50 protein-coding genes and 8 tRNA genes are annotated in these 55,475 nt (G+C 74.0%); 22 read left to right on the top strand and 36 right to left on the bottom strand.

The features are described 5' to 3' along the window. Positions 1-554: 554 nt before the first annotated feature. From ACIRPH_RS22720 to ACIRPH_RS22690, 7 genes are all read right to left on the bottom strand, one after another. Entirely contained in the window at positions 555-998 is a 444-nt protein-coding gene (locus ACIRPH_RS22720; RefSeq protein WP_402917374.1) for a GNAT family N-acetyltransferase, read from the bottom strand. 345 nt (positions 999-1,343) lie between these two features. Further along, positions 1,344-1,871 carry a lytic polysaccharide monooxygenase auxiliary activity family 9 protein gene (locus ACIRPH_RS22715; protein ID WP_402917371.1) on the bottom strand — a complete coding sequence of 176 codons (528 nt, stop codon included), beginning with the start codon at positions 1,869-1,871 and terminating at the stop codon, positions 1,344-1,346. A gap of 500 nt (positions 1,872-2,371) precedes the next feature. Next, on the bottom strand, positions 2,372-3,184 hold the full coding sequence (locus ACIRPH_RS22710) for a lysostaphin resistance A-like protein (protein WP_402917368.1): 813 nt from the start codon (positions 3,182-3,184) through the stop codon (positions 2,372-2,374). A 177-nt stretch (positions 3,185-3,361) separates the two neighbouring features. Beyond that, entirely contained in the window at positions 3,362-4,039 is a 678-nt protein-coding gene (locus tag ACIRPH_RS22705; protein WP_402917365.1) for a response regulator, read from the bottom strand. Further along, positions 4,036-5,211 carry a sensor histidine kinase gene (locus tag ACIRPH_RS22700; protein ID WP_402917362.1) on the bottom strand — a complete coding sequence of 392 codons (1,176 nt, stop codon included), beginning with the start codon at positions 5,209-5,211 and terminating at the stop codon, positions 4,036-4,038. The genes ACIRPH_RS22705 and ACIRPH_RS22700 overlap by 4 nt, the downstream gene beginning before the upstream one ends. A gap of 361 nt (positions 5,212-5,572) precedes the next feature. Then, the gene (locus tag ACIRPH_RS22695) at positions 5,573-5,788 is read right to left on the bottom strand and encodes a MerR family transcriptional regulator (protein WP_402917359.1); all 216 of its coding nucleotides are present in this window, start codon (positions 5,786-5,788) and stop codon (positions 5,573-5,575) included. Then, entirely contained in the window at positions 5,782-6,144 is a 363-nt protein-coding gene (locus ACIRPH_RS22690) for a hypothetical protein (RefSeq protein WP_402917356.1), read from the bottom strand. Before ACIRPH_RS22690 ends, ACIRPH_RS22695 begins: the two co-directional genes overlap by 7 nt. Before the next feature lie 101 nt (positions 6,145-6,245). On the opposite strand from ACIRPH_RS22690, the gene ACIRPH_RS22685 reads away from it, so the two are divergent. Then, positions 6,246-7,013: a Scr1 family TA system antitoxin-like transcriptional regulator gene (locus ACIRPH_RS22685; protein ID WP_402917353.1), complete on the top strand. Its 768-nt coding sequence runs from the start codon at positions 6,246-6,248 to the stop codon at positions 7,011-7,013. Then, the gene (locus ACIRPH_RS22680) at positions 7,006-7,185 is read left to right on the top strand and encodes a DUF397 domain-containing protein (RefSeq protein WP_402917350.1); all 180 of its coding nucleotides are present in this window, start codon (positions 7,006-7,008) and stop codon (positions 7,183-7,185) included. The genes ACIRPH_RS22685 and ACIRPH_RS22680 overlap by 8 nt, the downstream gene beginning before the upstream one ends. 2,052 nt (positions 7,186-9,237) lie before the next feature. Here ACIRPH_RS22680 and ACIRPH_RS22675 read toward each other — a convergent pair. From ACIRPH_RS22675 to ACIRPH_RS22665, 3 genes are all read right to left on the bottom strand, one after another. Beyond that, positions 9,238-9,314 (bottom strand) — tRNA-Val (locus ACIRPH_RS22675). A gap of 15 nt (positions 9,315-9,329) precedes the next feature. Then, positions 9,330-9,400: transfer RNA gene (locus ACIRPH_RS22670), tRNA-Cys, on the bottom strand. Positions 9,401-9,441: 41 nt separating this feature from the next. Further along, positions 9,442-9,514 (bottom strand) — tRNA-Gly (locus tag ACIRPH_RS22665). A gap of 416 nt (positions 9,515-9,930) precedes the next feature. On the opposite strand from ACIRPH_RS22665, the gene ACIRPH_RS22660 reads away from it, so the two are divergent. Next, complete coding sequence (locus tag ACIRPH_RS22660; protein WP_402917820.1) at positions 9,931-11,037, top strand: molybdopterin molybdotransferase MoeA; 1,107 nt, start codon at positions 9,931-9,933, stop codon at positions 11,035-11,037. A 28-nt stretch (positions 11,038-11,065) separates the two neighbouring features. Here ACIRPH_RS22660 and ACIRPH_RS22655 read toward each other — a convergent pair whose 3' ends face one another. Next, on the bottom strand, positions 11,066-12,817 hold the full coding sequence (locus tag ACIRPH_RS22655; RefSeq protein WP_402917347.1) for an MFS transporter: 1,752 nt from the start codon (positions 12,815-12,817) through the stop codon (positions 11,066-11,068). A gap of 179 nt (positions 12,818-12,996) precedes the next feature. Here ACIRPH_RS22655 and ACIRPH_RS22650 point away from each other — a divergent pair, with 179 nt between their 5' ends. Next, positions 12,997-13,548, top strand: coding sequence for a TetR/AcrR family transcriptional regulator (locus ACIRPH_RS22650; RefSeq protein ID WP_402917345.1), 552 nt, complete (start codon positions 12,997-12,999; stop codon positions 13,546-13,548). Between the two features lie 28 nt (positions 13,549-13,576). Here ACIRPH_RS22650 and ACIRPH_RS22645 read toward each other — a convergent pair whose 3' ends face one another. Next, positions 13,577-14,074: a GNAT family N-acetyltransferase gene (locus ACIRPH_RS22645; protein ID WP_402917343.1), complete on the bottom strand. Its 498-nt coding sequence runs from the start codon at positions 14,072-14,074 to the stop codon at positions 13,577-13,579. Positions 14,075-14,434: 360 nt separating this feature from the next. On the opposite strand from ACIRPH_RS22645, the gene manA reads away from it, so the two are divergent. Both manA and ACIRPH_RS22635 read left to right on the top strand, forming a co-directional pair. Next, positions 14,435-15,619, top strand: a complete 1,185-nt coding sequence (gene manA, locus ACIRPH_RS22640; RefSeq protein WP_402917341.1) for a mannose-6-phosphate isomerase, class I — start codon at positions 14,435-14,437, stop codon at positions 15,617-15,619. 170 nt (positions 15,620-15,789) lie between these two features. Further along, positions 15,790-16,164 (top strand): FKBP-type peptidyl-prolyl cis-trans isomerase, encoded by a 375-nt coding sequence (locus tag ACIRPH_RS22635; RefSeq protein ID WP_402917339.1) that lies wholly within the window; start codon positions 15,790-15,792, stop codon positions 16,162-16,164. Between the two features lie 100 nt (positions 16,165-16,264). Here ACIRPH_RS22635 and ACIRPH_RS22630 read toward each other — a convergent pair whose 3' ends face one another. After that, the gene (locus ACIRPH_RS22630) at positions 16,265-17,440 is read right to left on the bottom strand and encodes an acyl-CoA dehydrogenase family protein (RefSeq protein ID WP_402917337.1); all 1,176 of its coding nucleotides are present in this window, start codon (positions 17,438-17,440) and stop codon (positions 16,265-16,267) included. Between the two features lie 244 nt (positions 17,441-17,684). Here ACIRPH_RS22630 and ACIRPH_RS22625 point away from each other — a divergent pair, with 244 nt between their 5' ends. Then, a complete protein-coding gene (locus ACIRPH_RS22625; RefSeq protein ID WP_402917335.1) occupies positions 17,685-18,326 on the top strand; it encodes a TetR/AcrR family transcriptional regulator in 642 nt (213 codons plus the stop codon). A gap of 76 nt (positions 18,327-18,402) precedes the next feature. Here ACIRPH_RS22625 and ACIRPH_RS22620 read toward each other — a convergent pair whose 3' ends face one another. Together ACIRPH_RS22620 and ACIRPH_RS22615 are read right to left on the bottom strand one after the other, a co-directional pair. After that, positions 18,403-20,073: a hypothetical protein gene (locus tag ACIRPH_RS22620; RefSeq protein ID WP_402917333.1), complete on the bottom strand. Its 1,671-nt coding sequence runs from the start codon at positions 20,071-20,073 to the stop codon at positions 18,403-18,405. Continuing rightward, positions 20,058-20,831 (bottom strand): ABC transporter ATP-binding protein, encoded by a 774-nt coding sequence (locus tag ACIRPH_RS22615; RefSeq protein ID WP_402917331.1) that lies wholly within the window; start codon positions 20,829-20,831, stop codon positions 20,058-20,060. Before ACIRPH_RS22615 ends, ACIRPH_RS22620 begins: the two co-directional genes overlap by 16 nt. A 155-nt stretch (positions 20,832-20,986) precedes the next feature. On the opposite strand from ACIRPH_RS22615, the gene ACIRPH_RS22610 reads away from it, so the two are divergent. Both ACIRPH_RS22610 and ACIRPH_RS22605 read left to right on the top strand, forming a co-directional pair. Further along, positions 20,987-22,270 carry a sensor histidine kinase gene (locus ACIRPH_RS22610; RefSeq protein WP_402917329.1) on the top strand — a complete coding sequence of 428 codons (1,284 nt, stop codon included), beginning with the start codon at positions 20,987-20,989 and terminating at the stop codon, positions 22,268-22,270. Further along, positions 22,270-22,977 carry a response regulator gene (locus ACIRPH_RS22605; protein ID WP_402917327.1) on the top strand — a complete coding sequence of 236 codons (708 nt, stop codon included), beginning with the start codon at positions 22,270-22,272 and terminating at the stop codon, positions 22,975-22,977. The genes ACIRPH_RS22610 and ACIRPH_RS22605 overlap by 1 nt, the downstream gene beginning before the upstream one ends. 230 nt (positions 22,978-23,207) lie before the next feature. Here the strand turns inward: ACIRPH_RS22605 and ACIRPH_RS22600 are convergent, their stop codons facing one another. After that, positions 23,208-23,915, bottom strand: a complete 708-nt coding sequence (locus ACIRPH_RS22600; RefSeq protein WP_402917325.1) for a TetR/AcrR family transcriptional regulator — start codon at positions 23,913-23,915, stop codon at positions 23,208-23,210. On the opposite strand from ACIRPH_RS22600, the gene ACIRPH_RS22595 reads away from it, so the two are divergent. From ACIRPH_RS22595 to ACIRPH_RS22585, 3 genes are all read left to right on the top strand, one after another. Then, positions 23,914-25,407, top strand: coding sequence for an FAD-dependent monooxygenase (locus tag ACIRPH_RS22595; RefSeq protein WP_402917323.1), 1,494 nt, complete (start codon positions 23,914-23,916; stop codon positions 25,405-25,407). The two genes, ACIRPH_RS22600 and ACIRPH_RS22595, sit on opposite strands and share 2 nt — an antisense overlap. A gap of 274 nt (positions 25,408-25,681) precedes the next feature. Then, positions 25,682-26,128, top strand: a complete 447-nt coding sequence (locus ACIRPH_RS22590) for a carboxymuconolactone decarboxylase family protein (protein ID WP_402917321.1) — start codon at positions 25,682-25,684, stop codon at positions 26,126-26,128. Between the two features lie 249 nt (positions 26,129-26,377). Further along, complete coding sequence (locus ACIRPH_RS22585) at positions 26,378-28,186, top strand: AMP-dependent synthetase/ligase (protein WP_402917319.1); 1,809 nt, start codon at positions 26,378-26,380, stop codon at positions 28,184-28,186. A gap of 167 nt (positions 28,187-28,353) precedes the next feature. On the opposite strand, the gene ACIRPH_RS22580 is transcribed toward ACIRPH_RS22585, so the two are convergent. Continuing rightward, on the bottom strand, positions 28,354-28,815 hold the full coding sequence (locus ACIRPH_RS22580; RefSeq protein WP_402917817.1) for a hypothetical protein: 462 nt from the start codon (positions 28,813-28,815) through the stop codon (positions 28,354-28,356). A gap of 304 nt (positions 28,816-29,119) precedes the next feature. Between ACIRPH_RS22580 and ACIRPH_RS22575 the strand changes: the two genes are divergently transcribed. The 7 genes from ACIRPH_RS22575 (at position 29,120) to ACIRPH_RS22545 (ending at position 35,638) form a co-directional block, all read left to right on the top strand. After that, positions 29,120-29,653 carry an ArsR/SmtB family transcription factor gene (locus ACIRPH_RS22575; RefSeq protein ID WP_402917815.1) on the top strand — a complete coding sequence of 178 codons (534 nt, stop codon included), beginning with the start codon at positions 29,120-29,122 and terminating at the stop codon, positions 29,651-29,653. A gap of 59 nt (positions 29,654-29,712) precedes the next feature. Next, positions 29,713-30,744 carry a serine hydrolase domain-containing protein gene (locus ACIRPH_RS22570; RefSeq protein ID WP_402917317.1) on the top strand — a complete coding sequence of 344 codons (1,032 nt, stop codon included), beginning with the start codon at positions 29,713-29,715 and terminating at the stop codon, positions 30,742-30,744. Continuing rightward, positions 30,741-31,121 (top strand): hypothetical protein, encoded by a 381-nt coding sequence (locus ACIRPH_RS22565; RefSeq protein ID WP_402917315.1) that lies wholly within the window; start codon positions 30,741-30,743, stop codon positions 31,119-31,121. Before ACIRPH_RS22570 ends, ACIRPH_RS22565 begins: the two co-directional genes overlap by 4 nt. 65 nt (positions 31,122-31,186) lie before the next feature. Continuing rightward, positions 31,187-31,795, top strand: a complete 609-nt coding sequence (locus tag ACIRPH_RS22560) for a TetR/AcrR family transcriptional regulator (protein WP_402917313.1) — start codon at positions 31,187-31,189, stop codon at positions 31,793-31,795. A gap of 263 nt (positions 31,796-32,058) precedes the next feature. Next, positions 32,059-33,285: an MFS transporter gene (locus ACIRPH_RS22555; protein WP_402917311.1), complete on the top strand. Its 1,227-nt coding sequence runs from the start codon at positions 32,059-32,061 to the stop codon at positions 33,283-33,285. Between the two features lie 240 nt (positions 33,286-33,525). Continuing rightward, positions 33,526-34,107, top strand: a complete 582-nt coding sequence (locus ACIRPH_RS22550) for a PadR family transcriptional regulator (RefSeq protein WP_402917309.1) — start codon at positions 33,526-33,528, stop codon at positions 34,105-34,107. 538 nt (positions 34,108-34,645) lie between these two features. Next, complete coding sequence (locus ACIRPH_RS22545) at positions 34,646-35,638, top strand: alpha/beta fold hydrolase (protein WP_402917307.1); 993 nt, start codon at positions 34,646-34,648, stop codon at positions 35,636-35,638. Between the two features lie 205 nt (positions 35,639-35,843). On the opposite strand, the gene ACIRPH_RS22540 is transcribed toward ACIRPH_RS22545, so the two are convergent. The 13 genes from ACIRPH_RS22540 to ACIRPH_RS22480 form a co-directional block, all read right to left on the bottom strand. Continuing rightward, the gene (locus ACIRPH_RS22540) at positions 35,844-36,689 is read right to left on the bottom strand and encodes an NAD-dependent protein deacetylase (protein WP_402917305.1); all 846 of its coding nucleotides are present in this window, start codon (positions 36,687-36,689) and stop codon (positions 35,844-35,846) included. A gap of 207 nt (positions 36,690-36,896) precedes the next feature. Beyond that, positions 36,897-40,271: a pyruvate carboxylase gene (locus ACIRPH_RS22535; RefSeq protein WP_402917303.1), complete on the bottom strand. Its 3,375-nt coding sequence runs from the start codon at positions 40,269-40,271 to the stop codon at positions 36,897-36,899. A 201-nt stretch (positions 40,272-40,472) separates the two neighbouring features. Then, complete coding sequence (locus ACIRPH_RS22530; RefSeq protein ID WP_402917301.1) at positions 40,473-40,835, bottom strand: UBP-type zinc finger domain-containing protein; 363 nt, start codon at positions 40,833-40,835, stop codon at positions 40,473-40,475. A gap of 10 nt (positions 40,836-40,845) precedes the next feature. After that, positions 40,846-42,549 carry an ABC-F family ATP-binding cassette domain-containing protein gene (locus ACIRPH_RS22525; RefSeq protein ID WP_402917299.1) on the bottom strand — a complete coding sequence of 568 codons (1,704 nt, stop codon included), beginning with the start codon at positions 42,547-42,549 and terminating at the stop codon, positions 40,846-40,848. Positions 42,550-43,001: 452 nt separating this feature from the next. Beyond that, on the bottom strand, positions 43,002-43,172 hold the full coding sequence (locus ACIRPH_RS22520) for a hypothetical protein (RefSeq protein ID WP_402917297.1): 171 nt from the start codon (positions 43,170-43,172) through the stop codon (positions 43,002-43,004). 199 nt (positions 43,173-43,371) lie between these two features. Beyond that, the gene (locus tag ACIRPH_RS22515; RefSeq protein ID WP_402917295.1) at positions 43,372-43,773 is read right to left on the bottom strand and encodes a twin-arginine translocase TatA/TatE family subunit; all 402 of its coding nucleotides are present in this window, start codon (positions 43,771-43,773) and stop codon (positions 43,372-43,374) included. Between the two features lie 55 nt (positions 43,774-43,828). Further along, positions 43,829-44,542 carry a response regulator gene (locus tag ACIRPH_RS22510; protein ID WP_402917293.1) on the bottom strand — a complete coding sequence of 238 codons (714 nt, stop codon included), beginning with the start codon at positions 44,540-44,542 and terminating at the stop codon, positions 43,829-43,831. Positions 44,543-44,969: 427 nt separating this feature from the next. Further along, positions 44,970-45,494 carry a nuclear transport factor 2 family protein gene (locus ACIRPH_RS22505; RefSeq protein ID WP_402917291.1) on the bottom strand — a complete coding sequence of 175 codons (525 nt, stop codon included), beginning with the start codon at positions 45,492-45,494 and terminating at the stop codon, positions 44,970-44,972. Then, positions 45,491-46,234, bottom strand: coding sequence for an SDR family oxidoreductase (locus ACIRPH_RS22500; RefSeq protein ID WP_402917289.1), 744 nt, complete (start codon positions 46,232-46,234; stop codon positions 45,491-45,493). Before ACIRPH_RS22500 ends, ACIRPH_RS22505 begins: the two co-directional genes overlap by 4 nt. A gap of 189 nt (positions 46,235-46,423) precedes the next feature. Further along, positions 46,424-46,876: a thioesterase family protein gene (locus tag ACIRPH_RS22495; RefSeq protein WP_402917287.1), complete on the bottom strand. Its 453-nt coding sequence runs from the start codon at positions 46,874-46,876 to the stop codon at positions 46,424-46,426. Continuing rightward, positions 46,873-47,862 (bottom strand): 3-hydroxyacyl-CoA dehydrogenase NAD-binding domain-containing protein, encoded by a 990-nt coding sequence (locus ACIRPH_RS22490; protein WP_402917285.1) that lies wholly within the window; start codon positions 47,860-47,862, stop codon positions 46,873-46,875. The genes ACIRPH_RS22495 and ACIRPH_RS22490 overlap by 4 nt, the downstream gene beginning before the upstream one ends. Before the next feature lie 39 nt (positions 47,863-47,901). Further along, the gene (locus ACIRPH_RS22485) at positions 47,902-48,801 is read right to left on the bottom strand and encodes a 3-keto-5-aminohexanoate cleavage protein (protein WP_402917283.1); all 900 of its coding nucleotides are present in this window, start codon (positions 48,799-48,801) and stop codon (positions 47,902-47,904) included. Between the two features lie 115 nt (positions 48,802-48,916). Continuing rightward, a complete protein-coding gene (locus ACIRPH_RS22480; protein WP_402917281.1) occupies positions 48,917-49,801 on the bottom strand; it encodes a TetR family transcriptional regulator C-terminal domain-containing protein in 885 nt (294 codons plus the stop codon). 235 nt (positions 49,802-50,036) lie between these two features. Between ACIRPH_RS22480 and ACIRPH_RS22475 the strand changes: the two genes are divergently transcribed. Then, positions 50,037-51,608, top strand: coding sequence for a BCCT family transporter (locus ACIRPH_RS22475; protein WP_402917279.1), 1,572 nt, complete (start codon positions 50,037-50,039; stop codon positions 51,606-51,608). Positions 51,609-51,976: 368 nt separating this feature from the next. Here the strand turns inward: ACIRPH_RS22475 and ACIRPH_RS22470 are convergent. The 5 genes from ACIRPH_RS22470 to ACIRPH_RS22450 all read right to left on the bottom strand — a co-directional run bounded on the left by ACIRPH_RS22470 (position 51,977) and on the right by ACIRPH_RS22450 (position 53,023). Continuing rightward, positions 51,977-52,050: transfer RNA gene (locus tag ACIRPH_RS22470), tRNA-Val, on the bottom strand. Positions 52,051-52,080: 30 nt separating this feature from the next. Then, a tRNA-Cys gene (locus ACIRPH_RS22465) sits at positions 52,081-52,152 on the bottom strand. A 48-nt stretch (positions 52,153-52,200) separates the two neighbouring features. Continuing rightward, positions 52,201-52,273: transfer RNA gene (locus ACIRPH_RS22460), tRNA-Gly, on the bottom strand. Positions 52,274-52,346: 73 nt separating this feature from the next. Beyond that, positions 52,347-52,419 (bottom strand) — tRNA-Gly (locus tag ACIRPH_RS22455). A gap of 172 nt (positions 52,420-52,591) precedes the next feature. Beyond that, on the bottom strand, positions 52,592-53,023 hold the full coding sequence (locus ACIRPH_RS22450) for a roadblock/LC7 domain-containing protein (protein WP_267948760.1): 432 nt from the start codon (positions 53,021-53,023) through the stop codon (positions 52,592-52,594). Positions 53,024-53,404: 381 nt separating this feature from the next. Here ACIRPH_RS22450 and ACIRPH_RS22445 point away from each other — a divergent pair, with 381 nt between their 5' ends. Next, complete coding sequence (locus ACIRPH_RS22445; protein WP_402917277.1) at positions 53,405-54,247, top strand: aminotransferase class IV; 843 nt, start codon at positions 53,405-53,407, stop codon at positions 54,245-54,247. Between the two features lie 135 nt (positions 54,248-54,382). Here the strand turns inward: ACIRPH_RS22445 and ACIRPH_RS22440 are convergent, their stop codons facing one another. After that, positions 54,383-54,805, bottom strand: coding sequence for an SsgA family sporulation/cell division regulator (locus ACIRPH_RS22440; RefSeq protein WP_267948762.1), 423 nt, complete (start codon positions 54,803-54,805; stop codon positions 54,383-54,385). Between the two features lie 475 nt (positions 54,806-55,280). Between ACIRPH_RS22440 and ACIRPH_RS22435 the strand changes: the two genes are divergently transcribed. Next, positions 55,281-55,354: transfer RNA gene (locus tag ACIRPH_RS22435), tRNA-Val, on the top strand. The last annotated feature ends 121 nt before the right edge of the window (positions 55,355-55,475 follow it).

The following is a 55,475-nucleotide window of genomic DNA, read 5'->3' as shown; positions in this document are numbered from 1 at the left end:
GGTGTTTAGGGTGCGTTCGTCAGCTTTTGTAGCGATCAGTTCGTTTCTCTGACGCGCGATGATCACAGGTGACGGGCAGCACCGGCCCCGGGGCGGCGGCCCCGGCACAGGATTCCGCGGGAAGCGCCGCCGGGGCGGATCCGGCCGCTGGGCGGGAAGGCCGCCCGGCTCCGGCCGGGGCCCGGGCACCGGGGAGGCGCTCCCGGGGAGAGGCCTCCCGTGCCCCCGGTCCCGGAGGGGGCCTCCACACCGCGGGGCCTCCGGCCGGCCGGGACCCGGGGAGGGGCCCGCGGCGTGCACGCCGGGTGACGGCCGGGCCCCGCCGGACCGGCGTTCGCCCGGTTCCCCCGTCGGCGGGGATCCGTCCCCGCGGGGAGGCGTCCGGGGCGCCGGGCGGTCCCTCGCGCGCGGGGAGGCCGGGGGCGTGTCCCCGCACGACCGGGGGAGGGCGCTCCCTCGCACGCGGGGCGGCCGGGGCGGGCGGGTTCTTCGGCCGCGCCGCCGGCCCGGGACCGGAGTCCGGCCCCGGCCGGCGCGGGGAGGCGCCCGCGGCGCTACCGCTCCGGCCCGACCCGCCGTTCGAGGTACATGACGGTGGTGTTCTCCGAGAAACCGCTCCCGCGCATGAGGGCGAGGGACGCCGTGTTGCCCGTCTCCACGTCGGTGAGGATCCGGGACGCCCCGAGGGCCTCCAGCCCCGCGCAGCACGCACGGACCAGTCGTCCGGCGATCCCGTGGCCCCGCAGGTCGGGGTCCACGGCGATCCACTCCATGTAGCCCCAGTCGTCGCGGTGCTCGAAGCCCATCGAACCGAGGACGAACCCGACGACCCGCGTGCCGCTCAGCGCCACCCGGCAGGAGGAGAGGGGGCTGTCCAGATGGCCCGCGGCCGCCGTGAGCGACCAGGAGGTGTACGGCAGGACGCCCGTCTCGTACACCCTGTGCCCCAGATCGAGGACCGCGGGGAGGTGCTCCACCGCCATGGGTCCGATGCTCACCCCGGATCCCCCGGGGTCCGGCGCCGGCGCGCCCTCCTGCCGCTCCACTGGCCTTCCACCCTCCGCTGTCGGGCACGGCGCGCGCCCCACGCGGTCGCGGGGCGCCCGGGGCTTCGCGGCCGGGGCGGGAGAGCCCCTCGCCGCGGGGACACCGCAGGTGGTCCCGCCCCCGCAGATTATGCCGGACGCCGGCGTCCCGACCGGGGACGCTCACCGTGCCGGGGCGCGGTGCCGCCCCGGCGAGGGGCGGGGGAGGCTCCGGAGCCTGCGGTCGAGGAGCGCGGCCGGCCCGCGCGGCGGCGCGTCACGCCGGTCGGGGCCCGTCGCCGGACGGGCCCCTGCGGATCAGCGGATGTTGATGTCGGTGCAGGCGTAGAAGGCGTTGCCGGTGTCGGCGATGTTCCAGCGGGCCAGGAGCTTGTGCCGCCCGTTGTACCCGGACAGGTCCACGTTGTGGGTCACCGTCGCTCCGGGGCGGGCCCCGTTGTCGTTGAACACGGCGATCCTCTGGTTCCCGATGAAGTACTCCCAGGTGCTGGTGGCGTGCGACACCGTCAGGGTCCAGGTGAAGGTCTGGGAGCGGCCCACGTCGGTGACCCGCCAGCCGCGGCTGTCGTCGTTGAGCTCGGAGAACCGTCCGACGCCGCCGTCGCAGCGCATCAGGCCCTTGGGGCCTTCGACGCTCTGCGGCTCCCAGCGGATGGAGCCGCACTGCACGGTGCCCGCGGCGCACTGGGCCTGGCGGCTCATGGGGTTGGAGACGTAGCCGTGGGCGGACGCGACGCCGGCGGGCATGAGGGTGAAGAAGAGGGCGGTGGCGGCCGCCACGGCGGTCGCGGCGCGGAGTCGGCGGGGGGACGAGCGGGGCTTCATGCGCGGGGCCTTTCCTCGATGACCAGGGATCGGAGGACCCGGGTCGGGGGGTGAGGCGAAGGTAGGCGGATCGTGACCCACGGTCAAGGGCCGAGGTGGTCGCGGCGCCGGGCCCTCCCCGTACCGGGCGGGGTACCACCCGGGGGCGGCGGGGACCCGGCCCGGTCGGTCGGCCCCCGGCGCGCTCGCGGTGAACAGCGAGGGGGTCGGCCCCCGGCGGCGCTGGTCCGGTCAGGGCGGGAGTGGACCACTCCCACCACGACCACCGGACCACGGCGGGGGCTACATTCTCCTTACCCGGGGAGCAGGGGCCGCAGGCGGGGGCGTCGCGGCGCTCTCGGACCGGGGGCGCGGGCGGCTCCCCGCCACGGCGCCGGCGTTCGGCGGGCGCTGCCCCGGACACGGCGGAAACGGCCCCGTCCGGCCGCCGCGCGCAGCGGTCCCGGGCGCGGCCCCGAGGCCGCGCGAGGGAGCCCCGCGGTCGTCGGGCGGAGCCGTGCTCAGGCCCGGCGCGCGGGCCGGGGCACGATGTGGCCCCTGCGGTGGGCCACGCGCAGCAGGTACACCGTGACCGCGCCGCAGAGCAGCACCGCGAAGACACTGCCCTCGGGGCCGAACGCGCCCCCGCCGATCGCGGTGGGCCCGCTCGTCTCCCCGGCGAACAGCCCGGCGAACGCGTCCTCGCTGCCGGAGACGGCGGTGCCGAAGACCCCGGCCTGCGCCGTGTTCCAGCCGAGGTGCAGACCGATCGGCAGCCACAGGGAGCGCGTGGCTGCGTAGGCGGCGCCGAGCATGAGGCCGGCCTCCAGGGCGATGGCCAGCGCGCCCCACAGGGTCGCGTTCGGGTTCACCAGGTGCAGCCCGCCGAAGAGCACGGAGCTGACGGCGAGCGCGCCCCAGGTCCCGGCGGCCTCCTCCACGACGCGGAAGAGCACCCCGCGGAACAGCAGCTCCTCCGCGACCGCGACCGCGCACATCAGTCCGCACACGGCGAGGAACGCCTCGAACGACCCCCAGCCGGTGATCCGGTAGCCCCCGAGGACGGCGATGACCGCGATGGTCGCGGTGAACACGCCGAGCCCGGCCGCCGTCCCCCACCCGAGGCCGCGGGCCGCCCCCTCGCGGGAGAGCTCCAGCGGCTCCCTCCCCTCGATCCGGCGGATCGCGAGCCGGTAGGCCCACAGGCCCAGGGCCGCCGCCGCGACGCCGACGGGCAGGGCCCACACCGATGTGCCCACCGCGCCCGTCACGCCCGGGAGGAGCGCGGCCAGGGCGCCGAACAGGAGCAGGAGGAGCGCCAGACGCGGGGCCATCCGTCGGAGCCTGCGGGGGGCGGACGCGGGTGCGGCGTCGTGGGACATGTCGGGACCACTTCCTGGAACGCGGGGCGCGGGGGGCGCTCCGACCGGTTCCCAGGCTAGGGAGGGGGCGCCGCCGGCCACATCGCCCGCGCGAGCGCGCTTGGGTAGCTCGGAAGGGGGACCCGGCCCTCAGCCCTGCCGCACCAGCCCCGAGCGGTAGGCGTACACGACGGCCTGGACCCGGTCGCGCACCCCGAGTTTGGCGAGGATCCGCGACACGTGGGTCTTGACGGTCTCGTGCGCGATCGTCATCCGCCCGGCGATCTCCCCGTTGGACAGCCCCTCCGCCATGAGGAGCAGCACCTCGTGCTCGCGCCCGGTCAGCGGCTCGGGGCGCACCGCGGGAGGGGCGGGGGCGGCGGGGCGGATCCGCAGGGCGTACTCGCCGATGAGCCGCCGGGTCACCGCCGGCGCGAGCAGGGCCTCTCCGCGGGCGACCGTGCGCACGCCCGCGATCAGCTCGTGCACCGGGGCGTCCTTCAGCAGGAACCCGCTCGCGCCCGCGCGCAGCGCCTCGTAGACGTATTCGTCCAGGTTGAAGGTGGTCACCACCAGGACCCGCACGGGGTGGGGGTTCGGCGGCTCCGCCAGCCGGGCGGTCACCTCGATGCCGCTCAGACGGGGCATGTGGATGTCCACCACCGCGACGTCGGGCCGCAGGTCGCGGATGAGGCGCACCGCCTCGGCGCCGTCGCCTGCCTGCCCCACCACGGCCATGTCCGGCTGGGCGTCGAGCACCGCGGAGTACCCGGCGCGCACCGTTTCGTCGTCCTCGCAGACCACGACGCGGAGGGGAGAACCGTTCACGTCCGCCCCCTGGGGACGCTGGCGTGCACCGTGAAGCCCCCGTCGTCGGAGGGACCCGCACGCAGCTCCCCGCCGACGGCCCCGACCCTCTCCCGCAGGCCCGTCAGGCCGCGACCGCCGCCGGGACGGGGCGGGGGCGGGCCGGCCCCCTCGGCCGGGGGCGCGCCGCCCCCGGTGGTGATCCGGGCGCCGACCGCCCCGTCCCCGTGGTCGATGCGGACGACGACGTGCCTGCCGGGCGCATGCTTGAGCGCGTTCGTGACGGACTCCTGGACGACGCGGTACAGGGCTTCCTCCGCCTGGGGCCGCATCGGCCGGGGCTCGCCGTCCTCGACCAGGTCCACGCTCTGCCCCGCCCTGCGGGAGCGCTCGACGAGGCCGGCGAGTCCGGAGAGCGACGGGCCGGCCGGCTCCTCGCGCGCGTCCAGGACGCCGAGCAGCTGCCGGAGGTCGTCCAGGGCGCGCCGCCCCGTCTCCCCGATGCCGGTCAGGGTGGCGCCCACCCGGTCGGACCCTCCGAGCAGGTAGCCCGCCGTGTCGGCCTGGACCACCATCGAGGTGACGTGGTGGGTGACGACGTCGTGCAGGTCGCGGGCGATGCGGGCCCGTTCGGCGGCGGCGGCGTCCGCCTCCGCGCGGCGGCGGCGCTCCTCGGCCTCCAGGGCCCGGGCGCGCACCCACCCGCCCAGGGCGCAGCACGCGGCCAGGACGAGTCCGAAGGCGAGGTAGTCGGCCACGGTGGCGCGCGAGCCCGCGAGGTACAGGGAGTGGCAGACGAGCGCGTAAGCGGCGACCGCCCCCGCGGCCACCGGCGCGGGGCGGCGCGGCGGGCGCGTGCCGACGGTGTACAAGGCCACGATCAGCGCGAGGGAGGCGAAGGCGGTGGGGTAGCGCAGCAGTTGGAAGGCGGTGAACGCGGCGGCGACCACGGCCAGGCAGGTGACGGGGAACCGGCGCCGGAGGACGAGGGGCGCGGTCTGGGCGGCGACGAGGGCCAGACCCAGGGCGTCCAGGGGCCGGTCGTCCGGCAGCTCCGCCAGGTCGACCCCCTGGTGGGCGATCCCGGGGACGAAGGACAGGGCCACGAGGGCCGCGGGGAGCAGGGCGTCGGCGGCTCCCACCCTGAGCACGGGGCGGAGCACGCGCTCCCTCCACGCCGTTGTCTCGAACACCCGAGCAGACTATCCCGCGCCGTGGCGGGGTCGGACGGAACGCGTCGCACGGTGGCGGAGGACCGGCGCCGGGCGGTCCCGCGGCGGCGCGTACCCGGGCCCCGGGCACGTGGCCCCGGAGACGGAGGGGCGTGCACCGGGCGTGCTCGGGAACCGAAGGAATGCTTGGGGCACTCCGACATCGCGACCACGGTCCGGTACCTGCACACCCTGTCCGAGGCGGACGAGACCGCGCTGTCCGCGCTGGCCTCCATCCGGAGACGTTCGACGCGGGGACCGTAGAGGGCTATGCGTTCGCAGAAGCGGCCCAGCACGTGTGCGTGGTGGGCCGCTTCGTTCTCCCCGAGGGTTCGGAGAGGTCTCACGTGCTTGTTCCGCGTTGTTCGGCGAAGTCGTAGACGTCGCCTGCCCGGTAGTAGCGCCATCCGTTGGTGGGGTCGGGGAACCAGTCCACGACGCCGTCCAGGCGTCCGGTGCGTGCCCAGCTCCGCAGGGTAGAGGTTGCTACGCCCAGGATCTCGGCAGCGTCCACGGGGTCCATGTACAGGTCCGGATGGGTGGGGTAGTCCTTCACCATGGCCTCCTCTCGTCGCGCTTGGCGCGGCTGCGGCGCGGCAGAGGCGGGCGTTTCGGCGCTGACTTCGATGCGGGCGGCTTCGGGATCGACCCGGTGCCCGCACGGGTGTGGATGAGGGTGCCCACGACCGCGCCCGCGAGGACACGGGGGTGGGTCTTGTAGGTGCCCTTGCCGTCCAACCAGCGGTAGAGGCCGTGGTCGGTGATGGTGACCTGTGCGTGGCCGAGGTAGGGGCCGCAGGTGAGGGTGGGGATGGGGTCCATGGTGAACCAGTGAGGTTTGTCGCTGATCTGGGAGCACAGTCCGCGTGCGGTGAGTTCGTCCTGGAGTTGCTGTAGCTGTTCGATCACATCCATGGATTCAGAGTCGGGGCGCGCCCCGTGACGTTGCTAGGTCAGATGGATCTTTCTCTTCGGATACTCCCCGCGAGTGATATCGCCGTGTGACCCTGTGAGATATGAATGAGTTGCAGAGGGAACTTCGTCGTCTTCGCAAACAGCGGGGGCTCACCCAGGCACAGGTCGCGGAGGTCGTCGGCTACGTTCCCTCAGCAGCGTCCAACTGGGAAACTGGACGAACTACCCCAGATCGAGCGACCATCGCGGAGTTGGACACGTTCTTCGGCGCGCGTGGTGGTCTGGTCCGCATTCTCGAAGAGGTCACACAGACCGATGGGGTCGCGCCGTGGTTGAGCGATGATAAACAGCTGTCCGAGCGTGCTGTCACCATCGAAGTCGTCACACCGGTGTTGGTACCCGCTCTGCTGGAGTCACCGTTGTACGCGCGCTACGCCCTCGCTGAGGGGCGACCGTCGGACCCGATGAGCAGGATCGAGGCACTCGCCCGGGACCGGTGCGCTCACCTGGGGTCGCTGTCCGAGGACGTCCGGGTGTTCGCGACGTTCCCCGAGTCCGGACTACAGGGTGTATCCCGCGCGGTCCGCAAGGAACAGGCGGCCCACCTGCTGGGACTCATCGAGTCCGATCGGGTCCGTGTGCACATGGTGCCGGCGGGCAGCATCCTCGCGGGGGTGACGTCGCCGTTCCAGATCTACAAGCTCCGTGACGGTTCCCGGGTGGCCACCTCCGAACACACGAACGGGACTATCGTGGTCAACGAAGCCCCAGGTGTTCAACGGTTGCAGGAACTCGCACGCAACGCCCTTGGTAGCGCGCTCCCCGTGGACGACACCCTTCGGAGACTGAAGGAGATCAGTGATGAGTAACGAGTGGCGTACGTCGAGCTACTCGCAGAACGGCGGTCAGTGTGTCCAGGTCCGCGACCGTTCGGCGTCGGTGGACGTGCGGGACAGCGTGTACCCCGGAGCGGGATACGTGACCTTCTCCGCCTCTGAGTGGGCGGCGCTGGTGGCCTCCTCGGTCGAAGACAACTGCTGACCGGCTGCCTCTTTCGCGCTTACCCTCGGCCCGCTGCCCTTCTCTTGGGGTGGTAGGCCGCGCCACGTCCGTATCCGTTCCACCTGGGCATGCACCCTGGTTGTGGAGCCGAGACCTCCACAAGTGAGCCAAATCGGCCTGTGAATTCCCCTTTGAGGACGAGAAGAGAAATCGTGCGGGGCTTGTTGCTCCCTGGGCGGATCGGTAGGCGAATGCGCCGTCTCCTCTGATCCGCTGGGGTCTGCGCATGATTCGCACCAGGCCAACCCGGTGCGGCCCCTGCCGGTGATGTTCCCGAAACCCTCTCCACCGAAGGGGTTGGCAGATTCTGATGGAGAACGCCGGCCGCCGTCTGGACACCGTTCACCTGCTGCGATTTATAAAGGCTAAAATTTGACTCGATTCCTGTAAACTTTTTTGTTCTGGCTAAGAGTAGGTATGAGCTCCTTGCAGAGTTGAATCCTTTCTTCGGGGCTGCTGTCCCGAGACAGTTTATGGATGGACCAGAGTATTATTGTATCTCTTGTTATTTTCACGAGAGTGGCGAGGAGGGCTAGAGATGCGGCGACAAAAATAGCGGGGGTCATCGGTCCGTGTGTCCCTTGCGAATCTTTTCGGAAAGTTCTTTAGTTCTTTCTGGCGTGATTCTGCAGGGGTCCGGGGTCAGTCGGCGAACGCATACGTTTGCTCTCCCGATTCCCATGTTGACGGAATTTGAAGAGAGGAGGAGGTCCTTTTTTTCTATCCCTTCAATCCCTGAAATTAGTCCACTTTCTATGAGATTTGAAGCGATATCACGAGGGTCGTCCCCGCAGCAAGACTCAATCACCAAGTCGAAGTAGCTGTGCGTATACGTATTTGCCCAGCCATGAGATGCTCCTGCGCGGTCAATGATCCTTGGGCGCCGTAGAATCCTACTGAGAAGCAGGTTTCTCAGGGTGCTTGAGCTGTCTTCCTGTCTAGGGCTCCAGTAGCGAAGATTGTTTTTCTCGCTGCTGTGGATTGATTTAGGTTTGTCAATCCACAGCTGCTTCGTGCCTGGCTTGTCATGAGGGAGTTTAGGATGCCAGTCCTTGTCCTCGTGTTGCAGAAATACAGTGGACCCACTGCATAGGTCCACGAGTGGTAGGCGTCCGTTGTAAAGATTTCGGCCAGGGCGTAGTCCTGGAACGCCTCGAACTCCGCCATAATCAGAATCGAAATTCGGCAAGAGTTCGGCAAGGATGGTGTCGGCCATTTCTGAATGAAGATGAAGAACGGGGCCGTCTGGCCAGGGTTCAACCCTTATGATTCCTAGAATGGCTGAGTCTACCTGGTTGTCCCGCAATGCCTCTGCAAGTATGTGAACGATGAAAGATTCAAAGCTCTTCTGTGAGGCGGAGCTTGCATCTGGAACTGGTTGGAAGGTTGTAATAATTCCTTCTCTTGCCCAGTTCAGGCATTTGGAATACCTGTAGCCCGTTGCATGACTGCATCGCGAAGCCACGCGTTGCGTACTGGATTTCCGTGACATACGTATCTCCCTCGCGCTTCCCGGCTAAGCATTTAGAGGCAAGTTCGTACATCTCGCTTCGTTGATCCATATGCCACGGGAACTGCGAAGAGTCCTTGTCCTGCCCTGGAAAGCCGGGATCCAAGGCTTGAGGAAAGTGCGACCGTGATTACACGCACAAGAACCCTACCTGAGTCCTCGATTGTTTCGCAACATCGGAGCTTAGCGTGCCAGCCGAGGGTGTGTCTCAACGCGGTGGGAGGGGTCTTTGTTGAAGAGGAGGCGACAAGGAGAGTTCAGGAGGTGAGCCAACCCGCCACAGTGCCCGGGGGTCAGGGTCGGAAGCTGAAAGCTAGGTTTCAGTTCGCGACCACGGGACTCTATGAGTTGCACGAGCGGTTCAGACGAGTCGGGGAGAGCGACATCTGAGGTGTCGTCTGGTGCCGGACTGGAACGGTCGGGGCCGTCTGGTGGCGTCCGCTGCCACGGTCGAACGACGGTCGGACACAGCGAAGGGCATGTGCCGGATCTCTCCGGAACATGCCCTGAAGTGGTGATGCTGGTGGGCGATACAGGACTCGAACCTGTGACCTCTACCGTGTCGAGGTAGCGCTCTAACCAACTGAGCTAATCGCCCGCGTGAAGCGGTGTGAGGTGGAGACGGGATTCGAACCCGTGTAGACGGCTTTGCAGGCCGCTGCCTCGCCTCTCGGCCACTCCACCGAGTCACACGGAAGCGCCTGGGCGCCTTCGCGTCTCCTCCGAGCGGACGACGGGATTCGAACCCGCGACCCTCACCTTGGCAAGGTGATGCTCTACCAGCTGAGCCACGTCCGCTTGCTGCCTGGCCGGTGTCCGCGTCCTCCGCGGTCCCGCCGTGCTGCTGATAAGAACTTTAGCGGAAAGTCGTCAGACGGCAAATCGACGCAGGGAGGACCGGGTCCTCCGCCGGATCCGGCCCGCCGCGGCGCGGGCGCCGACCCGTGCGGGCCGGCGCCGGGAGCCCCTCGCGCGGTCGGCCGGAGCGGTGGCGTCCGCCCCGGGGCGCACGGGTGGACAATGGGGGCGCGCTGGTGCGACGACCGGGAGGCGGCATGGGCAGGAACGGCGACATCCGCGGCGACGCCCCCCGGGGCGGTGCCCCGGGTACACACGGAACGTCCGGGGACCGGCGGACGCACGGATCCCACAGAACACACGCGGACCACGGGTCCCACCTCTCCTGGGCCCGGGCGCGCGCGGAGGCCGTGGCGCTGGGCGGGCTGAGGGGCGCGGAGCCGCGCGAGACCCCGCTGGAGCGGTCGCTGGGCGGGGTCCTCGGCGCGGACGTGCGGGCCCTGGTGGGGCTGCCCGCCTTCGACGCCTCCGCCATGGACGGCTTCGCGGTGGCGGGTCCGGGGCCCTGGCGGCTGGTCGGCAGGCGGCTCGCGGGCGCGCCCGCGGACGGCGCCGGGCTGCGTCCCGGTGAGGCGGTCGAGATCGCCACGGGGGCGAGGGTCCCCAAGGGCTCCGAGAGCGTCCTGCCGTACGAGCGCTCGGTGGTCCGCGACGGTGTGGTGGAGGGCCGGGTGGAGCACGGCCGCCACGTGCGGTGGGCGGGCGAGGAGACCGCGCCCGGTGAGACCGTTCTCACGAGGGGGACGGTGATCGGGCCTGCGGCGCTCGGACTGGTCGCGAGCCTGGGGCACGCGACCCTGCCCTTGGCGCGCCCGCGGGTGGCCGCCCTCGTGACGGGGGACGAGGTCGCCACGGAGGGACTGCCCGGGGACGGGAGGGTGCGCGACGCCATCGGGCCGCTGCTGCCGGGGGTCGTCGACCGGGCCGGGGGGGTTCTCGCGTCCGTGCGGCACCTGGGCGACGACCGTGCGGCGCTCAGGGAGGCGGCGCAGGGCGCGGACGCCGACGTCGTCGCCGTGTGCGGCTCCTCCTCACGGGGGCCGGCCGACCACTTCCGCGCGGTCCTGGACGACCTCGGGGCCACCGTCGTGGTGGACGGGGTCGCCTGCCGCCCCGGCCACCCGCAACTGCTGGCGTACACGGACGGCGCCGTCTTCGTGGGGCTGCCCGGCAACCCGGGGGCGGCGCTGGTCGCCGCGGTGACGCTGCTGGCCCCCCTGCTGCGCGCGATGGCGGGCGGGCCCGCCCCCGGGGGGGACCTGCCCGCGGCCGTCCTGGACGGCGGGGTCGAGGCCCACCCGGTGGACACCAGGCTGGTCGCCGTGCGCCTGGTCGGCGGCCGGGCCGTGCCCGTCGGCCACGACCGTCCCGGCAGCCTCCGTGGCGCGGCCCTGGCCGACGCCTACGCGGTGGTGCCCCCGGCCTGGGACGGCGCCGAGGTGGAACTGGTCGGCCTCCCCTGAGCGGGGGGCCGACCGCCGCCGCGCCCCGCTAGCGCCCGCCGTGGTCCGGGGCGCCGGACGCGGACCCCGCGGCCGGCGTGCTCCCGGCCGGGCCGGCCCCGTCCGGGGCCCCCGCGAGGGCCCCGGCGCCCGGGGCGCCCGCCGCGTCCGGGGCGCCCGCCGCGTCCGGGCCGTTCCCGTCCCCCGGGGCGGAGGGTTCGGGCGACGCGTCGACGGCCGGGTTGCCCAGCCCCCGCAGCAGCACCCAGACCTGCGTGGCGGCGGCCAGGACGATCACCACGGCGATGACGCTGGTCAGGTGCATCCCGTCGGTGAACGCGGACCGGGCCGCGCCCATGAGGGCGTCGCCGGCGCCGCCGCCCAGGTCGGCGGCGGCGTTCGCGGCGCCGCCCAGGGTCTCCCTGGCCGCGTCGACGGCCTCCGCCGGAACGTCCTCCACACCGGTCAGCTGCGACCGGTAGGAGGCGGTCAGCACGCTGCCCAGCACGGCGACGCCCAGGGCCGCCCCGAGTTCGTAGGCGGTCTCGGAGATCGCCGAGGCCGCGCCCGCGCGCTGGGGCGGGGCCGCGGACATGATCGCGCCGTTGGTCAGCGTCTCGGCGAAGCCCGCGCCGGTGGAGATGAGCGAGAAGCCCAGTGCCACGGTCACCACGCCCGTGGTGACGCCGCTCTCCGGGGCCAGGACCAGGACGGCGAACCCGGACGCGGTCGTCAGCAGGGACCCGCCGATCACGGCGGCCAGGCTCAGGCGCCGCGACAGGCGCACCGCCACCAGGCCCGCGAGGACCGACAGGACCAGGCCGGGGACCAGCACGAGGCCCGCCCGCATGGGCGAGACGCCGAGGACCAGCTGGAGGTACTGCGTCAGGAAGAACAGCGACGACACCAGCGAGAACACGATCATCAGGTTCGTGGCGACGGCCACGCTGAACACGCGGTGGCGGAACAGGTCCACGTCGATGAGCGGGTCGTCGAGCTGCCGCTGGCGGCGCACGAACAGGTAGCCCAGGCCGAAGCCGACGGCCAGGGAGGCGATCGGCACGACGCCGAACCCCTCGGTGGCCAGCTTCTTGATCCCGTACACGGCGGGCAGCATCGCGGCCATGGACAGGACCGCGCTCAGGAGGTCCAGCCGCCCCGCCTCCGGGTTGCGCGACTCGCGGACCAGCAGCGGCACCAGGACCAGGATCAGCACCATGACGGGCAGGTTGATCAGGAAGACCGAACCCCAGGAGAAGTGCTCCAGGAGCCAGCCGCCCAGGATCGGGCCGAGCGCCGCGCCGCCGGAGAACCCGGAGGCCCAGATGGCGATGGCGAGCAGCCGCTGGCGTGCGTCGAGGAAGATGTTGCGCAGCAGGGACAGCGTGGACGGCATCAGCGAGGCGCCCGCCAGGCCGAGCAGGGCGCGGGCGATGATCAGGGTCTCCGCCGTGGGCGAGAACGCGGCGATCAGCGAGGCGGCGCCGAAGGCCGCCGATCCGATCATGAGCAGGCGCCTGCGGCCGATCCGGTCGCCGAGCGAGCCCATGGTGACGAGCAGGCCGGCCAGGATGAAGCCGTACACGTCGACGATCCACAGCAGCTGGCCGGCGGTGGGCCGCAGGTCCTCGCTCAGCGCGGGGACGGCGAAGCCGAGCACGGTCGAGTCGACCGAGATCAGGATCACGGGCAGGACCAGGACGGCGAGGGCGGCCCACTCCCGCGGCCCGGCGAGGGCCGGGGCCGCTCGGTCGCGTCCGTGCGCGTCGGTGGGGCCGGTTCCGGCCTTGGCGGAGCTCATCTTTCCTCGTTACGTGTCGCTGGTTGCGCGGCACCCCGGCCGGGGTGCGGTGGAGGCCCGACGGGAGGCAGCGGACTCCGGGTCGGGAGGGGCGGGAAGTCTGGTCGACCGCGGGCACGCCGCAGGACTCTTCAACCGTCCGGACGGTACAGTACCGTCCGGACGGTACAGTGTCAATCGTGAACGCATCGAACACCCGCGACCGAATTCTCGACTCCCTCCAGGACATCCTCGTCGGCGAGGGTTATTCCGGGGTGACCCTGGAGGCCGTCGCCCGCGCCGCCTCGGTGTCCAAGGGGGGGCTCCTCTACCACTTCCCGTCGAAGGCGGCGATGCTCACCGGCCTGATCGAGCGCCTGAGCGCGCTGGCGGAGGAGGAGTTCCGCGAGGCCCGGGAGGGCGGCGAGGGCGTGGTCCGCGTGTTCCTGCGCACGTCGCTGCCGCAGAGCACGGAGGAGCGCGAGCTGTACTGGGCCGTCATCGCCGCCCTGCGCGGCCGGGAGGACATGCCGGAGGAGGCCACCCGCAGGGTGCAGTACCTGTTCTCGCACTGGGGGGAACTGCTGCACGAGGAGCTCACCGACCCCGTCCTGGCCGAGATCATCCTGCGCGCCGGGGACGGGCTGTACATGGCGGCGATCGCCGGCCTGCCGCAGCCCGAACCCGCGCTCACCCGGGAGATGATCGACCGCCTGGTCGAGGCCTCGGACAAGGTCCGCCGCCCCAGGTGAGGGGCGGCGGGGTCCGCGGCGCGCCGGCTCAGGGCCGGAGCTGGAGGACCTGCACCTCCCTCGCTCCCACGGGGACCCGCACGGTCGGGGTGAAGCCCTGGCCCTCGTAGTACCGGATGAGAGCCCCGTCGCCGCCGGACCAGCAGTCCACGCGCACCAGGCCGATGCCCCGGTCGAGGGCGCGCCTCCGGGCGAAGGCGAGCAGCTCGCCGCCGACGCCGGCCCCGGTGTGCTCCCGGGAGACCAGCAGGAGGCGCACGTAGAGTTCGGGCTCCCCGGCCGGCGGCGCGTACGCGGGCGCCTCCTCGCGGACGGTCACGACCCCGGCGGGGGAGCCCTCCGCCTCGGCCACCCACATCCCGTCGGAGACCAGGTCCTCGACGAGCCGCACCCGGTCGGGGTCGAGCGACCACGGTGCGTCGCCCCACTGCCCGGACCGCCCGCGCGCGGCCAGCCACGCGACGGTGCGGTCGAACATCTCCAGCACCGCCGGTAGGTCGGCCGGGCCTCCCTGCCGTAGCCTCATGTGTCCGCCTCACGCTTCGGGGAACGATCCAGACCGGGACACGGTAGCGGTCCGGTGCGACGACCGGCACGCGGGGAAGGGGGTTCCAGGACCCCGGTCCGGGTGTCGCCGCGGGCCCCGGGAGGTGACAACGTGGTGCTGTTCACGTGTCCGGGATCGTGGTTTACTTCCCAGTAACTTCGTAGCCGCCGCCGGGCCCCGCAGCAGTCGGGTGCCTGCCCACCCCGCGAGGTGAAGTGTGCACTACCTCTACGAGTGGGGCGTGCCGTGTCGACCGGGACGGCCCCCTTCGCGAGACTGTTGCCACCTCGCCGGAGCGTCCACGGGGTGAGAACACGCAGACGGGAAAGCGGGGGGCGGATGCACAGGCTCACCAACCAGGTACGACCGTACGCCTGGGGAGCGCGCACGGCCATCCCGCGCCTGCTGGGCGCCGACCCCGACGGCACGCCCCAGGCCGAGCTCTGGCTGGGCGCCCACCACGGCGCGCCCAGCACCGCCCACTGCGAGGACGGGCCCAGACCCCTGCCCCGCCTGATCGCCGACGACCCGCACCGGGTTCTGGGGCACGGGACCGCCGAGCGGTTCGGCGGACGGCTGCCCTTCCTCCTCAAGTTCCTGGCCGCCGAGGCGCCCCTCTCCCTCCAGGTGCACCCCGACGCCACCCGCGCCCGGGCCGGGTTCGACGCCGAGGAGCGCGCGGGCATCCCCCTCGACGCCCCCCACCGCAACTACCGCGACCCCCACCACAAACCCGAGCTCCTGCTCGCCCTGGAGCCCTTCGAGGCGCTGTGCGGCTTCCGCGAGCCCGCGGCCACCCACGCCGAGCTGCGCGGGCTCACCTGCGAGCTGGCCGTGCTGCTGCGCGCGGACCTGGCGGCGCCCGACACCCACGCGGCCCTGCGCGCGGCCCTCACGCGCCTGCTCACCCTCCCCGACCTCAGCAGGGAGCGCCTGCTCGACGAGTTCGTCGCCGAGTGGTCCGCGTCCGGCCCCCGGGGAACCCACGGCGACATCGTCGCCGACCTCGCCGACCGCTACCCGGGCGATCCGGGCGCGGTCGCCTCGCTCCTGCTCAACAGGGTCACCCTGGGGCCGGGGCAGGCCCTGTTCCTGCCCGCCGGCAACCTGCACGCCTACCTCCAGGGGACGGCGATCGAGGTGATGGCCAGCTCGGACAACGTGCTGCGCGCGGGGCTGACCGCCAAGCACGTGGACGCCCACGAGCTCCTGGACGTGGTGGACTTCTCGGTGCTGCCGATCCCCTACGCGCGGCCCGGCCTGCTGGAGGGGAGGCGGGAGTTCCGCCCGGCCGCCCCCGAGTTCGCGCTGCACGAGATCGGGCCGGGCCGCGTCGCGGCCCACCTGCCGGGGGAGGGGCCCACGGTGGTGCTGGTCCTGCACGGGCGGGTGGAGCTGGTCGCGGAGGTCGGCCAGGGCCTGACCCTGGAACGCGGCGAGTCGGTGTTCGTGCAGGCGGGCAGCGGACCGATCAAGGTCGAGGGGCACGGGCACGTCGTCGCGGCGACGGTCGGCTCCCGCTGACGGGGCGGTCCGCCTCCCGCGCCGGGGCGGAGGCGGGCGCGCGGGGAGGCGCCGCGCGCAGGCACACCTGTCCTCTTCGTCACGTCGCACGGCCCGGGCGCGCAGGGAGGTGTCCGCGCGCCGATACCCTTGGCCTCTCTGTTCCCACCGAACACACAAGGGGTACCACCATGGCGCTCGAGCGTCCGGAGATCGACTTCATCGAGGGCCCGCCGCCCGCCGACCTGGAGATCACCGACATCAAGGTCGGCGAAGGCGCGCAGGCCGGCCACGGCAGCACCGTCGACGTCCACTACGTGGGCGTGGCCTTCTCCAGCGGCGAGGAGTTCGACGCCAGCTGGAACCGTGGAGAACCGCTGAGCTTCCGGCTCGGGGCCGGCCAGGTCATCTCCGGCTGGGACCAGGGCGTCCTGGGCATGCGCGTGGGCGGCCGGCGCAAGCTGGTCATCCCCCCGCACCTGGCCTACGGCGACCGCGGCGCCGGCGGCGCCATCAAGGGGGGCGAGACCCTGATCTTCGTCTGCGACCTCGTCGGCGTCCGCTGACCCGACCGGCGCCGGGGGCCGGCCCCCCCGGACGCGCTGACACGCGGAGCGCGGAGGGCCCGCACCGCGCCCACGGGCGCGGTGCGGGCCCTCCGTCCGCCTAGCCCAGGGTTGCGCCCACCTTGATGTGGCCCCTGAGCAGGTCGCGGGCGATCGTGCGGCGCTGGATCTCGTCGGTCCCCTCGAAGATGCGCAGCAGCCGGACGTCGCGGTAGAAGCGCTCGATCGGCAGTTCGCGGGTGTAGCCCATGCCGCCGTGGATCTGCATGACCCGGTCGACGATCTCGTTGGCCTTCACCCCGCCGAAGAGCTTGGCGATGGACTGCGCGTGGCGCGAGTCCCGCCCCACCGACACCTGCCAGGCGGCGTGCAGGACGAGCAGGCGCAGGGCCTCGATCTCGGTCTGGGAGTCGGCGATCATCCACTGGATGGCCTGGCGGTCGGCGATGGGCGCCCCGAACGTCTCGCGGGTCCGCGAGTACTCGATCGCCATGTCCAGCAGGCGCTCGCAGCCGCCGAGCGCGCGGGCGGGCAGCAGGTAGCGGCCCTTGCCGATCCACTTCATGGCGAGCGAGAACCCGTGCCCCTCCTCGCCCAGGATGTTCTCGTGGGGCACGCGCACGTCCTGGAAGACCAGGGAGGCGGGGCGGCGCTCGCCCATGGTGTCGATGGGCTCGGAGGTCCAGCCCGCGTCGCGGTCGACGAGGAAGCACGTCACGCCCCCGTCGGCGCCCTTCTCCGGGTCGGTGACCGCGAAGACCATGGCGAAGTCGGCCTCGTTGCCGCCGGTGATGAAGGTCTTCTCGCCGTTGATCACCCACTCGTCGCCGTCGCGGACCGCGCGGGCGCGGATGGCCTTGGCGTCGGAGCCCGCGCCGGGCTCGGTGATGGCGAAGCAGGAGCGGCGCTCACCGGCGATCGTGGGCAGGAGGTAGCGCTCCTTCTGCTCCTCGTTGGCGTGGTACAGGATGTTGTCGGCCTCGCCGCCGAACTTGAAGGTCAGGAAGGTTCTGCCCAGTTCGATCTCGATGATCGCGGCGGTGACCGGGTCCAGGCCCATGCCCCCGTACTCGGTCGGCGTCTCCACGCCCCAGAAGTCGGACTTGCGGGCCAGCTCGCGCAGGCGGGTGCGCTCCTCGGAGTTGAGGCCGGGCGGGCGGCCCTCGCGCTCCCGGCGCAGCACCTCGTTCTCCAGCGGCATGAGCTCCCGCTCGACGAAGGTCCGCACCCAGTCGCGTACGGCGCGCTGTTCTTCGCTCAACGAGAAATCGATCACGGCCTGCTCCCCAGTAACCTAACAGTGTTCGGTTATTTGAGGGTACGGTGTGCCCGGCCGCGCGTGCAAGAGGTCGGGGCACCGGGGTTCCCACGCGTTCCGGCGGTGACCGGTCGCCCCGCCGCAGCGCCCCGCCGACACCGCGGGTACCCGGCGCCGGACGTGCGCCGCGTACTGACGTGCGATGATCGGGCCGGGCGCCGGACGGACCGGGCGCCTCCCGCAGTGGAGAGAGGGATCCCCCGTGGCCCGACCCAGGACGCCGATCCTGAGCAAACCCGCCATCCGCCTGGCCGCGCTCACGCTCATCGACCGCGACGGCCTCGACGGGCTGTCGATGCGCAAGCTGGCCCAGGAGCTCGACGTGCAGGCCGCCTCCCTCTACAGCCACTACCGGACCAAGGAGGAGCTGCTCACCGAGGTCGCCGACGAGGTCACCGCCCACATCGACGTCTCGGGGTTCGACGGCGGCGACTGGCGCGAGGGCCTCACCGTCTGGGCGCGCTCCTACCGCGACGCCCTCGCCGAGCACCCCCACCTGCTCCCGGTCGTGTCCGCGGGTCCCGGCCGCCGGGAGGAGGCGCTGCGGCGCGCCGACGCCGTGCACGGCGGGCTCGTCGGCGCGGGCTGGCCGCCCCGCTACGCCACGATGATCGGCGCCTCCACGAAGTACCTCATCGTGGGGGCCGCGACCAACTCCTTCGCCCGGGGGTTCGACGACGACGTGCGCGTCTACCGGGACCGCTACCCCAACCTGTCCCAGGCCCACCGGCTCGCCGAGCATGCCGCGGAGATCGACGACGCGAGCTTCGAGCTGGCCCTGTCGGCCTTCCTGGACGGGCTCACCGACGTCTTCGCCAGGGTGCGGGTCACACCCCACGACTGACCGCGCGCGGAAGGGCGCGGCACGGTCCCCGTCCCGGACCGCGCCGCGCCGGCTGTTCGGGCCCCGGCCCCTGTGCTCAGGAGCCGGTCGGCCTCGTCTCGGTGTTGCCCTCGATGGCGGTGCGCTCCAGCCGGTCCAGCAGGGAGCCGTTCGCCGGCACGGTCCGCAGGGCGACCTCCTTGCCGTACCTGATCCGGGCGAACGTCTCCGGGAGCCGCGCCTCCAGACGCCGGTACGCCACCCGGCCGAGCCACCACGCCGCGAGCGCCCCGTTGATCACGCCCACCGGTACCGCCGCCCACGGAAGACCGGCCAGGCCGAGGAACACGGCGGCGAGCACGGCGGGCGCCGACAGCAGCGGCAGGGCCACCAGCGCGATCCACACCTGGACCTGGTTGTCGCCCGAGTCGTTGGCGTCCACCCTCAGCTGCGGGTCCACCCCGGGGGAGAGCGCCACCACCGACAGCAGGAGCGCGAGCCCGCTCCCCGCGCCGAAGAACACCGCCAGCCCCGTGAGCACGTACGGCCACGCCCAGTGCGAGCCCGTCGCCACGACGAACACCGCGCTCAGCAGGGCCGCGCCCGGCACGGTCAGCAGAAGGATCGCCACCTGGCGGCCGCGCACGTCCGCCCGCACCGTGTCCCGGTCTTGGCCGACCACCGACAGCCACAGCGCCGTCCCGTCGTGCCCGTACATGTTCGAGGTGGCCAGCGCCATGATGAAGGCCGCGATCACCCCGGCGAACGGCGCGAAGAAGGAGAACAGGTCGCTGGACCAGGTCAGCAGGCCGATGAACAGCGCCGCCCACAGCGACGAGCGCAGTTCCAGGCCGCGCCACGGGTCGCGCCACCACTGGCGCAGCTCCTTGCCGACCACCGCGCCCAGGGGGGTGTCCGGCAGCAGGGGGAACCGGGGCCCGCGGGCCGTCGGCGGGCGCGCGCCCAGGGGCCGGCCCCGGCGCCGCACGCCGCGCGCCTCGACCCGGGGGGCCAGCAGCAGGGCGGTCACCGCGACCAGCGCCACGGTGAGCAGCGCCAGCGCGCCGAGCCAGGCGGAGGCCGCCCCCCAGGATCCCGCGGCCGCGGCCTGGACGGCGAGTACCGGCCAGGAGGTCGGCAGGGCGGACAGCACCGCGCCGACCGCGCCCTCGCCCAGGCCGTTCTCGCTCAGGGCCAGGGTCGCCGTGAACGCGGGCTGGACCGCCATCCACCCGAAGAAGAGCCCGGCGAGGATCAGGCCCCACTGCACCGACGCGATCTCCATCCCCAGCCGCGAGTGCATCGCCGCGCCCAGGGCGCGGAACACCAGCCGGGACAGCGAGACCACGAACACCCACAGCAGCAGGACCCCCGGGACCGCCACCAGCAGGGCCGCCGGGTCCACCGCCAGCGCGTGCCAGGCCAGGGCGGCCAGCGCCGCCAGGGTCAGGGCGGGGCCGATGTCGAAGAACATGGTCAGCAGCAGGATCGCGCCCAGCCGGCGCCGGTCCAGGGGCAGCAGCGCGAAGTACTGCGAGCGCAGGACCCCCGTGCCGTTGGCGACGGTCGGGCCGAGCATCCACGCCGCGGCCCACACCGCGAACACCAGTGACAGCAGGTCCGCCCGCACGGCGTCCGAACCGGCCGCCAGGGCGAAGTACCAGGTGATGCCGAGACCGAGGACCGCGAGGGCGATCCCGAACAGGCGCATCCCCGTGGAGGAGTGGCCCAGCAGGGTGAACTTCAGCCGGATCAGGAGGACAGCCACGCCAGTTCCCCCTCCCCGACCTCGCGGGCGCCCACCAGGCGGACGAAGGTGTCCTCCAGGGTGGCGTCCGCCCCGCGCACGTCCGCCAGGGACCCGTCGGCCAGCACCCGTCCCCGGGCGATGATGGCCACCCGGTCGGTCAGCTGCTCCACCAGCGCCATCACGTGGCTGGAGACCACCACCGTGCCGCCGCCGTCGGTGAACCGCCTCAGGATCGCCGTCAGCACCCTCGCCGACACCGGGTCCACCGCCTCGTAGGGCTCATCGAGCACGAGGACCTTCGGGGCGTGCAGCAGGGCGGTGGCCAGGCCGATCTTCTTGCGCATGCCGGTCGAGTACTCCGCGACCAGGACCGCGTCCGCCTCGGCCCCGTCCAGCTCCAGCACGCGCAGCAGCTCCTCGGCCCGGGCCCGGACCACCCCCCGCCCGAGCCCCCGCAACCGCCCCCAGTAGTCGAGGAGCTCGCCGCCGGTCAGGCGCTCCGGCAGGGCCAGGCCGTCCGGCAGCACCCCCAGCAGGCGCTTGGCGGCGACCGGGTCCCCCCACACGTCCGCGCCCAGGACCCGCGCGGTCCCGCTGTCCGGGCGGAGCAGGCCCACCGCCATGGACAGCGACGTGGTCTTGCCGGCCCCGTTGGGGCCGACCAGTCCGAGCATCGTCCCGCGCGGGACGGACAGGGACACCCCGTCGGCGGCCCTGGTCTCGTTGAAGGTCTTGGTCAGCCCGTCCAGTTCCAGCGCGGGCACGTCGTCGCTCATACCCCCATGCTCGCGCAGCGGGGGCCCGGGCGCATCGTCCGAGCGGTCACGGCCGATCGGCCGATCGGCCGATCGGCCGCCGGGGGGCGGCCTGCGGACGGAGGCGGGCGGGGCGGCGGCGGTTCTAGTCTGGTGGCGACGAGAGGGGGCGGCCAGTGCGCACCACGCCGGCGGCGACCGGGGGGAAGGACGGGGAAGGGGCGGCGCCCGGGGACCCCCGCCGGCGGGGGCGGGACGCGGCCGTCGACGCCCTCCTGTTCACCACCGCCCTCCTGTGGTGGCTGAACACCACCGTCGGCTACTTCGCCGGGCACCTCATCGGCCTGACGCACTACGTGCCGGAGTGGCTCTTCGTGCCCGACGCGGTCGCCGGGGCGGTCGGCTGCCTGGCGCTCCTGCTGCGCCGCAGGCGCCCCCTCGCCGTTGCCCTGGTCCTGTGCGTGCTGGCGGCCTTCTCCAACTCGGTCACCGCCGCCCTGGTCATCGGCCTCGTCGGCCTCGCGATCCGCCGCCCCTGGCAGCAGGCGGCGTGGGTGGTGGCGCTGACCATGGTCCTGGGCCTGCCCTGGCTCGTCACCGTGCCGCCCGGCCGGGTCGAGAGCGCCCTGTCCGTCGCGCTCGCGGCCTCCCTCGTCACGGGCAGCGTCGGCTGGGGCGCCGCCATCCGCGCCCGCCGCCAGCTGGTGGAGCGCCTGCGGGCCGACGTCCGGCGCGAACGCGCGGACCGCGAGCGGCGGCTGGAGGACGCCCGCACCGAGGAGCGCCGCCGTATCGCCAGGGAGATGCACGACGTGGTCGCGCACCGCATGTCCCTGCTGTCGGTGCACGCCGGAGCCCTCGCCTACAGGACCGAACGGGCCGAGGCGGGCGCCGCCGCGCCGCTGGAGGCCGCGGAACTCGGCGCCGCGGTCCGGGTCATCCGGGACAACGCGCACCGCGCCCTGGAGGAGCTCGGCGGGGTCCTGGAGGTCCTGCGCTCCGCGGACACCCTGCCGGGCGGGGCGGACGACCACGTCGGGACCGCGGCGCCCGCGGCGGGGCTCGCCGACGCCGGGCGGCTGGTCGCGGAGGCGGTCGCCGCGGGGCAGCGGGTGGAGTGGGAGCTCGACGTCCCCGCCGGGGCCGAACCGGAGGGCCAGGTGGCGCGCACCGTCTACCGGGTGGTGCAGGAGGGGCTGACCAACACGCGCAAGCACGCCCCGGGGGCCAGGGCGGGCGTGCGGGTGTCCGGCGGCCCGGGGCGGGGCGTGGAGGTGTCGGTGACCAGCGCGCTGCCGGTCGGGGTGGTCTCCGGCGAGATCCCGGGCGCGGGCGCGGGACTGACGGGGCTGGCCGAGCGGGTCGCGCTGGAGGGCGGCGAGCTGTTCCACGGGGCGCAGGGCGGGGTGTTCCGCCTGACCGCGACCCTGCCGTGGCCCGGACCCCCGGAGGTGCCATAGTGGTGGCCGTGCCTACCGACCCCGTGCGCGTACTCCTCGTCGACGACGACCCCCTGGTGCGCGCGGGGCTGCGGATCATGCTCTCCGGCGACGACCGCATCGAGGTCGTCGGCGGGGCGGGCGACGGCTCCGAGGTGGGCGCGGCCGTCGCCGAGCACCGCCCCGACGTGGTGCTGATGGACGTGCGCATGCCCGGCGTGGACGGGATCACCGCCACCGAGGGCCTGCGCGGCGGAGCGCCGGGCGGGGGAGGCGTCCGGCCCCAGGTCATCGTCCTGACCACGTTCGACGCCGACGCCACGGTGGTGCGGGCCCTGCGGGCGGGCGCCGCCGGGTACCTGCTCAAGCACACCGAGCCCGAGCGCATCGTGGAGTCGGTGCTCCGCGCCGCGGCCGGCGAGCCCGTGCTCTCGCCGGGCGTGGCCCGCGCGCTGATGGACCGGGTGGCCGGGCAGGACCCGGCCGAGCGCTCCGAGGCGCCCACCCGCAGGGAACGGGCCCGGCGGAGGCTGGAGCTGCTCACGGAACGGGAGCGGGAGGTCGCCGAGGCCGTGACCGCGGGGCTGTCCAACGCGGAGATCGCGGAACGCCTGTACATGTCCATGGGGACGGTGAAGTCCCACGTGTCCAGCGCCCTCGCGAAGCTGGACCTGACCGGCCGCGTGCAGCTGGCCCTGCTCACCCACGACGCGCGGCCGGAGGACTGACCGGAGCGTGCCGGGCACGGCGGGACCGGCAGGCCCCGAGGCCCCCTGTTCCCGGCGAGCCGCACGCCGCCCCGGGGCTCCGGACGGTTCCCGGGCCCGGGGAGGGCGCGTCGGCCGCGGGCGCCTCCTCGCGGCCCCGCCCTCGTCGACCGCCCGCGCCGTCACGCCGCCGGCGGCCCCGTGCGTGCCCGGCCGCGGGGCCGCCCCGCCGTCCGCGGGACCGGCCGCGCTCAGTCCCGGGCGGCCGCGGCCAGGGCCCGCGCGAGGCGGTCCGCCTCGCCGCCCTCGGGGAAGGGGGTGCCGGTGGCCAGGCGGACCAGGACCGCCCCGGACAGCAGGTCGGCGACCAGCGGGGCGCGGTCGGGGTCGGAGACCTCCCCGCGCGCGGCGGCGCGTGCGAGGACCTCCCGGACCAGGGTCGTCCGCTGCTCCAGGAGCGAGCGCAGGACCGCGGCGCCCTCCCCGTCCCGGAGGGCGTCGGAGAGCGCGTGCCGGGCCAGGGCCTGGAGCGGCGTCCCGCCGAACACCCCCTGGACGACGCCGACCGCGGCGGTGAGGTCGCCCTCCAGCGACCCGGTGTCGGGCACCTCCATCCGGTCGGCGCCGACCTGTCCGGCGACGGCCGCCACCAGGTCCCGCTTGGTCGGGTAGCGCCGGAACACGCTCGTGCGCCCGACCCCGGCCCGGGCCGCCACCTCGTCGAAGGTCAGCCCGAACCCGCGCTCCGCCAGCAGTTCCAGCGCCGCGGCGCGGATCGCCTCGTCCACGGCCGGATCGGGGCGGCGTCCGCCCCTGGCCCCGTTTCCCGCGGTGCCCATGACGCTTCCTCCCGGGCCTTGACAGCAGTAGGGGTACTCGTAGTATCGGTACTCGAAGTTCCGGTACCCAGAGTACCGGACGAGGCGTACCACCCGCCGCCCCCCGAGGAGTGCAGCCATGAGCGTCACCATCGTCGGAGCGGGGCCCACGGGTCTCATGCTCGCCGGAGACCTGGCCGAGGCCGGGGTCGAGGTCCGGGTCCTGGAGAAGCGCGCCCGGGAGTGCGACCTGCCCCGCGGTCTCGCCGTCCACGCCCGCGCCCTCGAACTGCTCGACGTGCGGGGGCTCGCCGACACCCTCGTCGGCCAGGGCTTCCCCGTCCCCGAGGTGCGCGTCGCCCTCGGCGACGGCCGCGGCCTCACCCTCGACCTGCGCCACCCCGAGAGCCGCTTCCCGTTCGTCCTCATGGTCCGGCAGGGCCGTACCGAGGCCCTCCTCCGGCAGCGGGTCGAACGGCTCGGCGTGCCCGTGGTCCGGGGCGCCGAGGTCACCGGGCTCGCCCAGGACGGGGACGGCGTCGACCTCGCCGTCCGCACCTCCGACGGCGAGCACACCGAACGGACCGGCCGCGTCGTCGGAACGGACGGCGCGCACAGCACCGTCCGGGAGCTCCTGGGGGTGCGGTTCAGCGGACACGCCTACGACACGCACATCCTGCTCGCCGACGTCCGGCTCAGGCAGGACCTGCCGCCGGCGGTCACCTCGTTCGTCGGACGCGACGGCGTCGCCCTCCTCCCGCCCTACGGAGACGGCTGGTACCGCGCCACCGTCTGGGACCGTGCCCGCCAGGACGCCCCGCCGGGCGGACCCGTCGACGCGGAGGAGGTCGCCGAGTCCCTGCGGCGGCTCTCCGGCGGCGCCCTGGACGTCGCGGAGGTGCGCCGGTCGGCGCGCCTGCTCAGCGAGCGCCGACAGGCGGGGGACTACCGCGTCGGGAGGGTCCTGCTCGCCGGGGACGCCGCGCACGTCCACTCGCCCATGGGCGCCATGGGCACGAGCACCGGCCTCCAGGACGCGGCCAACCTCTCCTGGAAGCTCGCGGCCGTCGAGAAGGGGTGGGCCCCCGCCTGGCTCCTCGACTCCTACGAGGCCGAGCGCCACCGGGCCGGCCGCGCCACCCTCCGCCTCAGCGACATGCTCCTGCGCGCGGCCGTCGCCCCGGCGCCCGTGCGCGCGGTGCGCTCCCGGGTGGTTCCGGCGCTGGCCGGCGTCCACGCGGTCGCGGACAGGGTCCGTCTGCGGCTCGCGGGGCTCGGCCACTCCTACGAGCTGCCGGACGGCCTCGCCGTCTCCGACACCACGGGGACGCGCGTGGACGACCTGCCCCTCACCGTCGGGGGCCGGCCCGCACGGCTGTACGAGCTGATGGACGGCGTCCGCTTCACCCTGCTCGACGCCTCCCCCGACGGCGCCGCGGCCGAGGCAGCCCTGCCCTGGGCGGACCGGGTCCGGATCGTGCGGGTCCGGGGCGACCTGCCCGGCGGGGCGGAGGTCCTCCTGGTGCGCCCCGACGGCTACGCCGCGTGGGACGACGCGCACCCCGACGCGGAGGAGGAGCGGACCGTGCTCCGGCAGTGGGCCGGGGCGGAGACGGTCGGGCCCCGCCCCTGATCCGGAGGTCGGGACGGCCCCGTCGTTCGGCGCGGCCTCTCCTCCGGGACGCCTGTGAACGCCGAGAAAAGGAACACCCCGGGTTATGGAAGGAGAAAACGTAGAAAGGCGACCGCGGATATCACAGGACACTTTTCCCGCCAAGGAAGGAACGGCGCCATAAAACGGTCCGGGGCGGCTCCGCCGGCGGGGGCGTTGGTAGCTTTGACCCCGGTGCACCCGTGACGCCCCGCCCCGCCCGGGGAGGGGCACCCGACGAGGAAGGCGGTCCCCCGTGGCCAGGACGCGTGTGATCTGGGCGAAGAAGCTCCCGGAGGTCTACGGCAAGCTGGACGAGATCGACAAGATCATCGCCGGCCACCTGGAGGGGAGCCTCCTGGAGCTGGTGAAGCTGCGCTCCTCGGTGATCAACGGCTGCTCCTTCTGCGTCGACCTGCACACGCGGGTCGCCCTCAAGCAGGGGGAGACCCAGCGGCGGCTGTTCCTCGTCTCCGCCTGGTACGAGGCGGGGGCCGTCTTCACCGACGCGGAACGGGCCGCCCTCGCGCTCACCGACGAGATGACCCGCCTGGGCGAGCACGGGGTGTCCGACGAGACCTACGACGCCGCCGCCGAGCACTTCGACGACCAGCAGCTGGCCGCGCTCATGTCCGCGATCGCGATGATCAACCTGTACAACCGGCTCGCGGTCACCAGCCACCTGCACCCGCCCGCGAACTGACCGGGCGGAGGGCGCGGGACGGCGGCCCCGGCCGGTCCGGGTCCTTCCGCGGAAGGACCCGGACAGGGACCGGGCCCCTCGGCCTCCGCTTCCGCCCCTCCCGGCCGTGTCGCCCGGCACGGGCCGGCCCGTTTATCCGCGCATGTATCGGAAGGGCGGAGGCCGAAGGGGAATATTCGCGCGGCAGGGGAAATGATAAAGTCCGGCGTGTTTCAGGTCACAGTGTCAGGACGACCGCCAGGAGCACGCATGCCCCCCACTGTCCCCACCGACCGAACCCTTCCGAGCCTGCTCGCGCGCACCGCGGCCGAGCACCCCGAAGCGCCCGCGCTGTCCTGGAGGGGAACCGGGGCCGGACCCTCCGCATGGTCCACGCTCACCTGGTCCCAGGTCCGCGACCGGGTCGGCGAGCTCGCCGAGGGCTTCGCCGCCCACGGCGTCGAACCCGGCGACCACGTCCTGCTGATGATGGGCAACCGGCCGGAGCACTGGCTCTGCGACCTCGCCGTGGTCCACGCGGGCGCCGTCCCCACGTCCGTCTACAACACCGCCGCGCCGGAACAGGTGGCCCACATCGTCCGGCACAGCCGGGCCCGGCTCGCGGTGGTCGAGAGCGCCGAGGCCGCGGCCGCCTGGGAGCACCTGGCCGCCGACCCCGGCACGCCCCTGGAGACCCTGGTCGTGGTCGAGGGCGCCGACGCCGGGCGCGGCCACACCCCCTACGGGGACCTGCTCGGCGCCCCGGCCGGCGCCGCGTCCGGACGGTGGCGGGACCTGGCCCCCGACGACCTGCTCACCGTCCTCTACACGTCGGGGACGACCGGGGACCCGAAGGGCGTGGCGATCACCCACAGCGGCATGCTCGCCAACGCCGCCGCCCTGGACGCGGTCGTGGACCTGCCGGAGTTCCCCGACCACGTCTGCTACCTGCCGCTGGCCCACATCGCCGAGCGGGTCCTCGGCATCTACCTCCCGGTGCTGCGCGCCTCCCACGTGTGGATGTGCCCGGACCCGGGCGACGTGGTGGGCGTCCTGCGGACGGTGCGCCCGCCCCAGTTCTTCGGCGTCCCGCGCGTGTGGGAGAAGCTGGCGTCGGCCCTGCGGGCGGGGATCGCCCGGCTGTCGGAGGAGGGGCGCGCCGCGGTGGAGGCGGCGATGGCCGTCGCCACCGAGCACGCGGAGGCGCGGGAGCGGGGCGGCCGGGTGCCCGCCGGACTCCAGGAGCGCTTCGACGGGGCCCGGGCACAGGTCCTGCGGCCCCTGCTGGCCGGGGTCGGCCTGGACCGGATCACCTGGGCGTCGAGCGCGTCGGCGCCCATGCCGACGGACGTCGTGCGGTTCTGGGCGGGCCTGGGGATCCTGGTCATGGACGCCTGGGGGCTGACCGAGTCCGTGGGCGTGGCCACGGCCAACGCCCCCTCCTCGGGGTTCCGGCTGGGTTCGGTGGGCCGCCCCATCGCCAGTGTGGAGCTGCGCCTGGCCGAGGACGGCGAGATCCTGCTGCGGGGGGAGTCGGTGTTCGGCGGCTACCTGGGCCCTGACGGTCGGATCCTGCCCGCCGCCGACGCCGACGGGTGGTTCGCCACCGGCGACGTGGGTCGCCTGGACGAGGACGGCTACCTGTGGATCACCGACCGCAAGAAGGAGCTGATCGTCACCTCCAACGGCAAGAACGTCTCGCCGGCCCTCGTGGAGAACACGCTGAAGGAGCACCCGCTGATCGGCCAGGCGTACGCCCACGGCGACCGGCGGCCCTACCTCGTGGCCCTGCTCGTGCTGGACCGCGAGACGGCTCCGGCGTGGGCCGAGGCGCGGGGCATCGACACCGGCGGGGACTGGGAGGCGCTGGCCGCCCACCCGGAGGTGGCGGCGGAGCTGGGGCGCGCGGTCGAGGCGGCCAACAGGCGGCTCAACCGGGCCGAGCAGGTCAAGTCCCACCGGTCGCTCGCCGAGGAGTGGGGCCCGGAGACCGGTGAGCTGACGCCGTCGCTCAAGCTCCGGAGGCGGGTCGTCCGGGAGAGGTACGGTGACGCGCTGGCGGCGCTGTACGGGGACTGAGCCGGCGGGCGGGCCCCGGGCCGCGCGCCCTCCGGGGCGGAGGACGGGTCGGGGCCGCCGCCCCCCGGGGCCGCTCGCCCCGGGGCGTGCCCGCCTCCTCCGGCCGCGGGCGGTGCGGACACGCGGAACCGCCCCCGTCCGCGGAACGGGGGCGGTCGCGGCCGCGGTCAGGAGCCCTGGCCCGTGGTCCGCTGCCCGCCGGTGTGCTGTTCCGGCGAACGCGTCGGGCGCGGGGCCTCGTGGGAGGCCCGGTAGCCGCTGCGGTAGACGGCCTCGTCGGACTGCGTGGACGCGTCCGGCGTCCGGGTCGGCCAGCCCGCGGTCAGCCCGTAGATCACCAGGATGTCCACGGCGATGGCCACCATCGACCACAGGGGCATGGCGACCACGAAGGCCAGCTGCGCGAGGGCGTTCAGGGAGGCGAGGACGATGCCGAACACCCGCGCCCAGGTGCGGCCGGACAGCACGGCGACGCCCGCGGCGACCATGACCACGCCCCACAGCCCGAGCAGGACACCCCAGGACCCGTACTCGAGGAAGAGCATGTCCGTGCCCGTGGCGATGTAGAAGTCGGGGGAGAACAGCGCCACCATCCCCTGGATGACGTTGACCGCCCCGATGACGATCAAGAGTGTGGCGACGAAGAACTGCCAGCCGTTGGCTGCCCCTGTCCGCATGTCGGCTCCTCACCGGCCGCCCGGGCGCCCGGGGTGCTGCCGGTCCGGGCGGGGGCGGCCCCTCGGGTGTCCCTGGCGTGTGCGCGGGCCGCGCGCCGCCCCTCCATGATCGTCCCCTGCCGGTCATCGGTATCTCACTTTTCGTACCCGATAGGGCAAATCTCCCGTGTCGCCGGGGGGGTGGGACGGGCGCGTTCCGCACGGGGGTAAGGTGGTTTTTACGTAGTTACGGAATTTCTCATCATCTGGGGGCGTGGTGGACCGCACGACCGAGCAGCGTCTGGCCGACCTGGAGGCCCGGGTCGCCGAACTGGAGGGCCGCGCCGAGGCGGCGCCCGCGCCGTCCGGGGCGGGCGGGGGCGCGGAAGGGGCGCTCGGGGAGGCGTTCTTCGCCCTGGAGGCGCTCCGGGGGCACGCCGCCGGACGGGGGGCCGTGGTCTTCGCCGGCATCGTCCGGGACGGGGACGGCGAGGACGCGATCGAGTGGCAGCAGGGCCTGCCCGTGGACCGGCTGGCCGGGGCCGACTGGTCCCGTGCGGCCTCCGTCCTCGACGCCCTGGGCCACCCCGTCCGGCTCAACCTGCTGCACGCGGTCCGGGAGGGCACGGGGACCGTGGCCGGCCTGGCCGAGCTCTCCGGCTTCGGCACCACCGGCCAGATCTACCACCACGTCAACCTGCTCGTGGCGGCCGGATGGCTCACCACCGTCCGGCGCGGGCACTACATCGTCCCCCCGGAGCGGGTCGTCCCCCTGCTGGCCGTCCTCACGGCCGCGGGCGGTGTCTCCTGAACGCCGCGGGGGGAGGGGGCGCGAAGGGGCGCGGGCCGGGTGTCGCGGCGGCCTGCGCCGTGGCCGTCCTGGTCCTGCTGCTCGGGTTCGCCGTGCGCCCGCAGGTCCCGTCGCTGTCGGACCGGGAGGCGGGGGACCCCGGCCTCCTCGACCGCGCCCGCCCCCTGCTGGCCGCGGACCCGCGCGAGCGCGCCAGCGTCGTGGAGATCGACGGGGACCGGACCCGCGTCGCCCACTTCGGCGCCGACGACGGCACCGTCTACGAGATCGGCTCGGTGACCAAGGGCATGACCGCCCTCCTTCTGGCCGACGCCGTGGAGAGGGGCGAGGTCGCCGAGGACACCGAACTCGGCGCGGTCCTCGACCTGGGGGACACCCCCGCGGCGTCGGTCACGCTCGCGGAGCTGGCGAGCCACCGCTCCGGCCTGCCCCGCCTTCCCACGGGCCTCGCCGAGACCGTCGGCATGGCCGTCGCGAACTACCGGGGGAGCGATCCCTACCGGGCCGACCGGGCCGCGCTCGTCGCCCAGGTCGCCGCGGCCGGGACGGAGGGCCGCGGCGAGGTCGCCTACTCCAACATGGGCGCGGCCGTCCTCGGCCAGGCCGTGGCCGAGGCCGCGGGGACCGACTACCGCACCCTGCTGCGGGAGCGCCTCCTCGACCCGGTGGGCATGGACGCGACCACGCTGCCCGTCACCCCGGACGGCCTCCCCGAGGACGCGTCCGTCGGACACGGGGCCCGGGGGCGCACCGCCGATCCGTGGACCTCCCACGCCTACGCCCCGATGGGCGGCGTGCGGTCCACCCCCGGCGACATGGAGCTCCTGGCCCGCGCCCTGCTGGAGGGGGACGCCCCCGGGGCCGGCGCCATGGAACCGCGCTGGGACGCGGGCGACGGCGGGGAGGTCGGCCTCGGCTGGTGGATCGACGACCACGGCGGAACCACGGTGACCTGGCACAACGGAGGCACCGGCGGATTCTCCTCGATGTTCGCCCTGGACCGGGAGGGGGGCCGGGCGGTCGTCGTCCTGGCCGACTCCTCCCTGCCGGTGGACGACATCGGCCTCACCCTGCTCCTGGAGGACGCGTGACCACCTGGTTCCCCCTCGCCGTCGGCGTCGCCCTCGTCGCCTGGCTCGCGCTGGACGCCGTGCTGACCGCGCTCCGCGGCTGGCGCGGCAGGGGCCGGCTCCGCTTCGCGGACCGCTGGGACGCCCTGTCCCGTGCGCTCCACCTCGCCGCGCTGTCCCTCCTGCTCCTCGTCGTCGTGCAGTGGGGCCACCTCCCCGCGGCCCTGTGGTCCCTGGTGGTCGTCCCGGTGGCGGCTGCGCTGTCAGGTGCGGCGCTCCGCTGGCCGGAGCTGCCCGGGCGCGGCGGGGACGGAGCGGCCGACAGGCGCAGGGCCTCCGCGATCGGCGGCGCCGTCTTCCTCGCGCTCGCCCTCGCCGTGTGCGTGGCCCTGGTGTGAGCCGGGGCGTGCGCGCCGGACCGCATTTTAGACAGATCAGTTCATAACCTGCTAGGGTCTCCCGCATGGGACGACCGCGCACCTTCGACGAGGACCGCGTCCTCGAGGCGGCGTGCCGCCTCTTCTGGTCGAGGGGCTACGAAGCCACCTCCACCGAGGACCTGTGCACCGCCACGGGGCTGACCCGCAGCAGCCTCTACAACGCCTTCACGTCCAAGGAGCACCTGTTCCGCAGGGCTCTGGCCCGCTACATGGCGACCATGACCGCGCGCCAGTCCGCGATCCTCGACGCGCCGGGGACCGGCCTGGCGCGGCTGCGCTCCCTGCTGGAGGTCGTCGTCGCCGACGAGATCGCCAACCGGGAGAAGGGGGTCGGCCCCGGCTGCTTCACGGTCAACACCGTCACGGAGATCGGGGAGTCCAACCCGCGGGTCGCCGAGATCGTCCGGGCGGACCTGGAGAAGCGGCTGGCCTCCCTGCGCCTGGTCGCCATGGAGGGCGTCGCGGACGGCTCGATGGCCGCCGGACGCGATCCCGCCGGAACGGCCTGGTACGTCAACGCCCTCGTCTCCGGGATTCGCGTCTCCGCCCAGGCGGGCGCCGACGGCGCGGCCCTGGAGGCGATCGCCTCGGTCGGCCTCGCCGCCCTCGCGGCCCGGCCCGGCCCCGACTGAGTCCCGTCCCCGCCCCCTCGGCGGGTGCTCCGCCGTCCCGCACCCCCTGATCCCCACACCCCCTGATCCCCGCACCCTCGGCGCCCGCGCCGGGGACGCCCTCCCCGGGCGCTCCCCCGTCGTCGGCCCGGCCCCCTGCCGCTGATCGCGGCGCCCCCGACCCCGCCGCCCGCGACCGGCGCGTCCACGCGTGCGCCTTTTTTGTACTGGACGTTCCATAAAAAGTCGGCGCACGCCCGACCCGCCCCGCAAAGGAGCACACCGTGCCCAGAACCGTGTACCTGATGGCCCTCGGCATCTTCGCCATGGTCACCAGCGAGTTCCTCGTCGGCGGGCTCATGCCCCAGATGGCCGAGGACCTCGGTGTCACGATCCCCCTCATCGGCTACCTGATCACCGCCTTCGGACTGGCCATGGCCGTCGGCGGCCCGCTCGCCGCCCTCGCCCTGCTCCGGCTCCGCCCCGACCGGGCCCTCCTCGTCCTGTTCGGGCTCTTCCTCGCGGGGAACGCCCTCGCGGCCGTCGCCGACTCCTACGCCGTCATGGCCGTGGCCCGGGTCGTCACGGGCACCGCCTCCGGGGCATTCTTCGGCGTCTCCCTGACCGTCGTCGCCCGGGTCGCCCCGCCCCGCCTGCGCGGCCGGGCCACCGGCCTGGCGCTCCAGGGGCTCATGGTCGGCACCCTCCTCGGCCTCCCCGCCGCCACCCTCATCGGCGGGACGTGGGGATGGCGCGCGGCCTTCGCCTCGGTCGGCGCCCTGACCGTCGTGGTCGCGGTCGCCACCGCCGTGTCGCTGCCCCGCATGGAGCGCGCCGACGGCGGCGGGAGCCCGCGCGGGGAGACGGCCGTGTTCCGCGACCCCCGCCTGTGGCTGGTGATGGGGACGTCCACGCTCATCATCGGCGCGACCTTCAGCGCCTTCTCGTACTTCACCCCGATCCTCACCGAGGTCACCGGTTTCCCGCGCGGCGCCGTCCCCCTCCTGCTGGTGGTCTACGGCGGCGCGACCGTTCTCGGCAACAGCGTCGTGGCGCGGTTCGCGCAGTCCCACACGCTCACGGTGACCATGGCGGGCCTGGGGCTCAACGCCCTCTTCCTCTCCGCCATGGCGCTCCTCACCGAGGTCCCCGCCGTCGCCGTGCTCGCCATGGTCGGGATCGGACTGGTCGGTGTCACGCTCAACCCGGCGATGATCACGCGGGTCCAGCGCACCGGGAACGCGGGGACCCTGGTCAACACCCTGCACTCCTCGTTCATCACCATGGGCGTCGTCCTGGGTTCCTGGCTCGGAGGCGCGGCCCTCGGCGCCTTCGGGCTCAGGGCGCCCCTGTGGGTCGGCGCGGCCCTCGCGCTCCTCGCCCTGGCCGCGCTCGTTCCCGACCGGTTGCGGGGCCGGGGCGCGGGGACCTCCGAGCGCGCCCTCGCCCGGCGGGAGGGCGGGGGGACGGGGGCCGCGGACGGAGCGGGGACCGAGGTCCGACGGGGCTGAGGGCGGGAGGGGCCCACGCCGCTCGCGGCCCGGGACCTCCTCCCGGCCGCGGGCCGCGCCCCCGACGGACCGCCGCCCCCGGCCACCGGGCAGAACGGCTGCGTCAGGGACCCCTCCCGCAGCCCCGCCGGAGGCGTGCGCGGGCGGTTGCGGTGACCCCCCCGCAGCGTCCGGTCCGGCCTTGCGGGGCAACGAGTTGTCCGGACGCGTCGTCGCCCATCGAAGGGCTATGCTGCCCGGATGGCACTGCGCAACGCTGTGATGGCCGCACTGCTGGACGGCGAGGCGTCCGGATACGACCTGGCGAAGAACTTCGACGCCTCCGTGGCCAACTTCTGGATGGCCACCCCCCAGCAGCTCTACCGCGAGCTGGACCGGATGAAGGCGGACGGGCTGATCGACGCCGTCGTCGTCCGCCAGGAGAGGCGCCCCGACAAACGGGTCTTCTCCCTGACCGCCGCCGGGTACCGGGCGCTGCGCGAGTACACGGAGCGCAGTCCCCGCCCCGCCGCGATGCGCGACGAACTCCTCGTCCAGCTCCAGGCGGTGGACGCGGGCGACGCGGACGCCGTCCGCGCCTCCGTCGCCGAGCGGATCGCGTGGGCGCGCGGCAAACTGGCCCGCTACGAGCGCCTGCGCCTGCGACTCCTCGACGGGCGCACCGAGGACGAGCACGTCGCCCGCGCCGAGCGGATCGGCCCCTACCTCACCCTCCTGGGCGGGATCTCCCTGGAGGAGGAGAACATCCGGTGGGGGGAGAGGGTGCTGGCCCTCCTCGACCGCCGGGCCGCCGCCGTGGACGGGAGCCCCGCCGCGGGCTGACCGGCCGCGGCGCGCCGCCGGTCGCCCGGATCGGCCCCGGGCCGCCCGCACGGGGGCCGGCGCCCCGGGCGTGACCGGGACCGGGACGTCGTCCACCCCGTGGCGCCTCTTCACGCGGAGCGCCGCGCAGGGGCCGACCGGGACGGTGCGCGGACCCGTGACCCTCGTCCCCTCCGGCGCCCGGGAGGCCGGCGTGCCCGCCGGCCCCCGCCCCGGGAAGCGGTCGTCGATCCCGGTGCGGGGGAAGGTCCGTCGGCGTCCGCGTACGCGGTGAACCCGGCGGGTTCGCCGACGACCCCGACCTCGTAGCGGTCCCCGCCCCCGGTGCGGGACGCCGCCGGCCGCCCGCCCGTCATGCGCCCGCCACGCCCGGGGGAACGGCCCGGCAGGGGCCCCGCCGTCCCGCCGCCCGGCGGATCCGGGCGGGGGAGCCGGCCGGCCCCGGCGCCGCCTCCCGCTCCCCTCCGGGGCCGGGAGGGCCTGCTGCGCCTGGGATAGCGTGTCCAGCACTGCTGCCCACGGCACCGAGGAGCACACGATGAACGTCGAACACAGGGACATCGAGGTCAACGGGATACGGCTGCACGTCGCCGAGCAGGGGAGCGGCCCGCTCGTGCTGCTCCTGCACGGCTTCCCCGAGAGCTGGTACTCCTGGCGCCACCAGTTCGACCCGCTCGTCGGGGCCGGGTACCGGGTGGTCGCCCCGGACCAGCGCGGATACGCCCGCAGCGACCGGCCCGAGGACGTCGCCGCCTACACGCTGCCGCACCTGGTCGGCGACGTCGTCGCCCTGATCGCCGCGCTCGGGGAGAAGGAGGCCGTCCTCGTCGGACACGACTGGGGCGCCCCCGTGGCCTGGGCCACCGCCATGATGCGGCCCGACCTCGTCCGCGGCGTCGCGGGCCTGAGCGTCCCGCCGTTCCCGCCCGCGATGATGCCCACGCCCTCGGCCAACCGCCACATGTACGGGGAGGGCTTCTACCAGGTCTACTTCCAGGAGCCCGGGCGCGCCGACGCCGAACTGGCCGCCGACCCCGCCTCGTTCATGCGCCGCGTCCTGGTCGGCGCCTCCGGCGACAACCCCGAGACGGACGAGCCCCGCCTGTGGACGGTCCCCGAGGGCGGGACGCTCCTGGACGCCCTGCCGCCGGCGGACGAGCTGCCCTCCTGGCTCACCGAGGAGGACGTGGCGGCCTTCGCCCGCGACCACGCGGCGCACGGGGACCGGGCCTTCACCGGCGGGCTCGACTGGTACCGCAACACCGAGCGCAACCAGGAGCTCATGGCCCCCTTCCAGGGGCGCGGCATCGACGTCCCCGCGCTGTACGTGGTGGGGGACATGGACCTGGTCACCGTCATGCGGGGGATCCCCGAACTGCGGGAGGTCCTGCCCCTGATCGCCCCCCGGCTGCACGCGGACATCACCCTGCCCGGCTGCGGCCACTGGACGCAGCAGGAGCGGCCGGACGAGGTCAACGCGGCCCTCCTGGACTTCCTCGCCCACGTCGAGGCGGAGGGCGGAAAGGGGTAGCCCGCACCCTCCCGGGCCGAAGGAGCGGCCGGGGCGGCGAGGGCGCGGGCGGCGGCCGGCGGCTCCGGGGCGGCACGCCACGGCGGCGGGCGCCCCGGCCCCCGCCGGACGGGTCCGACCGCCGTTCCCCCTCGCGGCGGTACGCGGGGCCCGGCCCGGACGCGCCTCCCGCGCCCGGCGCGGGACCGGACGCCCCGGGAGCGGGTCAGGCGGTGTAGGCGTCGGCGAGGGAGCGCAGGACCTCGGAGCAGCCCGCGTCCACCGTGAGCGCGGCCACGCCGTCCGCACGGGTCTGGCCCCTGTTGAGGACCACCACCGGCTTGCCCTGCTCGACGGCGCGCTTGACGTACCTGCGCCCCGAGAAGACCGTCAGCGACGAACCCGCCACGAGCAGGGCCGACGCCTCGTCCACGAGCCGGTAGCCCTCCATCACGCGCGGCTTGGGCACGTTCTCGCCGAAGTACACGATGTCCGGCTTGAGCATGCCCCCGCAGGCACCGCAGTCGGCCACCCGGAACCCCTCGGTGGACGCGAGGACGGCGTCCGCGTCCGGCGCCACCTCGACGTCGGCGACGCCGTCCGCGAAGCCGGGGTTCAGGGCGCTGAGGCGCTCGGCCAGGCTCGCACGGCTGACGACCTCGGAGCAGCCCAGGCAGACCACCCGGTCGTAGCGTCCGTGCAGGTCGATCACCCTCCGGCTGCCCGCCGCCTCGTGCAGGGTGTCCACGTTCTGCGTGATGACGGCGGACACCGCGCCCGCCGCCTCCAGGTCGGCCAGCGCCCGGTGCCCGTCGTTGGGCCGGGTGCGGTGCACGTGGTGCCAGCCGACGTGGTTGCGGGCCCAGTAGTGGCGGCGGAACGCGGCGTCGCCGACGAACTGCTGGTACGTCATCGGCTTGCGCGGCGGGGAACCGGGGCCACGGTAGTCGGGGATCCCGGAGTCCGTGGAGACACCCGCCCCGGTCAGCGCGACCACCGGGCCCGGGCCCAGGACCTCGCGCATCCGGGCCGCCGCGACCCCGGGGTCGACGGAATCGAGTGTTGTCGTCACCCTTCGAGGGTACGCGGCCGGCCGGAGCGGCCGCGGCCGCCCGGGCCCCGGACGCCCGGCCGCGCCCTCCGTGCCCGCGCGTCCCCCGGGAGCGCCGTCCCGGCCTCCTCCGCCCCGGTCCGGGCGGCGAGGGCCCGTGCGGCCCCGGTGGCCCCGGCCCCCGCCCCGCGGCGCCGGGCCGCCGTGCGGGCGGCCCGGCGGACGGGATCAGCCGAGGCAGACCAGCAGGTCACCGCCCTCCACCCGGGCCACGGTGTCGATCGCCAGACGGGACACGGTCCCCGCCTTCGGAGCGGTGATCGAGGCCTCCATCTTCATCGCCTCGATGGTGGCCACCGTCGCACCGGCCTCGACCTCGTCGCCCTCGGCGACGGCCAGCGTGACCACGCCCGCGAAGGGCGCGGCGACGTGCCCCGTGTCGGACCGGTTCGCCTTCTCCGCCGCGCGCACCTTCGAGGCCAGCGCCCGGTCCCGGATCTGGAGCGGCCGCAACTGGTCGTTGAGGGTCGCCATCACCGTGCGCACCCCCCGCTCGTCCGCCTCGCCCAGGGCCTCCAGCTCGATCAGGAGCCGCACGCCCGGTGACAGGTCGACCGAGTGCTCCTCCCCGGCGCGCAGGCCGTAGAAGAAGTCCGCGCTGGACAGCACGCTGGTGTCGCCGTAGGCGCCGCGGTGCTCCTCGAACTCCCGGGTCGGGCCGGGGAACAGCAGACGGTTGAGCGTCGCCCGGGTGTCCTCGGCCAGACCGGCCCGGTCCTCCTCGGTCAGCTCCGCCACGGAGCGCGCCTCGGCGCGGCCGGCCAGGGCCCGCGTGCGGAAGGGCTCGGGCCAACCGCCGGGCGGGACGCCCAGCTCACCGCGCAGGAACCCGACCACCGAGTCCGGCACGTCGAACCTGCCCGGATCGGCCTCGAAGTCGGCCGGGTCCACCCCCGCGCCGACCAGGTGCAGGGCCAGGTCGCCCACCACCTTGGAGGAGGGCGTGACCTTCACGAGGTGGCCGAGCATCCGGTCGGCGGCGGCGTACATCGCCTCCACGTCCTCGAAGTGGTCGCCCAGCCCCAGCGCGACCGCCTGGGTGCGCAGGTTGGACAGCTGGCCGCCCGGGATCTCGTGGTGGTAGACCCGCCCCGTCGGCGAGGTCAGCCCTGCCTCGAAGGGCGCGTAGACCCGGCGCACGGCCTCCCAGTACGGCTCCATCTCGTTGACCGCGTCCAGGCTCAGGCCGGTGGCGTGCGCGGTGTGGTCGAAGGCGGCCACGACGGCCGACAGCGACGGCTGCGAGGTGGTGCCCGCCATCGACGACACGGCCCCGTCCACGGCGTCCGCGCCCGCCTCGACCGCCGCGAGGTAGGTGGCCAGCTGGCCGCCCGTCGTGTCGTGCGTGTGGACGTGCACCGGCAGCTCGAACTCACGGCGCAGGGCCGAGACCAGCCGCGCCGCGGCCGGGGCGCGCAGCAGCCCGGCCATGTCCTTGACCGCGATCACGTGCGCGCCCGCGGCGACGATCCGCTCGGCGAGCCTCAGGTAGTAGTCCAGCGTGTACAGCTTCTCCGAGGGGTCCGACAGGTCGGAGGTGTAGCACAGCGCCACCTCCGCGACCCCGGTGCCGGTGGCGCGCACCGCCTCGATGGCGGGGCGCATCTGCTCGACGTCGTTGAGGGCGTCGAAGATCCGGAAGATGTCCACGCCCGTGGCGGCGGCCTCCCTGACGAAGGCGTCGGTCACCTCGGTCGGGTAGGGCGTGTAGCCCACGGTGTTGCGCCCGCGCAGCAGCATCTGGAGGCAGATGTTGGGCACGGCCTCGCGGAGCGCGGCCAACCGCTCCCAGGGGTCCTCGGCCAGGAAGCGCAGGGCCACGTCGTAGGTGGCGCCGCCCCAGGCCTCCAGGGACAGCAGCTCGGGCAGGGTGTGCGCGACCGCGGGCGCCACCGCGAGCAGGTCCTTGGTGCGCACCCGGGTGGCCAGGAGCGACTGGTGGGCGTCCCGGAACGTCGTGTCGGTGACCCCCAGGCGCGGCGAGTCGCGCAGCCAGCGCGCGAACCCCTCCGGTCCCAGCTCGGCCAGGCGCTGGCGCGACCCCGGGGGAGGGGAGCCCGCGGGCAGCGCCGGCAGCTTCGTGGCCGGGTCCACCAGGTGCGGGCGCTCACCGTGCGGCTTGTTCACGGTCACGTCGGCCAGGTAGGTGAGCAGCCGGGTGCCGCGGTCCGCGGAGGGTCGCGCGGTCAGCAGCTGCGGCCGCTCCTCGATGAAGGAGGTGGTGGCCCGCCCGGCCTGGAAGTCGGGGTCCTCCAGCACCGCCTGGAGGAAGGGGATGTTGGTGGCGATGCCGCGGATGCGGAACTCGGCCACGGCCCTCCGGGCCCGGCTCACCGCCGTGGCCAGGTCCCGGCCCCGGCAGGTCAGCTTGACCAGCAGGGAGTCGAAGTGCGGGCTGATCTCCGTGCCCGCGGCCGAGGTGCCGCCGTCCAGGCGGATGCCCGAGCCGCCGGGGGAGCGGTAGGCGCTGATGATGCCCGTGTCGGGGCGGAAGCCGTTGGCCGGGTCCTCGGTGGTGATGCGGCACTGGAGCGCGGCGCCGCGCAGGTAGACGGTCTCCTGGGCGATGCCGAGGTCGTCCAGGGTCTCGCCGGAGGCGATCCTCAGCTGGGCCTGGACCAGGTCGACGTCGGTGACCTCCTCCGTCACCGTGTGCTCGACCTGGATGCGCGGGTTCATCTCGATGAAGACGTGGCCGCCGTCCTCGCCGACCAGGAACTCGACCGTGCCCGCGTTGCGGTAGCCGATCTCCCGTGCGAAGCGCACGGCGTCGGCGCAGATGCGGTCCCGCAGGCCGGGGTCGAGGTTGGGCGCGGGGGCGAGCTCGATGACCTTCTGGTGGCGCCGCTGGAGCGAGCAGTCGCGCTCGTAGAGGTGGACGACGCCGCCGCTGCCGTCGGCGAGGATCTGCACCTCGATGTGGCGCGGGTTCACCACGGCCCTCTCCAGGAACACCGTGGCGTCCCCGAAGGCGGTGGTGGCCTCGCGCATCGCGGCCTCGACGGCCTCGCGCAGCCGCCCGGCGTCCTGGACGCGGCGCATACCGCGCCCGCCGCCGCCCGCGACGGCCTTGACGAACAGCGGGAAGCCGATCCCCTCGGCGGCGGCCACGAGTTCGTCCACGTCGGCGGACGGCCGGCTGGACTCCAGGACGGGGACGCCCGCGGCCCGCGCCGCGGCCACGGCGCTCGCCTTGTTGCCGGTCAGGTCCAGCACCTCGGCGGGGGGACCGACGAAGGTGATCCCGGCCCTCTCACAGGCGCGGGCGAGCTCGGGGTTCTCGGACAGGAAGCCGTAGCCGGGGTAGACGGCGTCCGCCCCGGCCTCGCGGGCGGCGCGGACGATCTCGTCCACGGAGAGGTAGGCGCGGACCGGGTGGCCGGGCTCGCCGATCTGGTAGGCCTCGTCGGCCTTGAGCCGGTGGAGCGAGTTGCGGTCCTCGTGGGGGAAGACGGCGACGGTGCGGGCGCCGAGTTCGTATCCGGCGCGGAGGGCGCGGATGGCGATCTCGCCCCGGTTGGCCACGAGCACTTTGCGGAACATGCCGGGTTCCTCCTGATCTTTCAGGTGTGATGCCGGGGCGCATGGTCCGGCGCCGTTGCCGGGGCCCACGGGAGGGTGGATCACGGGCACCCTAGCCACACGGCGGGGCCCGGCCGCCACCTGGGGTGCGCCCTTCGCGGGGCCGGCGGGTCGCCCCGCCGGCCCCGCCGGTGCGGCGGCCGGGTCCCGCCCGCCCCGGCCTCAGGAGTTGACGCGCTCCGTCCAGTCGGGCGGGACCCGCCCCTCCGGCCCGGGAACGGGCTGGTCCGACGGGTGGCTGCTCGGCGGGGCCAGCTCCGGGCCGATCGCCATCTGCTGCCCCCGGAAGTCGAAGAACCAGTCCTCGCCCGGCTCGAAGCTCTGGATGATCGGGTGCCCGGTGCCCTCGTGGTGGCGCGTGGCGTGCCGCCCGGGCGAGGAGTCGCAGCAGCCGACGTGCCCGCAGGCGGCGCACCGGCGCAGGTGGACCCACCACCCCCCGCCGTCGAGGCACTCCTGGCAGCCGGTCCCGCTCGGCGGGACGGACGGGTCGATCTCGGGAACAGCGCTCTCTCCGTTGCTCATGGCGACCACGCTACTCACCGGAGGCCGGATCCGGACGCGACCCGCTGGCGGGCCGGGACGGCTCCTCCGCCGCCAGCGCCTCGCGCACCCCCTCGGCGGTGGTCTCCCGCAGCTCCTCGCCCAGGAGCAGCCAGCGGGTGATGCCGATCGACTCCAGGAACGGCAGGTTGTGGCTGGCGACCACGAGCGCGCCCTCGTAGGATGCGAGCGCTCCCGAGAGCTGCCGCACGCTGGCCATGTCGAGGTTGTTGGTCGGCTCGTCCAGCATGACCAGCTGCGGGGCGGGCGCGGCGAGCATCGTCGCGGCGAGGGCGGCGCGGAAGCGCTCCCCTCCCGACAACGTGCCCGCGGGCTGCTCGGCGCGCTTGCCCTTGAACAGGAACCGTGCGAGCTGGGACCGGATGTGCTGGTCGGTGACCCCCGGCGCCGTGCGCGACACGTTCTCCACCACGCTCAGCTCCTCGTCGAGCACGTCCAGGCGCTGCGGCAGGAACCGCAGGGGCACGAACGCCTCGGCCTCCCCGGAGGAGGGCTCCAGCAGGCCGGCGAGCGTGCGCAGCAGCGTGGTCTTCCCCGCCCCGTTGCGCCCGATCAGCGCGACGCGCTCGGGGCCGCGCAGCTCCAGGTCCCCCTCCCTCAGGCTCCCGTACGGCAGGGACAGCCCTCGGGCCCGCAGGACGACGCGGCTCCCGGGCACGGCGGTGTGCGGGAGGTCCACCCTGATCTCCGCGTCGTCGCGGACCGCGTCCGCCGCCTCCTCCCGCCGCTCGCGCGCCTCGTCCAGGCGCTCCTCGTGCACGCCGCGCAGCTTGCCCGCGGACTCCTGCGCGGACCTCTTGAGACCTCCCGCGATGATCTTGGGGATGCCGCCCCGGGCGTCCAGGCGCTTGCTGTTGCGCTGGCGGCGGGCCAGTTTCATCCGGGTCTCCTCCAGCTCGCGCTTCTGCCTGCGCACGTCCGCGTCGGCGGCCCGCAGGGTCCGCTCCGCCGCCTCCTGCTGGGTGGCCAGCGCCTCCTCGTACGCGGACAGGTTGCCCCCGTACCAGGTGACCGAGCCCGCCCGCAGCTCGGCGACGCGGTCCACGCGCTCCAGCAGCTCCCGGTCGTGGCTCACCACGACCAGCACCCCGGAGCGCCAGTCGTCGACGGCCCCGTACAGCCTGCGGCGGGCGAACACGTCGAGGTTGTTGGTGGGCTCGTCCAGGAGCAGGACGTCGGGGCGCTCCAGCAGCAGGGCGGCCAGGCGCAGCAGGACGGTCTCCCCGCCGGACATCTGCCCCACGGTGCGGTCCAGCTCGACGTGGCCCAGGCCGAGCGAGCCCAGGGTGGCCAGGGTCCGCTCCTCGACGTCCCAGTCGTCGCCGACCGCGTCGAAGTGCGCCTCGTCCGCGTCCCCGGCCTCGATGGCGTGCAGGGCGGCGCGCCGCTCGGCGATGCCGAGGGCCTGGTCGACGCGCAGCGACGTGTCCAGGGTGATGTTCTGCGGAAGGTAGGCCAGGCTGCCGCCCGCGGACACCGAGCCCCCGGCCGGGCGCAGCCGGCCGGCGAGCAGCCGCAGCAGGGTGGACTTGCCGGCGCCGTTGGCCCCGACGAGCCCGGTGCGGCCCTGGCCGACGGTGAGTGAGAGCCCGTCGAAGACGGGTGTGCCGTCCGCCCACCGGAAGGAGAGGGCGGAGCAGGTCAGGGAGGCGCCGGTGGCAGGCGTACTTGGCATGGTGGTCCTCGCGGTCGCAAGCGCTGTGAATGGGTGGCTTCGTGGGCGAGCACCACGCGGCGGCCGCGTCTGAGGAGACGGGAGGGGTCCCGGGAGCATCGGGGACGTCCTGCGCCGAGGTCGCAAGCACGCGGGGTCACGGACGGCGTGGAAGCCAGTCGTGGTGTGACCGGTGTACGGGCCGGGCCGTACCGCGTGGTGATCGCGAACCTCAGATGCGCAACGTCCACCTCTGTCGTCGACAACAGGACGTGCGCCACTTTAGGGGATGGACCGCCCCGGAGTAAACCGTGTTTCCCCGTGGCGTGTGCGCAGGTCCGGCGGGCGTCCTCCGCCGGGGCGGGCGCACCCCTGCGGCGCGGGGCCCCGGGCGGTCGTGTGCGCGGCCGTCCCCGGGGCCGCGCACACGGTGCGGGGGCCCCGGTGCGGGGCCCGCCGCCCGTCGGCGGGGCTCACCGGCGGCGGCGCCCCCAGCCGGAGCCGTAGCCCGCCACGTGCAGTGCGAGGCACAGCAGGCCGGCGAGGGCGAGGGTCGTCGGGGTGGCGAGGTCCTGGATGCCCGTCCCGAGGAGTTCGAGGAGCAGGGCGAGTCCGAACAGGACCGCTGCGGCGGTGGCGAACACGGGGCCTCCGAGGGGGTGGGTGCGTTCACGGGCGCTACCCGTCTACCCGCGTGCCGCGGCGCCAACCACGGCGGGGCTCGGGGCCGCCGCCGACGCGGGTGCGCGGTGCCGTCGCGGTCGCGCGTCGCGGTCGGCCCCGCGCCGTGATCCGCGCGGAGCCGGCGGGGGCGGGGCCGGCGGGGGCGGGGCCGGCCGCGGGTCAGCGGTCGGTGGCGGGCCGCTCCTGGGGGAGCCCCTCCCCGTCCCCGGGACGGTGCGCCGGTCCCTCCAGGGAGGCCCGGGGGACAGGGCGTGCCTGGTCGTACCGGGGCTGACCGGGGTCGTGCGGCTCGGGCCGGCCGTACCCCGGGGAGGACGCGGGGGGAGGGGCGTGCCCGGTCCGCTCCGCGGACGGCTGCCCGTGGTCGTCCCCGGCCCGGGGGTCGGGCCGGGCCGCCTCCCCGTCGGGGCGGTCGTTCTCGTCGCCGAGCCCCTTGGCCTCGGCCTTGAGGATCCGTGCGCTGCGCCCGAGCGACCGCGCCAGCGCGGGCAGTCTGCTCGCACCGAACAGCAGCAGCGCGATCACCAGCAGGATCATGATCTCGCGTGCGCCGATACCCATGTCGTCAGTTCCTTTCCTCGTGAAGCTCACGTGCCCGGGGCGGGAGGCCCCGGGTTCACCGCCGGTCCCCGCCGGGCGGTTCGCCCGGCAGGAAGCGGAACCCCGACCCCGTCTCGGTGACGAAGTAGCGCGGCCGGCGCGGATCCGGTTCCAGCCGCCTCCTGATGTGGGACATGAACACGCGCAGGTAGTGGTGTTCGGTACCGTACCCGGGCCCCCACACCTCACGCAGCAGCCTGTCCCGTCCGACCAGGGCGCCGGGCTCGGACGCCAGCACCTCGACGATGCGCCACTGCCGGGGGGTGAGGGGCACGGGCCGGCCCTGCCGGGTGACGCGCTCCGCCCGGAAGTCGATGGTGAAGTCCGCGGTGACGACCGGGGGAGGGGGCGGGTGCGGCGCCGCCCGCCGCCGCATGACCGAGCGCAGGCGGGCGAAGAGCTCGCCCATGGAGAAGGGCTTGGTGACGTAGTCGTCCGCGCCCGCGTCCAGTGCCTCCACCTTGGTCGCGGGCGCGTCGTCGCCCGACACCACCAGGACGGGGGCCTGGCTCCACACCCGCAGGCTCCGCAGGACGCCCAACCCGCCCAGGGACGGCAGGCACAGGTCGAGGAGGACCGCGTCGGGGCGGTGTTCGGCGGCCAGGGCCAGCGCCTGCTCCCCGGTCGCCGCGTAGAGGGGCGTGTATCCCCGCGCGCGGAGGTTCATGCCGAGCGTCCTCCGGACGGTGAGGTCGTCGTCGACCACCAGTACCCCTGGAACCCGCTCCATCTTCCCCCTTCCGTCCCGGGACCCCGCCGTCGGGGCCGGGCCCGCGGCCGGGCCCCGACGGGACCGGGGGGAGGGGCCGGCGCTCCGCGGGGCCGGCGCGTCCGGGCCGTCGGAACCATCGAAGGGGGTTCCGCGGGCGCGGGGGCGGGTCCTAACGGTTTCCATGCGGGTCCGGGCCGGGATCCTGACGCCTTCCTGACGTTCGCGGGCGCGGGGACGCGGCGGCCCGCGCCGCCGGGGGGCGCGGCCGCGCGGTCAGGGGGCGGGGCGCGCGGCGTCCATGGCCCCCGCGTGGACCCGGCCGTCGCCGAAGAGCGCGGCCCCGTGCCGAAGCGGTCCTGCCCGCCGAGGCCGCCGAAGGCGCAGCCCCGGCCCGGGGACCGGGCCGGGGCCGGGGGCGCCCCCGGCCCCGGCCCCGCGGGCGCGCTCAGGACAGCCCGCCCACCGGGTCCTCACCGGCCCGCCACCACACCCCGAGCCGCTGCCGGGCCACCAGCCACCCCGCGTCCGTGCGCACGAAGTCCCAGTCGTAGGGCCCGCCCATCTGGAACGGCCCGCCCGGGTCCGCCTCCCCGCCGACCGCCACGAACCACATGTAGCCGATCCCCGTCGCCCGGTCGCCCGCCACCTCGAACGCCGTGTTCAGCAGGTGGTGCTGCATGTGCGCGTACGCCTCCTCCGCGTCCCGCACCGTGCGCAGGACCTCCTTCCGGCCGCGCACCGCCTCCCACGGTCCGAACTCCAGGACCGCGTCCTCCGCCCAGCAGGCGATCCAGGCGTCCCAGTCCCGCGCGTCGAGGGCGCGCCAGCCCCGCACCAGCAGCTCGCGCAGGGACTCCTTGGCCGCGAGGTCCTCCACGGCGCGCAGGCGGTCCTCCAGGAGGCCGAGGCGCCGCACCAGCCCGGACGCGTCCGCGGGACCGGGCCGGCCGCCGTCCCGCGCCGCGCTCACTGGGCGCTCCCGACCGGGCGCAGCACGATCTCGTTGACGTCGACGCCGGGGGCGGCGGACACCGCGTAGGCGATGGCGTCCGCGACCGCCGCCGCGGGCAGGGCCACCGCGCGGTAGGTCCGCATCGCCTCCCGGGCCTCGGGGTCGGTGATGCCGTCGGCGAGCTCGGACTCGGTCACACCGGGCGAGACGAGCGTGACGCGCACCGCCCCGCCGGACTCCTGGCGCAGCCCCTCCGTCAGGGCCCGCACGGCGAACTTGCTCGCGCAGTAGACGGCCGCGGTCGGGGACACCTCGTACGCGCCCACGGACGCCACGTTCACCACGTGCCCGGAGCCCTGCGCCCGCATCACCGGCAGCGCGGCGCCGATGCCGTGCAGCACGCCCCGCACGTTCACGTCGACCATCCGCTCCCACTCGCCGGTGAGGCCCGCCGACAACGGGGACAGCGGCATCACCCCGGCGTTGTTGACGAGGACGTCGACCCGGCCGAAGGCGTCCCGCGCCGCGGCGACGAAGGCGTCCACCGAGCCCGCGTCGGTCACGTCGAGGCGTCGGCACGCGGCGGTCGCGCCGCCCGCCGTCAGCTCGCCGACCAGGCGGGTGAGGCGGTCGGTGCGCCGGGCGCCCAGGAAGACGCGGTGGCCGTCGGCCGCGAGGCGCCGCGCGGTCGCCTCGCCGATGCCGCTGCTCGCACCGGTGATCAGAACACTCTTGGAAACGGGGACGGCGTCGTTCATGCGGGTGTGCCCTCTCTCGGGGGTCGGTCGGATACGGGCGCCGCCCCGGCCGCGAGGCCGGGGCGGCGCCGTCGTGTTCCACCGTCCACCGTTCGGCCCGGCCCGGCCAGGACGCGCTCCGCCCGGACCGGGCGCTCCTGGGTGCGGCACACCCGGGCACGGGCCGCCCTCCCGTCCTCGCGGGCGGCGCTACCCGCCGACGGCGCGGCCCGCGTAGTCGGGGGCCGGCTCGGCGAGGGCCGCGAGGCCCGCCGCGACGTCCTCGGGAAAGGGCACCGCCCGGCCCTGGCCCCGGTCGACGTGGAGCGCCATGAGCTCCTCGGTCGCCGCCAGCTCGCCGCCGACCCGCATCTCGTGGCAGAGCCGCGCCTTTTTGCCGACGGGGGCGCCCGGGGCCGGGCCGACCACCCGGGTGAGGATCTCTACCTCGGCGTCGGCGGCGACCTCGCGCAGGTACCGCACGTGCGCCTCGACCGTGTACAGCGAACAGCCGGTCCGCTCCCGGTAGGCGGCGTCCAGGCCGACCCGGTCCATCAGCGCGTCCGTCGCGAACCCGAAGAGCAGGACGTAGTAGGCCTCGCTGAGGTGGCCGTTGTAGTCGATCCACTCGGGGCGGAGCCGCCGGACGAGGGTCGCGCTCACGCCTGTCCCCCCGCCCGCTCGGCGGCCTCCGCGCGCTCGACCTCCTCGAGCGCCCGGGCCACCGCGATCAGGCGGCGGTCGCGCTGGGCGATCAGCTCCGCGGTGGAGCGCCCGGCCACGACCTCGTCGGTGCCCGCCACCATGCGGTCCCGCAGCTCGGCGGTGAGCTCGGGCGCCTCCAGGCGGGTCCACGGGGACTTCAGGGACGGGCCGAAGTGGTCGAGCATGTGCGCCATGCCGCCCTCTCCCCCGGCGAGGTGGAAGGTCAGGCAGGGGCCGAAGAAGGCCCAGCGCAGCCCGGGGCCGCTGGTCATCGCCAGGTCGATCTGCTCGACGGTCGCCTCCCCCTCGGCGACCATGTGCAGGGCCTCGCGCCAGGCGGCCTCCTGGATCCGGTTGCCGATGAACCCCGGGAGCTCCTGCTCCATGGTGATCACCGACTTGCCCGCGGCGCGGTAGAAGTCCGCGGCCCAGTCGACGGCCCACCGCTCGCTCCGTCCACCGCCGACGACCTCGACCAGGGGGACGAGGTAGGGCGGGTTGAACGGGTGGCCGACCACGAGCCGTCCCGGCGTCCGTGCCCGCACCTGCATCTCGCTCATGCTGTAGCCGGAGGTGGACGAGGCGATGACCACGCCCTCGGGGGTGGCGGCGTCGATCTCGGCCAGCAGGTCGATCTTCAGGTCGAGGCGCTCCGGTGCGCTCTCCTGGACGAAGTCCGCCTCGGAGACGGCGTCGGCCAGCGTGTCGGCGACCCGCAGGTTCGCCGTGGAGGCCCCCTCTGCCAGGCCCAGGCTCTCCAGGGCGGGCCAGGCCGAGGCGACCAGCCCGCGCAGCCTGCTCCCGGCGTCCGGGGCTGGGTCCCAGGCGACCACCCGGTAGCCGCGGCCCAGGAAGTGGGCGACCCAGCCGCCCCCGATGACACCCGCTCCGACGCAGGCGACCGTACGCACGGCCCCGGGGGCGGTTCTCGCGTTCTCCGTCATCGTGCTCCTCATGTGGTGGCGTTCGTCGTCGGACGCGTGTCAGGCCGCGCTGCGGAGTCCGAGCACGGCGCGGGTCTCCTCAGGTGTGGCCACCCGGGCCCCGAGCTGTTCGATGATGCCGACGGCCTTCTCGGTGAGCTGGCCGTTGGTGGCCTTCACCCCGCGGCTGAGGTAGAGGTTGTCCTCCAGGCCCACCCGGGCGTGCCCGCCGAGCAGCACGGACTGCGCCACCCACGGCATCTGGTTGCGGCCGATGGAGAAGCTCGCCCACTGCGCGCCCTCGGGGAGCATGTTCACCATCGACAGGAGGACGCCCGGGTCCGACGGCGCACCGTAGGGGATGCCGGTGCACAGCTGGAACATCGTCGGGTCGTCGATCAGGCCCTCCGCGTGCATGGTCTTGGCGAACCACAGCTGGCCGGTGTCGAAGATCTCCAGCTCCGGTCGGACCCCGAGCTCCTGGATGCGCTTGGCGCCCGCGCGCAGCATGTCCGGGGTGGAGATGTAGACCTGGCTGCCGTCGCCGAAGTTCAGGCTGCCGCAGTCCAGGGTGCAGATGTCGGGCAGCAGCTCCTCCACGTGCGGCAGGCGGTCCAGCCCGTTGACGAGGTCGGTGCCCTCCTCGAACCGGAGGGGGTCGTCCTGTCCGATCACCAGGTCCCCGCCCATCCCCGCGGTGAGGTTGATGACGATGTCGGTGCCGGTCTGGCGGATGCGGTCGACGACCTCCCGGTAGAGGGCGCCGTCCCGCGAGGGGGCGCCCGTCTCGGGGTCGCGGACGTGGATGTGCACCGCGCTGGCGCCGGCCCCGGCGGCCTCGACCGCGGCGGCGGCGATCTGCGCGGGAGTCACGGGGACGTGCTCGCTCCGGCCCACGGTGTCCCCCGCGCCGGTGAGGGCGCAGGTCAGGATGGGCCTGGGGTTCATGGTGTCGCTCACGGCGGTGCTCCGTCTCTCTGGGTGCGGCTTCTCGGGCTCGGACCGGGCGGGCCGTCGGGCACCGGGAGGGCGCGGTCGGGCCGTGCGGTCCGAAGGGGCGGGGGCGCTGGAGGGCTCAGCGCCCCAGGACGTCGCGGTCGATGACCGACCGCAGGGTGTCGCGCATGTGGTCGACGGATCGCCCGGGCATCCCGGTCATGACCTGGATCCCCAAGCCGTCGATGAGGGCGGTGAGGCGCCGGGTCATCTCCTCGACGTCGAAATCACCGAAGACCCCGCTCTCCTTGCCCTCCCGGAGGGTGCGGGCGATGGTCTCGTGCCAGCGTCGGTAGGAGGCGGCGTGCAGCTCCCGCATCCCGGGGTCGAGCGCCGCGGCCGTCCAGACCTGGAGCCAGATCGACCACTCCAGCCGCAGCCGGTCCGAACCGGGGAGCTGGAGCTCGATCAGCCGGAGAAGGCGCTCGTACGGGTCGCCGATGGTGTGCAGCCCCGCGACCTGGCGGTCGAACGCCTGCTTCACCGAGTGGCGCAGCGCCTCCACCAGGAGGTGTTCCAGGGTGGGGAAGTGGTAGTGGACGGTGGCGCTGGACGTCCCGCAGGCACGGGCCACCTGGGCGACGCGCACCGAGTGGTACCCGTGCTCGGCGATGAGGGTCCAGGCGGCCTCGATGATCTGGAGCTTCCGGTTGTGCTCCCGGGCGGCCCCCGGGTGGTCGGCCAGGCTCGCGGGCGGCGGCCTCACCGCCGACGAGTCGCGCGGCGCCGCGGAGACGGTCTCGGCGTCGTCCCGGCCGTTGAGCAGCCAGTTGACCGTCACCCCGGTCTCGTCGGCGATGCCCGCCAGCTCCAGGGCGGTGAAACGCCGGGCGCCGGTCAGGGACTTGGAGAGTTTGGTGGGGTCGATGCCGAGTCTGGCCGCGAACTGCCGCTGGGAGAGGCCGGATCGGCGGATCGCCTCACGGGCCCTGCCGCGCACGTCGTCGGCCACGTTGTCGCTCACGGGGGAGAACGTAACAGCGATGTAGCGATTTTCGCAACGCGTGCATGGTTGCCACTTCGTTGTAGAGGCTTCGGCTTGACAGCACCGAACCCATGAAGCCCTTGCCGACATGCGCTTCCCGCGATCCGATGGCGGTCGGGAGGCGGCGCGAAGTGCAACGATGCGATAACCGACTGGTTGATTAGTCAAACGCAACACAGTAGTAACTGGATGGTCCGCGCCCTCGACCACGGAGGTGACCCGAGTCATCCGATGGAACATCGACAACAAAGTCTTCTGGCCCGCGCTGATCATGGTGATCGGCTTCAGCGCGCCGTTCGTGATCGCGCCGCGGACGGGTGAACGCCTGCTCGGCGCCGTCCTGTCCCGGCTCCAGTCCGACCTGGGATGGGCCTACATGTGGTTCGTCGCCGGGCTCGCGGTACTGCTCGTCTGGCTGGTTTTCAGCAGGTACGGCCGCATCAGGATGGGCGCCCCCGAGGACCGCCCCGAGTTCTCCACCCCCACCTGGCTCGCGATGATCTTCACCGCCGCGATCGGCGGCGGCCTCATGTACTGGGGGATCATCGAGTGGGCGCACTACCACGGGGCTCCCCCCTACCAGCTCGAACCGCACAGCACCGAGGCCGCCGAGTGGTCGGCCGCCTACCCCCTCTTCCACTGGGGGCCCACCGCCTGGGCGGTCTTCTGCGTCCCCACCCTCGCCCTGGCCTACGCCTACCACGTACGCAGGATCCGCCGCCTGCGCCTGAGCGAGGCGTGCCGCGGAGTGCTCGGCGACCGCGTCGACGGCTGGCCGGGGCGGGTGATCGACGTCTTCTTCATCCTCGGGATGATCGGCGCGGCGGGGACCTCGCTGGCCCTGGCCGTGCCCACCGTCGCGGAGGGCGCGTCCCGCATGGCGGGGGTCGAGCCGGGCGCCACGCTCAACACCGTCGTCATCGGCCTGTGGACCCTGCTGTTCGCCGGCAGCGTCGCCCTGGGCCTGCACCGCGGCCTGAAGCGCCTCGCCAACCTCAACCTCTACCTGGCCGCCGCCCTGGGCGCCCTGGTCCTGGCGGTGGGCCCGACGGTCTTCGTCATCGACACCTTCACCAACAGCGTCGGCCTGCTCGCCCAGAACATCGTGCGGATGAGCACCTACACGGACCCCGTCGGCGGGTCCGGCTTCCAGGAGGTCTGGACCGTCTTCTACTGGGGCTGGTGGATCTCCTACGGGCCCTTCGTCGGCATGTTCTGCGCCAAGATCTCCAAGGGCCGCACCGTCAGGCAGATCATCGTCGGCATGTGCGGCTTCGGCAGCCTGGGCTGCTGGCTGTCGTTCGCGCTGCTCGGCAACTCCAGCATGGCGTTCGAGCTGCGGGGGGAGGCCCCCGTCGTCGCCACGCTGGAGGCCGAGGGCGCGGTGCCCGCCATCTTCGCCACGCTGGAGGCGTTCCCGCTCAGCTGGGCGATCACCCCGCTGTTCCTGCTGCTGTTGCTGGTCTTCCTGGCCACGACCCTGGACTCGGCGTCCTACACCATGGGGGCGGCGACCTCCCGCGACCTGCCCAACGAGGTCGAGCCCTCGCGGCCCAACCGCGTGCTCTGGGCCCTCGTCCTCGCGGCGGTGTCGGTCTCGGTGATGTCCGCGGGGGGCACCGACGCGTTGCAGACCCTGTCGGTCGTGACCGCCTTCCCGCTGATCGTCGTCCTGAGCCTGGTCGCCGCCTCCCTCGTGCGCTGGCTGCGGGAGCACGACCGCTCCGGGGCGCCCGGCCGCGCTCCGGACGGCGGACCGGGGCCCGCGGAGCGCACCGGCGCCTGAGAGGTCGGCGCGGACCGCTCCCGTCCCCGGCGCGCGGCGCCGGCGGGCCCACCGCCCGCGCCCTCGCGCCGGGGACGGCACGCGCCTCCTGGGTCCCCGGGCCGCCTGCGCCCCGGGCGGGCCTGTGGGGCGTCCGCGCGCGGTCGCCCCACCCCTCCGGGGCGGGGGGCCGCGTCGTCGGACCCGGCGCCGGCGCCCGGGGAGCACGGGTGTCGCGGAGCACGGCCGCCTCGGGGAGCGCTGCGGTGGAGACCGTGGGAACGGGCTCCCGACCCGCTCGGCGGACGGCTCCCCGGACGGCTCCCGGCGAGGCGGGCCCCGGACACGCCGAAGGCCAGAGCCGAAGCTCTGGCCTTGGGTGATGCGGGTGGGCGATACAGGACTCGAACCTGTGACCTCTACCGTGTCGAGGTAGCGCTCTAACCAACTGAGCTAATCGCCCTCATCGGGGGATGAGGTACTGCGCACTGCGAGGCGGAGACGGGAATCGAACCCGTGTGCAGGGATTTGCAGTCCCTTGCCTCAACCACTCGGCCACTCCGCCAGGAAACGACATGGGGAACGTCGAGTGACACCCATGCGGGCCTCTCCGAGCGGACGACGGGATTCGAACCCGCGACCCTCACCTTGGCAAGGTGATGCTCTACCAGCTGAGCCACGTCCGCATGCGCACCGGTCTGACGACCCGGCGCCGGTACCGCTCCACCATCCGGGGATGGTGGAGCCGAACCTTTCGCGAGCGGACGACGGGATTCGAACCCGCGACCCTCACCTTGGCAAGGTGATGCTCTACCAGCTGAGCCACGTCCGCGCGGCGAGTGGTGGCGACCCCCGAGGTCTCCCTCGTGCGTCCCCCTCGCTGCGTTAAGAACTCTAGCGGATTCCCGGCCGAGCGCGAAATCGGATTCGGCGGGGCGCACGCGGGAACGCGCCCGCGCCCTGCCGTGGCAGGCCCTGCGGACGGCCTGCCGCGGCGGCAGGAGTCAGTTCTCCACGTGTGCGGGCGTGGAGGGCATGTCGGGGCGGGGAGGCGCGGACAGGTACTGGCCGACCCGCTCGATGACCTTGTTCATCTCGTAGGCGATCAGGCCCACGTCGCTGTCGGAGTCGGACATCAGCGCCATGCACGCGCCCTCGCCCGCCGCCGCGACGAAGAGGAAGGCGCGGTCCATCTCGATGATGCTCTGGCGGATGTCGCCGGCGGAGAACTGCTTGCTCGCACCGCCCGCGAGGCTGTGCAGCCCCGAGGCGATGGCCGACAGGTGCTCGGCGGCGGGGCGGTCCAGGCCGCTGGAGGTGGCCATGAGGAGTCCGTCGGTGGACAGGACGATGGCGTGCTGTGTTCCGGAGGCGCGCGTGAGGAGGTCGTCCAGCAGCCAGCTGAGTTCTCCGCGGGCGGTGCTCGGTGGGGTCATGTCTCTCTTTGCTCTGTCGGTTGTCGGGGCGTGACGGGACACGCGCACTGGGGGTGCGGCAGGATCGGCCGGGAGGGAGAGTTCGGATCAGCTGCGACCGGTCCCGCATAAGCGTTGCCCAGATGATAGTCATTCGTAACTTATCTGTCCGGCCGACACGGTGGGTACCGGGTGGGCCGCGCTCCGAACCGAGGCGTGTGACCAGTCGCGATGGGCGGGTCCGGGCCGGTCCGGGACCGGACCGGAGGCCGGTGCCGGTCACTTCCCTTGCCAATCCGCAGGGGCGGCGGGTAGGGAGATTCCGGGGCTCGGGGGCCTCCGAGGTGGGAGTATCGGGAAGACACCGGCCCGACCTGGGCACTTGAGAACTTGGGGGTTGGAATGAGGGTGTGGATCGCGGGTGCCGGGTACGGCCGCGGCGCCGTCGTCGACGAGAGCGAGGCGCGCATCCCCGCGCTCGACCACGGGATCACCGTGGGGGACGGGGTGTTCGAGACGGTCCGGTCCCGGAACGGCCGCCCGTTCGCGCTCACCCGCCACCTGCGGAGGCTGGCCCGCTCCGCCGCCGGCCTGGGGATGGCCGAGCCGGACCTGGAGCTGATCGCCGACGGCGTCGCCCTGGCCGTGGCCGCCAACCCCGAGCTGCCCGACGCCCGTGTGCGCATCACCGTGACCGACGGCGCGGGGCCGCTGGGCTCGGACCGCTCGCCGGGCGAGCAGACCGTCATCGTGGCGCTGGGCCCCTTCCCGGGGATCGCGCCGCACACGGACGTGGCGCTGGCCCCCTGGCCGCGCAACGAGTTCGGCGCCCTGGCGGGCCTCAAGACCACCTCCTACGCGGACAACGTGCGGGCCCTGGCGCACGCCAAGGAGAGGGGTGCGAGCGAGGCGGTCTTCCGCAACGTGAGCGGGAACCTGTGCGAGGGCACCGGCAGCAACGTCTTCGTGGTGCTCGACGGGGTCCTGGTCACCCCGCCCCTGTCGGCGGGGCCGCTGGCGGGCATCACCCGGGAGCTGGTCCTGGAGTGGTTCGGCGGGGAGGAGGCCGACGTGCCCATGGAGCGCCTGCCGGACGCCTCCGAGGCGTTCCTGACCTCCACCGGGCGCGACGTCCAGCCGATCCTGCACATCGACGGCAGGCAGGTCTCCCCCGGGGCCGGCCCGGTGACGGCGAAGGCCATGGCGGTGTTCGCCGAGCGCTCCGCCGCCGACCTCGACCCGTGACGGGCGGCGGGCCGGGCCGGGAGCGGTGCGGCGTGCCCTGCGCCCCCTGAGACGGGGCTCCGGCACGACGGAGGGGCGGCGCGCGGTGCGCCGCCCCTCCGTCGTCCCAGGGGTCCCGGTGGCCCGTACGGGGCCTCAGGAGTGGAGGTGCTGCTGGATCTCCTCGTCGAGGTCCACGAACTGGGCCTCCTGACCCGCGGGCACGATCTCGTAGGTCCTGTGCAGGAACTCCGCCAGCGGGGAGACCTGGGTGTCGAACTCCGCCTGGCCGAAGGGCGAGGAGAGGGCGATGCTCACGCTGCGCTCGCCGCTCTCGTCCTTGGAGGGCCACACGCGCACGTCGCCCTCGCCCACGGGGCGCACGATGCCGACGGTGAGGAGTTCGCGCGCGAAGATCCACTCGACGGGGTTGTCCTCGCCGGTGTGGAACGCGACCCGGATCGCGTAGGGGTCGTCCGAGCTGTAGTCCAGCCGAGCGACCAGCGGAACCGAGGTGCGTTCGGGAACCACGAGCCGCAGGCCCAGCTCGGCGGTGGCAGTGGTGTCGCTACTGTTCATGTTCGCCAAACCTTTTCTCGTCCGGCCCTGCTCGTTGCGGCGCGGGTCGGTTGCCGTCTCACCCGCTCCAACGCGGCTTCCCGCGGAACATGACGTGAGTACGGAGACTTTCTTGGTCGGATGGGACCGGAGGTCTCGCTGCCCGCCCAGCGGGCCCAGCTCGCCGCAACGCGGCTCCACGATCCTTCGTCACTGTAATGACCAGGAGAAACCAAAGATTTCCCCATGTCGGGTGGTCCGCGTCACGCGGAGGTAATGTCGCGGCGGTACTCGACGGGGCCATGGGGGCGGGAACTCCTTCTCAGGGCGGGAATCACCACCGACAGAAGACACTCCCACGAACCCGCCGGTAGTAACGTGTGACCTCTGTCACAGCTCGGTGGGGCCGTCGGGCGGGACGTGTGCGTCGAGCACCCCCGAACATGCGCTAAAGTTTTTCTTGTCCGGCCGAGAGGGCGGACAGCGCAGCAGTTCAGGGCGATTAGCTCAGTTGGCTAGAGCGCGTCGTTCACACCGACGAGGTCACTGGTTCGAGTCCAGTATCGCCCACAGCAGGGGAGGGGCGGGGGGGGGGGGGCGCCCCCCCCCCCCGCCCCACTCTTAATAGCGGAGCGACAACCCCCCCGCGCGCGCCGCCGGGGGGCGGCCCCCCTCCAGGGCGGGGGCGGCG

Source organism: Nocardiopsis sp. NPDC101807, assembly GCF_044766605.1.
Lineage (GTDB): Bacteria > Actinomycetota > Actinomycetes > Streptosporangiales > Streptosporangiaceae > Nocardiopsis > Nocardiopsis tropica.
The sequence above is the reverse complement of the archived record's forward strand: the minus strand, read 5'-3'. Positions and strand labels throughout refer to the sequence as shown.

What these genes read in the sequence shown, in the direction of transcription:
- ACIRPH_RS22690 (WP_402917356.1), bottom strand. Translation starts at nt 6,144, where the DNA reads ATGGATGTGATCGAACAGCTACAGCAACTCCAGGACGAACTCACCGCA.
- ACIRPH_RS22680 (WP_402917350.1), top strand. Translation starts at nt 7,006, where the DNA reads ATGAGTAACGAGTGGCGTACGTCGAGCTACTCGCAGAACGGCGGTCAG.
- ACIRPH_RS22560 (WP_402917313.1), top strand. Translation starts at nt 31,187, where the DNA reads ATGGGACGACCGCGCACCTTCGACGAGGACCGCGTCCTCGAGGCGGCG.
- ACIRPH_RS22515 (WP_402917295.1), bottom strand. Translation starts at nt 43,773, where the DNA reads ATGGGTATCGGCGCACGCGAGATCATGATCCTGCTGGTGATCGCGCTG.
- ACIRPH_RS22600 (WP_402917325.1), bottom strand. Translation starts at nt 23,915, where the DNA reads ATGGCTGCACTCCTCGGGGGGCGGCGGGTGGTACGCCTCGTCCGGTAC.
- ACIRPH_RS22535 (WP_402917303.1), bottom strand. Translation starts at nt 40,271, where the DNA reads ATGTTCCGCAAAGTGCTCGTGGCCAACCGGGGCGAGATCGCCATCCGC.
- ACIRPH_RS22635 (WP_402917339.1), top strand. Translation starts at nt 15,790, where the DNA reads ATGGCGCTCGAGCGTCCGGAGATCGACTTCATCGAGGGCCCGCCGCCC.
- ACIRPH_RS22585 (WP_402917319.1), top strand. Translation starts at nt 26,378, where the DNA reads ATGCCCCCCACTGTCCCCACCGACCGAACCCTTCCGAGCCTGCTCGCG.
- ACIRPH_RS22695 (WP_402917359.1), bottom strand. Translation starts at nt 5,788, where the DNA reads ATGGTGAAGGACTACCCCACCCATCCGGACCTGTACATGGACCCCGTG.
- ACIRPH_RS22595 (WP_402917323.1), top strand. Translation starts at nt 23,914, where the DNA reads ATGAGCGTCACCATCGTCGGAGCGGGGCCCACGGGTCTCATGCTCGCC.
- ACIRPH_RS22510 (WP_402917293.1), bottom strand. Translation starts at nt 44,542, where the DNA reads ATGGAGCGGGTTCCAGGGGTACTGGTGGTCGACGACGACCTCACCGTC.
- ACIRPH_RS22440 (WP_267948762.1), bottom strand. Translation starts at nt 54,805, where the DNA reads ATGAACAGTAGCGACACCACTGCCACCGCCGAGCTGGGCCTGCGGCTC.
- ACIRPH_RS22645 (WP_402917343.1), bottom strand. Translation starts at nt 14,074, where the DNA reads ATGAGGCTACGGCAGGGAGGCCCGGCCGACCTACCGGCGGTGCTGGAG.
- ACIRPH_RS22525 (WP_402917299.1), bottom strand. Translation starts at nt 42,549, where the DNA reads ATGCCAAGTACGCCTGCCACCGGCGCCTCCCTGACCTGCTCCGCCCTC.
- ACIRPH_RS22500 (WP_402917289.1), bottom strand. Translation starts at nt 46,234, where the DNA reads ATGAACGACGCCGTCCCCGTTTCCAAGAGTGTTCTGATCACCGGTGCG.
- ACIRPH_RS22715 (WP_402917371.1), bottom strand. Translation starts at nt 1,871, where the DNA reads ATGAAGCCCCGCTCGTCCCCCCGCCGACTCCGCGCCGCGACCGCCGTG.
- ACIRPH_RS22445 (WP_402917277.1), top strand. Translation starts at nt 53,405, where the DNA reads ATGAGGGTGTGGATCGCGGGTGCCGGGTACGGCCGCGGCGCCGTCGTC.
- ACIRPH_RS22550 (WP_402917309.1), top strand. Translation starts at nt 33,526, where the DNA reads ATGGCACTGCGCAACGCTGTGATGGCCGCACTGCTGGACGGCGAGGCG.
- ACIRPH_RS22530 (WP_402917301.1), bottom strand. Translation starts at nt 40,835, where the DNA reads ATGAGCAACGGAGAGAGCGCTGTTCCCGAGATCGACCCGTCCGTCCCG.
- ACIRPH_RS22710 (WP_402917368.1), bottom strand. Translation starts at nt 3,184, where the DNA reads ATGGCCCCGCGTCTGGCGCTCCTCCTGCTCCTGTTCGGCGCCCTGGCC.
- ACIRPH_RS22490 (WP_402917285.1), bottom strand. Translation starts at nt 47,862, where the DNA reads ATGACGGAGAACGCGAGAACCGCCCCCGGGGCCGTGCGTACGGTCGCC.
- ACIRPH_RS22655 (WP_402917347.1), bottom strand. Translation starts at nt 12,817, where the DNA reads ATGAGCTCCGCCAAGGCCGGAACCGGCCCCACCGACGCGCACGGACGC.
- ACIRPH_RS22615 (WP_402917331.1), bottom strand. Translation starts at nt 20,831, where the DNA reads ATGAGCGACGACGTGCCCGCGCTGGAACTGGACGGGCTGACCAAGACC.
- ACIRPH_RS22450 (WP_267948760.1), bottom strand. Translation starts at nt 53,023, where the DNA reads ATGACCCCACCGAGCACCGCCCGCGGAGAACTCAGCTGGCTGCTGGAC.
- manA (WP_402917341.1), top strand. Translation starts at nt 14,435, where the DNA reads ATGCACAGGCTCACCAACCAGGTACGACCGTACGCCTGGGGAGCGCGC.
- ACIRPH_RS22685 (WP_402917353.1), top strand. Translation starts at nt 6,246, where the DNA reads ATGAATGAGTTGCAGAGGGAACTTCGTCGTCTTCGCAAACAGCGGGGG.
- ACIRPH_RS22545 (WP_402917307.1), top strand. Translation starts at nt 34,646, where the DNA reads ATGAACGTCGAACACAGGGACATCGAGGTCAACGGGATACGGCTGCAC.